Annotated in this window: 29 protein-coding genes and 1 tRNA gene (1 of these 30 running past the window's edge); 21 read left to right on the top strand and 9 right to left on the bottom strand. The window is 63.9% G+C overall.

Features of this window, described 5'->3' with window-relative positions; genetic code table 11:
• A protein-coding gene (locus KA354_16245) for a PQQ-binding-like beta-propeller repeat protein (GenBank protein MBP7936193.1) crosses the window boundary here: on the top strand, positions 1-3,153 show its 3' portion. Its footprint begins 213 nt before the window's first position; only the last 3,153 of its 3,366 coding nucleotides appear in the window; the start codon falls outside the window, past its left edge; the stop codon is at positions 3,151-3,153.
• A gap of 253 nt (positions 3,154-3,406) precedes the next feature.
• Here the strand turns inward: KA354_16245 and KA354_16240 are convergent, their stop codons facing one another.
• Genes KA354_16240 through KA354_16225 form a run of 4 tightly spaced genes read right to left on the bottom strand, consistent with a single transcriptional unit; the run spans position 3,407 to position 7,615 of the window.
• Positions 3,407-4,519 carry a DUF2961 domain-containing protein gene (locus KA354_16240; protein MBP7936192.1) on the bottom strand — a complete coding sequence of 371 codons (1,113 nt, stop codon included), beginning with the start codon at positions 4,517-4,519 and terminating at the stop codon, positions 3,407-3,409.
• Between the two features lie 5 nt (positions 4,520-4,524).
• Positions 4,525-5,370: a carbohydrate ABC transporter permease gene (locus KA354_16235; protein MBP7936191.1), complete on the bottom strand. Its 846-nt coding sequence runs from the start codon at positions 5,368-5,370 to the stop codon at positions 4,525-4,527.
• Positions 5,367-6,317: a sugar ABC transporter permease gene (locus tag KA354_16230; GenBank protein ID MBP7936190.1), complete on the bottom strand. Its 951-nt coding sequence runs from the start codon at positions 6,315-6,317 to the stop codon at positions 5,367-5,369. The genes KA354_16235 and KA354_16230 overlap by 4 nt, the downstream gene beginning before the upstream one ends.
• Positions 6,314-7,615, bottom strand: coding sequence for a sugar ABC transporter substrate-binding protein (locus tag KA354_16225; GenBank protein MBP7936189.1), 1,302 nt, complete (start codon positions 7,613-7,615; stop codon positions 6,314-6,316). The genes KA354_16230 and KA354_16225 overlap by 4 nt, the downstream gene beginning before the upstream one ends.
• Positions 7,616-7,774: 159 nt before the next feature.
• Between KA354_16225 and KA354_16220 the strand changes: the two genes are divergently transcribed.
• The 7 genes from KA354_16220 (at position 7,775) to KA354_16190 (ending at position 26,772) form a co-directional block, all read left to right on the top strand.
• Positions 7,775-9,166 carry a hypothetical protein gene (locus KA354_16220; GenBank protein ID MBP7936188.1) on the top strand — a complete coding sequence of 464 codons (1,392 nt, stop codon included), beginning with the start codon at positions 7,775-7,777 and terminating at the stop codon, positions 9,164-9,166.
• Positions 9,167-9,174: 8 nt separating this feature from the next.
• The gene (locus KA354_16215; GenBank protein MBP7936187.1) at positions 9,175-11,487 is read left to right on the top strand and encodes a glycoside hydrolase family 65 protein; all 2,313 of its coding nucleotides are present in this window, start codon (positions 9,175-9,177) and stop codon (positions 11,485-11,487) included.
• Between the two features lie 477 nt (positions 11,488-11,964).
• Positions 11,965-12,993 carry an L-threonine 3-dehydrogenase gene (tdh, locus tag KA354_16210; protein ID MBP7936186.1) on the top strand — a complete coding sequence of 343 codons (1,029 nt, stop codon included), beginning with the start codon at positions 11,965-11,967 and terminating at the stop codon, positions 12,991-12,993.
• 169 nt (positions 12,994-13,162) lie between these two features.
• Positions 13,163-14,356: a glycine C-acetyltransferase gene (gene kbl, locus KA354_16205; GenBank protein ID MBP7936185.1), complete on the top strand. Its 1,194-nt coding sequence runs from the start codon at positions 13,163-13,165 to the stop codon at positions 14,354-14,356.
• Positions 14,357-14,538: 182 nt separating this feature from the next.
• On the top strand, positions 14,539-17,712 hold the full coding sequence (locus tag KA354_16200; protein MBP7936184.1) for a right-handed parallel beta-helix repeat-containing protein: 3,174 nt from the start codon (positions 14,539-14,541) through the stop codon (positions 17,710-17,712).
• 226 nt (positions 17,713-17,938) lie between these two features.
• On the top strand, positions 17,939-21,574 hold the full coding sequence (locus KA354_16195) for a hypothetical protein (GenBank protein MBP7936183.1): 3,636 nt from the start codon (positions 17,939-17,941) through the stop codon (positions 21,572-21,574).
• Positions 21,575-21,705: 131 nt separating this feature from the next.
• Positions 21,706-26,772, top strand: coding sequence for a hypothetical protein (locus KA354_16190; protein ID MBP7936182.1), 5,067 nt, complete (start codon positions 21,706-21,708; stop codon positions 26,770-26,772).
• A 112-nt stretch (positions 26,773-26,884) separates the two neighbouring features.
• On the opposite strand, the gene KA354_16185 is transcribed toward KA354_16190, so the two are convergent.
• A complete protein-coding gene (locus tag KA354_16185; GenBank protein MBP7936181.1) occupies positions 26,885-28,903 on the bottom strand; it encodes a hypothetical protein in 2,019 nt (672 codons plus the stop codon).
• 308 nt (positions 28,904-29,211) lie between these two features.
• On the opposite strand from KA354_16185, the gene KA354_16180 reads away from it, so the two are divergent.
• Entirely contained in the window at positions 29,212-29,598 is a 387-nt protein-coding gene (locus KA354_16180) for a response regulator (protein MBP7936180.1), read from the top strand.
• A gap of 48 nt (positions 29,599-29,646) precedes the next feature.
• Here KA354_16180 and KA354_16175 read toward each other — a convergent pair whose 3' ends face one another.
• Positions 29,647-36,156: a hypothetical protein gene (locus KA354_16175; protein MBP7936179.1), complete on the bottom strand. Its 6,510-nt coding sequence runs from the start codon at positions 36,154-36,156 to the stop codon at positions 29,647-29,649.
• Positions 36,157-36,598: 442 nt separating this feature from the next.
• On the opposite strand from KA354_16175, the gene KA354_16170 reads away from it, so the two are divergent.
• A tRNA-Ile gene (locus tag KA354_16170) sits at positions 36,599-36,671 on the top strand.
• 287 nt (positions 36,672-36,958) lie between these two features.
• On the opposite strand, the gene KA354_16165 is transcribed toward KA354_16170, so the two are convergent.
• Complete coding sequence (locus KA354_16165; protein ID MBP7936178.1) at positions 36,959-39,418, bottom strand: response regulator; 2,460 nt, start codon at positions 39,416-39,418, stop codon at positions 36,959-36,961.
• Positions 39,419-39,543: 125 nt separating this feature from the next.
• Between KA354_16165 and KA354_16160 the strand changes: the two genes are divergently transcribed.
• The 6 genes from KA354_16160 (at position 39,544) to KA354_16135 (ending at position 48,088) form a co-directional block, all read left to right on the top strand.
• Entirely contained in the window at positions 39,544-39,816 is a 273-nt protein-coding gene (locus KA354_16160; protein MBP7936177.1) for a WXG100 family type VII secretion target, read from the top strand.
• Positions 39,817-39,819: 3 nt separating this feature from the next.
• Entirely contained in the window at positions 39,820-40,494 is a 675-nt protein-coding gene (locus tag KA354_16155) for a hypothetical protein (protein ID MBP7936176.1), read from the top strand.
• A 90-nt stretch (positions 40,495-40,584) separates the two neighbouring features.
• Positions 40,585-40,797: a hypothetical protein gene (locus KA354_16150; protein MBP7936175.1), complete on the top strand. Its 213-nt coding sequence runs from the start codon at positions 40,585-40,587 to the stop codon at positions 40,795-40,797.
• A 7-nt stretch (positions 40,798-40,804) separates the two neighbouring features.
• On the top strand, positions 40,805-44,833 hold the full coding sequence (locus KA354_16145) for an AAA family ATPase (GenBank protein MBP7936174.1): 4,029 nt from the start codon (positions 40,805-40,807) through the stop codon (positions 44,831-44,833).
• Positions 44,834-45,001: 168 nt separating this feature from the next.
• Positions 45,002-46,975 (top strand): hypothetical protein, encoded by a 1,974-nt coding sequence (locus tag KA354_16140; protein ID MBP7936173.1) that lies wholly within the window; start codon positions 45,002-45,004, stop codon positions 46,973-46,975.
• Between the two features lie 204 nt (positions 46,976-47,179).
• A complete protein-coding gene (locus KA354_16135) occupies positions 47,180-48,088 on the top strand; it encodes a sugar phosphate isomerase/epimerase (GenBank protein MBP7936172.1) in 909 nt (302 codons plus the stop codon).
• Between the two features lie 109 nt (positions 48,089-48,197).
• Here KA354_16135 and KA354_16130 read toward each other — a convergent pair whose 3' ends face one another.
• Entirely contained in the window at positions 48,198-51,845 is a 3,648-nt protein-coding gene (locus KA354_16130) for a mechanosensitive ion channel (protein MBP7936171.1), read from the bottom strand.
• Positions 51,846-52,287: 442 nt separating this feature from the next.
• Here KA354_16130 and KA354_16125 point away from each other — a divergent pair, with 442 nt between their 5' ends.
• The 5 genes from KA354_16125 to KA354_16105 all read left to right on the top strand — a co-directional run bounded on the left by KA354_16125 (position 52,288) and on the right by KA354_16105 (position 56,798).
• Positions 52,288-53,493, top strand: coding sequence for a TIM barrel protein (locus tag KA354_16125; GenBank protein ID MBP7936170.1), 1,206 nt, complete (start codon positions 52,288-52,290; stop codon positions 53,491-53,493).
• A gap of 31 nt (positions 53,494-53,524) precedes the next feature.
• The gene (locus KA354_16120; protein MBP7936169.1) at positions 53,525-53,872 is read left to right on the top strand and encodes a hypothetical protein; all 348 of its coding nucleotides are present in this window, start codon (positions 53,525-53,527) and stop codon (positions 53,870-53,872) included.
• 71 nt (positions 53,873-53,943) lie between these two features.
• The gene (locus tag KA354_16115) at positions 53,944-54,690 is read left to right on the top strand and encodes a (Fe-S)-binding protein (GenBank protein ID MBP7936168.1); all 747 of its coding nucleotides are present in this window, start codon (positions 53,944-53,946) and stop codon (positions 54,688-54,690) included.
• Positions 54,691-54,702: 12 nt separating this feature from the next.
• The gene (locus tag KA354_16110) at positions 54,703-56,151 is read left to right on the top strand and encodes an iron-sulfur cluster-binding protein (GenBank protein MBP7936167.1); all 1,449 of its coding nucleotides are present in this window, start codon (positions 54,703-54,705) and stop codon (positions 56,149-56,151) included.
• Positions 56,151-56,798: a lactate utilization protein gene (locus tag KA354_16105; protein MBP7936166.1), complete on the top strand. Its 648-nt coding sequence runs from the start codon at positions 56,151-56,153 to the stop codon at positions 56,796-56,798. The genes KA354_16110 and KA354_16105 overlap by 1 nt, the downstream gene beginning before the upstream one ends.
• 110 nt (positions 56,799-56,908) lie before the next feature.
• Here KA354_16105 and KA354_16100 read toward each other — a convergent pair.
• The coding region (locus tag KA354_16100) for a glucuronate isomerase (GenBank protein ID MBP7936165.1) at positions 56,909-57,671 on the bottom strand (763 nt) is incomplete at its 5' end.

Genomic DNA, 57,671 nt, shown 5'->3' with positions numbered 1-57,671 from the left:
TATGGCCCGTACGTCGATTTCCGCCAGGCGGGGCTTGGCGATCTCGACTTCACCGGCGACGGATGCGCGCTGACCCTGGAGGTCGATCTGCGTTACTTCCAGACCGGCAACTACGGTGACGCCCCGGTCCGGATGCGGGCCTACAACTACGCGGCCGACGGGACGACGCTCCTCGGTTATCGTGACTACGAGTACTTCTACATGGTGCAGCGGGGAGATGACCACTACCCGACATGGAGCCACGCCAAGATCGCGTTGAACAACCCCGACCCCATCGAGAACCGCTACGGGACGACCGCCCACTACGTTGACACAAACTACCAAGGCAACACCTTCGATCCCACGAAGATCACCCGGATTCGCTTCTACGGGACGGACTGGGCGGGTACCGGCGGTGATTTCCTCGACATGAAGAACCTGCACATCTTCTCCGAGTTGCGGGTTGGGCCGGACCTGACCCTGGAAACAGCCTACCCCGGCATCCAGTACAAGAAGAACCACTTCATCACCAGCCTGTGCGCTCCCCCGGCGATTGTCTGGAGCGTCACCGGCCCGACCGGAATGGCGATTGACGACAAGGGCATCCTGACCTGGACGCCGGCGCCCAGCGACATTGACAAAACCTATCCGGTGGTAGTCCAGGCCACCAACGGCACCGACACCCGGACGGAGAGTTTCGACATCCAAGTGGTGGTCGTTCCTCCGACCATCAACACGATCTCGACGGGCAAGGCTTACGCGGGAAGCGTCTATCTCTGCCAACCCTCGCTGGCCGGGGGCACGCTTCCCGTGACCTGGGCCAAGACTGAGGGCCCCGCCGGGCTCACCGTCAACGCCACGACCGGTGCGATCGGCGGTTGGACGCCGACTGCGGCGGAGATTGGCAGCACGGTGACGATCGGGATTCAGGCCACGAATGCCGGCGGGAGCGACACCGAGGTCTGGCAGGTGCAGGTGGTCGAGGCGTTGACCGGCGGGGATGAAGTTGCCCCGCCTTGGGGCACGGTTGCCGGCAACATTTCCGGTACCCAGTCCTCCGGTGACGCCGGGATGGTTCTCCATGACGACTGGGGCAATGCCGCTCTGGTCGACTGGACCCTGGACGTGAAAGGCGCGGGCCTGGGCCCGGCCACGCACTATGGTCGGATCAGCTTTGACGAGGCCGGCAATCTCTACTGGAAGACGATTGACGGCTTCCTGGCCTCGGCCACCCCGACCGGGACGATCCGCTGGACCGGCAACGTCGCCGGCACCAACCAGGATCTGGGTGCGGGTGACATGAGCTCCCCGGTTGTTGGCCAGGGCGAGAATGGCAATGTCTACGTGACCACCGATACGGGTGTCGCGGCTTTTTCCAAGGCCGACGGTCACCGGGTGTGGGACGCGGCGCTCCCCAACACCGGCTTCACGAACGCCGGTCGGTTGACGCCGGTGCTGTACCAGGGGTTCCTGTACGTGGTCGGAGCGCAATCGGGAGACAAGGGCATTTACGTGCTCAAGGCGAGCACGGGCGAGATTGTCGCCGACCAGGTGGTTTCCGGCTTTGAATCCTCCGCCGGTGGTCAGATGACCCTGGTCCCGAGCGCTTTTGGCCCCGGGGCCCACGGCTTGTACTTCAACGCGGACGGAGGCGGGGCGGCCGGCATGTATGCCGTGGTGGCCAACCCGACGGGGGCCTATCTGGCCTGGAAGGACTACGGCGGGAAAGTGGCCCGCAGCCACGTGATTTACGTGAGCGGGGCGGAGCGAGTCTGCACCCACACGTGGGGCGATTACGGGGCCACCTTCTACGCGTGGAATCTGGACGGCAGCCTGCCGGCCTCGAGCGGCAACGCGGCCAACAACAGCGGCCACGGCTTCGAGGACCTCGGGGCGGTCGACTTCAACGGTGTCGACGTCATCGCCGGCGGCTTCAGTGGCCAGTTGGTGCGTTATCTGGGAATCAGCATTCCCGGCGCCGTGACACCGCCGCTGCCCGAGGTTGTCTATGACTCGGCCGGGTTTGAAGGTTTCCTGCTCGGGACGGTCGTCGGGCAGGACGGCTGGGCTCGGGACAACGCGGGTACACCCCAGCCCGACCCGGAGATTGTCGAAGATCCCACCAACGGCGGACATGGCAAGGTCCTCTCGTTTGCCCCCACGGGCACCAGTCCTGACGACTACACCTCCTACATGGGGGCGGTTCGTGCAGCGGCGGCCAACACCGGGGCCGGCGTCACCATCGAGTGGGATCAGTACTTCACCGATACCAAGGGTTTCATGTGGCTGGCGGACAACGTGAGCTACAATGGGTGGTACACGGTGATGCACAACGGCAGCGGGCTGTTGGGGACGTCGGGCGATTCCGGCAAGATCGCCGTCACTCCGGGCGTCTGGCAACACGTCGCGTACATTTTCAATCCTGCGGCCGGCACGGTCACCCTCCAGCTCGGCGACAAGTCGGCCACGGCGGGAACGAGCGATGTCTCCATTGCGGGCATTGACTTCGAGGTCGGCCCGGGAGCATCCGGTTCTGGCCCGCTCTACGTCGACAACGTCGTGATCAGGCAGGGGCCTGCTCCTACGCCGAGCGCTTTCGCGGGTAACGGGTACTACCAGATGGACGAGTTGTACCGCGAGAACCGCGGCTACGGCGGCCTGTTCAAGAACCAGAGCGGGCACAGCATCGTTCTGACCGGCACGAGTACGGAGAGCGGCAGCGCTCACGTGGTGGCGATGGACGTGACGGCTACCCCGCTGCTCACGGAAGCCCCGCCGCAGAATCCGCAGGACCGCTGGTTCGATTACGACACCATGTCCACCTCACCGCCCGTGGGCGGCCCGATCCTCGGCCCGACCGGGGAGGACGGCAAGCAGCGCATCTACTTCTTCCAGGGCGACACAACCGGCACGCTGGTTGCGCTGACGTTCAAGCCGCGGTTCCGGCCGGACTGCAACAACGACGGGAAGGTCAACAAGGATGACCTGGACCTTTACTTCGTCCCGTGCTACACGGGTCCGATGTTGGGCCCGCCGGTTCCTCCGGAAGGCGAGGACTGCTCGTGCGCGGACCTCAACACGGACGGCCATGTGGACCAGGTTGACTTCGGCCTGTTCCAGAGGTGTCTGAGCAATGACATGGTCACGCCGTTCGACCCGAGCTGCTATCCCTGATGACCGAGGTCATCCGTAGGAAGCAGCAGGTAGAGTATTGACGAAACCCGGGCCCCGGAGGCGCCTCGCAGGAGGCGGTTGCCGGGGCCCGGGTGTTTCTGCGACGGCGGGTTTCGTTCGCTGAGGCGCTGGAAGCGGAAGGCGGGGCTTCCGGCGTGGGTCTTGTCCGAACTCCCTGCCCGGTCGCGGCTCACCGTCTTGGCGGCGGGGCTTCAGGTGGAATGTGGGGCCGGGGGTGTCTGCCGCACGGGCTTTACTGAGCCGGGTTCTGGACGGGATCCAGCCGCGGTAGCCGCTGCTCGACGGGAGGCAGAACCCCGCCTCGAGCCGGCCGACTCAGGTAGTAGTATGCGGTACTGCTGTAGTCGTTGCCGAGCTTGTTGGCGTGGCCATGCTCGATGGAGACGTGGATCGACTTGCGGAAGCGGATCGGGTCTTCGATGTGGTAGCGGTAGATGGTCTGCTTGCCTCGCCACTTGCCGCGCTCATCGCCGCTGTAGAGCAGTATGCCGTGGAACGGCGCGGTGTACTCCTGCGAGGGACCGAAGGCGGTGTTGCACCAGTCCTCGGTGCCGGTGCCGTGCAGGGACGGCGGCCAGGGCTCACCGTCGATGAAGATCATGTCGTCGCCTTCGCCGTACCACTCGTTCTTCTGCCGCTCGAAGACATCGATGTTCAGGTGGGCGCCGCAGTAGATCCCGTCGCCGACGGCGTCGAGCATCACGTAGTTGTCGCTGTTGGACTTGTTGAGCGCTCTCGGGTCGCCGCCGAAGTGGAGCTTTTCCCGCCATTCGGTTGCCCGGTCGGGCATGAGGTGGTTGTACTCGTCGCCCCAGGCGCCGGTCGGGTTCTCCCGCCGCCACTGGACGTGGAAGAAGGCCTGGCCGTCGAGCACCGCCGGCGAATCGTAGCTTTCGTAGTCGATGTAGTAGTAGTACGGGAAGGTCTCGTCGCCGGGGTTCTCGATTTCGATGCGGGCGGACTTGTGGAACGGCATCGGCCACCAGCAGTTGAAGGCCCGCCCGTCCTGGGGGCTCATCTGCATGACCGCGGTGACGAAGTTCTTGCGCTTGCCGTGGCCGAGCCCGAAGAAATCGCCGACTGGACATTCGATGCTGGGATCGGGGCACTCGTCCCAGAAGAACCGCAGCACGACTCGCCGGAAGTAGTCCTCATTGGTGAAGAGCATGGTGTTCCAGATATGGCGGATACACCCTGGTCCTTCGATCCTCGCGATGGTCCTGGTTGTACCGCCCTCGATGTCCATCCAGTCGCGGTTCGCGCCGGTACGATCGTAACTGCTCTCCCGTCTGCTGCGGTAGTTCCGCAACAGGGGCAGAGCGGCAAGGCCGGTCATTGGGAACATAGCTGCTATCCTTTAATCCCGCTCGTGACCACGCCGCGGACGAAGTAGCGTTGCAAAGCGAGAAACACCAACAGGACGGGCACCAGGACGATCACGGCGGCGGTCATCTGCAGCGACCAGCAGGTCATGCCATAGGAGTCGCGGAAGGCGGACAGGCCGACTTCGAGAGGACGCATGGTTCGCGAACTTGACGCGAGCAAAGCCCAGTAGAAGTCGGTCCACGTCCAGATGAAGGCGAAAGCCGCGATGGTGGCCAAAGCCGGCTTCGAGCTCGGCAGGATGACGTGCCAGAACACGCCCAGTTCGCTGCAGCCGTCGAGGCGAGCGGCCTCGTCCAGGCTGTGCGGAATAGTCACGAAGAACTGGCGAAGCAGGAACGTGCCGAAAGCCGTGCTCAGGTACTGATAGGGAATGATCAGTCCCCAGTAGCTGTCGAGCCAGCCGAGTTTCTGCACCATGAGAAACAGAGGGACAATGAGCACCTGGCCGGGAATCATCATGGTGAGCAGGAACAGGAAGAAGATCGAGTTGCGTCCCCGGAAGTGGAGGCGGGCGAATCCGAACGCGGCCAAGGAGCACAGGGCCAGCTGGAACAGAACCACGCCGGTGGTCACGATCACGCTGTTCACCGCAAAGCGCCAGACCGGCAGTTCGCCGTAGGTCAGGACATAGCGGTAGTTGTCGAAATGGTATCCGCCGGCGGGGGAGAACAGGTTCGCCATCGTCGGGAGTTCGGCCCGCTGCCCGTGCAGGGAGGTGAAGAACATCCACACGAATGGCAACACGGTGCTGGCCGCGATCAGCAGCAGCACCAGATAGTGCAGTGCGGTCTTCATGCCCCGTCGGGTCATTGGGCCGCCTCCTCACGATCAAGTCCCTTGCGCATCAAGGCGATCTGGAACGCGGCTACCACCAGGATCATGGCGAAGAGGACATACGATTGAGCGCTGGCCATGCCTGCTTCGTACTTGCGCCAGGCCTCCTGGAAAATGTGGAACGAGACCACGTCGGTCGTGCGTTGCGGGCCGCCCTGGGTCATCATGTACACGGGTGTGAAGAGCTGGAAGGCGGCAATGGTTGTGGTGACGGTGACGAAGAGCATGGTCGGGGCGAGTTGGGGCAGCGTCACGTACCAGAATCGCTGCCATCGATTGCAGCCGTCCAGATCGGCGGCCTCGTAGAGTGTTTCCGGGATACCCTGCAGGCCCGCGATGAAGATCACCATGCGAGGCCCAAGTCCGATCCACATGCTCATCAACACCAAGGCGGCCATAGCCCAGCCGCGCATGGCCAGGAGATCGGTACCGAGATCGATATGGAAGATCGAGAGGTCCACGCCGCCGATGCTGCCGACCGTCTCGGTGAGGAGGTTGAGGAATCGGATGCCATGGCTGATCAGACCTTTCTCCGGAAGTAGAATCCAGATCCAGACCATGGACAGGGCGACCTGAGAGCAGACCGCGGGGATGTAGTAGAGGACCCGGAACACGCCGATGGCCTTGAGCGGCCTACTGACCAGCATGGCCACGACGAGTGCGGAGACCACGCCGAGGGGCACGCTGGCCATGGCGTAGACCAGGGTGTTCCACACGGCTCCGCGGAACAGGGGGTTGGCCGCGAGTGCGGTGTAGTTTCCGCATCCGACAAAGGGGTGGTCGCTCTTGAGCAAGTGCCAGCGGTGCAGGCTGAGGTAGGCGGCGAACGCCACCGGAATCAACGAGAACACGGCGAGGTAGATCGTCGCCGGAGCGATGAACAGATAGCCGCGCCAGTTGTTTCGAGGCCGTTCGGAAATCATGGGGCAAGCACCGCGTCCATGTATTGGGCCGCCCGCCGGGTTGCCTCGGGCACCGCGGCCGCACCGTACAGAATGTCTTCCATCATCTCCTGGCCGAAGGCCTCGCACATCGGGAAGTTCTCGACCGTCGCACCCCAGGCAGGCCGGGCGTACTCAACCGCCTGATGGAACTCCGCCTCGATGGGATTGTCCTGATCGTCCCTGGCCCGGTAGAAGTCCGCGGCCTTGCGATTGCCGGAGATGGCCAGGCCGGAGGCCACCCGCTTGATCTGCACCTGGGCGCTGGTCATGTACTTGAGGTACTCCCAGGCGAGATCGGCGTGCCGAGTTGACCGGCTGATGGCGATGCCGGTGACGTATATGATCGTCACCGGCTTGCCGGTCCGGGTGGGCAGGCCGACCACGCCGACGTCCAGTCGGCGGTCTGGGGCGTGGTAGTCGATCAACGTCCAGTGTCCCTTGAGATCCATGGCCGCCTTGCCGTTCAGGAAGGCATCTCCGCCGAGTATCTTCCGCTCGGCGATGCTGGGAGCGACCCGGTGCTTGAGGATGAGGTCGGCCAGGAATTGGACCGCTTCGACGGTGGCCTGGCCGTCGAGGTAACCGCTGGCCCGGCGGCCATCGGGCGAGAGCACGTCGCCGCCGCCGGTCCAGAGCAGCGGGATCCAGAACGGAAGGACGTTCTCGAAGTTGAAACCGTACTGGGTCGGCATCTTAGCCCCGGGGGGCATGACGGTAAGGGCTTTGCAGGCGGTGAGAAAATCGTCCCAGCTCCATCCGTTCCTGGGGAACGGTACGCCGGCCTGTCTGAACAACTTGCGGTTGTAGTACATCATCATCGGGGTGAAATCGAGCGGGACGGCATAGATAGCCTCCCCCCGACGGGTGATGTTGAGTACGTTCTCGAAGTAGATCGAACGGTCGAAGGAGGGATCCCTGGCCATCAGCGGGGCCAGATCCATGAGCATGCCGTTGTCGATGAACAATGCCCCGCAGGAGGCGTCCAGGTGAACGACGTCGGGAGCGCAGCCCGCGACATACATCATGGTGAGCTTGGGCGCGTACTGTCCCGGACCGGGGATCTGCTCTTTCTGCACGCGCACGCTGCGGCCGGCCCGATGCTGCTGTTGTTCGAAACCCTCGAGGATCTCCCGCTCGATTCGCATGAAGTCGCTTTCGACCACCGGGCTGCCCCAGTCGGTGACGCGGAGCACGACTTCGGCCGGTTCCCGCTCATCCCGGCAGCCAGCCGTGACCAAGACCACCGAAGCCCAGACTAGAGCGGAGAGGAGCTTCATTGACGAGAGAAGATACCATCGCCTCCGAGCCTTTGAAAGAGTGCGGGCATCAGATCCCCGGTGAACGGGCATTGGTGGCTGCATGGCGATCCAACCGCGTCGTCTCGGCCGAGGTGTTCCTTTGAAAACCGGAGCCAACCGCCTTACAACATCAACGATATGGAACGACTTGCCGAGTACCTGACCGTCGACCGATGCGGACCGGCCCTGGCCGGGCTGGGGGCCGAAACGGGGGTGACCGAGTTTGCCCGGGTGAGAAACATCGACTACGTCTTTTCGCCCTGGGAGTTGTATCCCCTCGCCCCCCGGACCCCTGTTCCGCTGGAGCGGATTGCCGCCTTTGCGGTTGACATGGACGGTACGAGCACGACGACGGAGCCGCTGGCGCTGCATTCGCTGGAGTACATGGTCCGGCGGTTGACCGGGCGGCCGACACCGGCCGAGTGGCCTGGCCTGGACCCGCAGCTCGACTATCCCCACGTGATCGGCAACAGCAACTTCCGGCACACCGAGTTTCTGGTCAACCGCTACCGGGACCGGATTGACCTGACCGCCCTGCGAAGCGCGTTTGTGGAGGCCGTCTGCTGGACGTCGGCCAATATGGACGACCCGCAGCGGCGACGGGACATTGCCCAGAGCGCCGTCAAGTGTGGGCTGGCTGCCCTGCTGGCCGACGGCGGGTTTCAGCGTCTGGTGGGAAGCGGGACGGTAACAACGGACAATGTCGGCCAGCTGGCCGAGCCGTTTGTCCGGCGGTTCGGCCCGGCGTTCGCGTGCCGACATGAAGGGGAGCTGGTCAGCGCCTCCCTGGACGTCTACTACATGCGGTACCACTCGATCATGCGGCGGATCGAGCAGGGGCAAGGCGAGCAGCTCAGCGAGGAGCTGCTGGGCGAGCCTGGCCGGCATCTGATCGAGCCGATGCCCGGTTACGAGGTGTTCGTGCCGCTGATCAAAGGTTGGCTGGGCCCGGAGATTGACGCCCTGTATGAGCCGCTTCGCGAGCGTCTGCTGGGTCATTCGGGCGGGGGGCACACGCGATCCGAGCTAGACGGCTACCGCCCGCGACTGGTGAGACTGGCCAACCGCTTTCGAGCCCACCCTGCCAAGCTGGCCCTGGTTACCGCCTCGATCGCGTATGAGACGCATGCGAGCATGAAGGAGGTCGTCCGGGTGATGCGCGAGCGGGTGCTGCACTGGCCGGTGACGGGCGCCTGCCGCGATCGGATTGCCGAGCGGCTGGCGGACCACACGGCGGTGTTCGATGCCTTCGTGAACGCCTCGGACGCCTGCGAGCATCGGCTCAAACCCCACCCCGACTTGTACAGCCTCGCTCTGCACCAGATGTCGATTCCCAGGAATGACTATGGCTCGTGCGTCGGCCTGGAGGACACTGAGCCGGGCATCATCTCGCTGCGATCGGCCGGAATCGGCTGCGCCGTCGCCCTGCCGAACCATGACACGTCCAGGCAGGACTATCAGGCCGCGGCCCTGGTGGTCCGCGGCGGCCTGCCGGAGTTGATCCTGGCCAAGAACCTGTTGCTCAAGTGAGGTCACCTATGGCTCCCCAGACGAGCTGGCTCATCATCAACACCCGGCACGACCCTCACGCGTTGGGCCAGCACAACAGTGTGTTCACCATCTCCAACGGGTATCTGGGGATCAAGGGCAATCTGGCGGAGGACCGCGACGGGTACAGCCCGGTGACACTGATCAACGGCATCTACGACGAGCTGGACATGTTCGGCCAGATCCGTGTCTCGAGCGAGGAACGGCGTTATCTCGACGCCCGGCACTTTGACTCTGCCGGCCGCAGTCCGGCCGTGGCCAATCTGCCGAACCCCCTGCTGGTTCGCGTGTTCGTCGACAACCGCGAGTTGACGCTCACCCGGGGCACGATCTCGCATTTCAACCAGACGCTGAACCTGTCGTCGGGGGTTTACGGATACCGGTTCGATCACGAGGATGAACGAGGGCAAGTCACGCGCATCCTCATGATGCGTTTTGCCTCTCAGCGACACCCCCACCGGGTGTACATGCGTTACCAGGTGACTCCCCTCAACTACCGCAGGCGGGTTCGCATCCTGAGCGGCATCGACGGCCGTGTCTACTCGAACACCACGCGTGAACGCCAGTTCGTGGTTGTCGACCAAACGGCGGAGCCGGCGGAGGCGTGTCATCTTCGGGCGCGCACCCTTGTCCGCAAGCACGAGATCGACATGGTCGTGGTCAACAGACTGGTGGAAGTAGCTCCGGTGAGTGAGCCCGAAGCCGTGATCGAGCACGACGCCGTTTACACGGTCTACGAGTTCGAGGAGCCGCCTGAAGCACCGATTGTTCTGGACCGGTACGTCGTCCTGACCTCCTCGGAAGACGCTCGCCTCGGGGTGGACGTGGATTTGGAGCAGGAGATCAGCGGCGCCGTCGAGTGTGAGCTCGGGGCCCTCGCCGAAGTTGACACGATGTCGCTGGAGCGGGCTTGGGACCGGGCCGACGTCGAAATCGAGGGAGACGAGGTGGCCCAGCGTTACCTTCGCTTTTGTCTCCATCACATTCTGGCGGCCGCCCCCCGGCACACCGACAAGCTGAGCGTGCCGGTCAAATTGCTCACCGGCGAGTACTACCAGGGCAACACGTTCTACGATACCGATACCTACATCGTTCCGGTCTACACGTTGACGGATCCTGAGGTCGCGCGTCATTGTCTCCATTGGCGATGGCTGGGCCTGGAGCCGGGCCGGAGGATCGCCAAGGAACTCGGTTACGAGGGAGCCAAGTTTGCCTGGCAGGCGGGACCGTTCGGCGAAGAGTGCCTGGGCAAGTGGTGGCGTTTCACGCACACCAACATTCACATCAACAGCGATGTGTCCTGCGCGGTGATGCAGTATTACTGGGCGACGGGCGACCGGACCTTCCTGCACCGTCAAGGTGCTGACATTCTGGTGGAGACCTCCAGGTTCCTCGCGTCCCGGGCCCGGTACGACAGCGGCCGCGACGCCTACGACATCTTCGATGTGGCCGGGCCGGACGAAGGCCACTGCGAGAGCACTAACAACTTCTATACCAACTACCTGGCTACACGCAACCTCCGGTGGGCGGCTGAGGTGCTCGAGGGCATGCGGCGTGACGATCCGGTCGCACACGCGGAGTGCGTACGACGTCTGGGCCTCGCCGAGGATGAGCCGGCCCAATGGCTCCGGGTGGCCGACCGGTTGACTCTGCTGTTCGATCCGGCCACGAAGGTGTATGAACAATGCGAGGGGTTCTACAAGCTCAAGCCCGTGCCGGACGACCTGCTGGCCCGGCGCAAGGTCTGGTTTGAGACGGTGTTCCCCTACCAGGCCCTCAACCAGCCGGACGTGGTCATGGCCATGGTCCTGTTCCGTGACGACTTTGATCGGGACGTGCTGAAGGCCAACTGGGACTTCTACAAAGACAAGAGCATGAACTTCTCGTCCATGAGTTTCGCGCTCAACGCGATCATGGCGGCCGAGATGGGCGAGATGGACCGCGCCTACCGCGAGTTTCTGATCTGCGCTGGTTCGGACATCGACGAGGAACTGACCGGGCGCAAGGACACCTATGCCGGCCTGCACGGCACGGCGGCGGGTGGCGCCTGGATGGCGGCCGTCTTCGGTTTCGGCGGAGTCTGCCTCTCGGAGACGGGGCTGCGTGTGAATCCACGGCTTCCGAGGCCATGGCGAAGCATGCAATTCAACCTGCAGTACCGCGAACACCGGCTGCTGTTTTCCATTGACCCGGAGGAGGTCCGCATCAGAGACCTGGGGGCCCTCGGACCCGATGTGCAACTCACGGTCGCCGGCCGGCCGATCACACTCACCAGTGGAAAGGAATACGGGGTGGACTATTAGGGCCGGCGAGGCGAAGGGCAAACATACTCACGGCGGACCGTTCGGCAGTGTGGATCCAGGCACCCATGAAGAGCCGGCGGTCGTGGTGCCGCTGCTGCCAACCCAGCATCCTTCCTGCCAACCGAGCATGGGGTGGTGGGCGATCGCATGAATGTGGCCTGGGCGGCGTCGCTCGGGCAGCGACGGAGCGTCCCCTGGCGAGGGCGACGGCCGCCGGCAAGTCCCGGTTCTTCCCGGCAGTTGACAGCCGGCTGATTTGCGCACAAGATGGCATACCGAGGAAACCCGAAGTGTTCGAATTCTCGCGGATTCTCGACAACTCGGGGGACCGCGTGTTCAATATAATGGACTCCGGCACAATATACCGGAAGACGGCCGAGGCTCTCTCCGGCGGACACCGGGCCATCCTGCCGGCTGGCAGGATCCGCAGGCCGACCGGTGCCTGGCCGTTGCGTTCGGGAGGTGGCTGTGCACAAGATGAAAGCGTTAGTCAAGGCGTATCCACGTGAAGGTCTATGGCTTGAGGAAGTGCCTGTCCCTGAGATGGGTATCAACGACGTCCTCATCCGGATTCTCAAGACGAGTATCTGCGGCACGGACGTGCACATCTGGAACTGGGATGCCTGGGCCCAGAAGACGATTCCGGTGCCCATGACCGTCGGGCACGAGTTTGTCGGCATAGTCGAGAAGGTGGGGGCCAACGTCCACGACTTCAAGCATGGCGATCTGGTCAGCGGAGAGGGGCACCTGGTGTGCGGGCGATGCCGGAACTGCCTGGCGGGTCGCCGCCACCTGTGTCCGAACACGGCTGGGGTGGGTGTCAACCGGCCGGGGGCTTACGCGGAGTACCTGAGCATCCCGGTGACCAACGTCTGGGCGGCGGACCCGCACATTCCGCTCGAGCTTCTCAGCAGCTTCGACCCGCTCGGGAACGCGACCCACAGTGCCCTGTCGTTCAATGTCCTGGGCGAGGACGTCCTGATCACCGGGGCGGGGCCGATCGGCATCATGGCCACGGCCATCGCCAAGCATGCGGGGGCTCGGTACGTCGTAGTCACGGACATGAACCCGTACCGGCTGGCCCTGGCCAAGAAGATGGGGGCCACGGTGGCGCTGAACGTCAAGGAGGGGACGCTGAAGGAGGTGCAGAAGCAGCTCGGCATGCAGGAAGGTTTCGACGTCGGTCTAGAGATGTCGGGCAATCCGGCCGCGTTCCGCGATCTCATCGCCAACATGTGCCACGGCGGGAAGATCGCTTTGCTTGGCATTCTACCCAAAACGGAGATCGACTGGGACTACGTGGTCTTCAACGGCCTGACCATCAAGGGCATCTACGGTCGCGAGATGTACGAGACCTGGTACAAGATGACGGTGATGATCCAATCCGGCTTGAACATCGCCCCGGTCATTACTCACCGTTTTCACTATACCGAGTTCGAGAGAGCCTTTGAGGTCATGCGTTCGGGCAACTCGGGCAAGGTGGTTCTGGACTGGTCGGAGAAGTAGGCCGCGGAAGTGGAGCGTGGGGCAGATGGGCAAGGCGGCTGCGGGGTTTGGCCGCAGGGCGGGTGATGAAGAGGGCATCTCGGAACACTGAAGGCCCGCCGGCGAGACGCCGGCGCCATGCGGCTTTCCGGCAGGTGGACAGGCACGCCCAGAAAGGAAGGACACGCCGATGTTCAAGACGATGAAGAGCCACGTCAGTGCGACGCTGGACGAGATTCGCCAGAGTGGCCTCTACAAGGAGGAGCGGGTCATTACGACGCCCCAGGGTTCGCGGATTGCGGTTCAAGGCGGAAAGGAAGTGGTCAACTTCTGCGCCAACAACTACCTCGGTCTGGCCAACGATCCGCGTCTGATTGAAGCTGCCCAGGCCGGGCTGAAGCGGTGGGGTTTCGGGCTCTCGAGCGTGCGGTTCATTTGTGGCACGCAGGGCCTACACAAGCAGCTCGAGGCGGCAATCACCAAGTTCTTGGGAACCGAGGACACGATCCTGTACAGCTCCTGCTGGGACGCGAATGGCGGGCTGTTCGAGACCGTGCTGGGCGAGCAGGACGCGATCATCAGCGATGAGCTCAACCACGCCAGCATCATCGACGGGGTTCGGCTGTGCAAAGCCCAGCGCTATCGCTACAGGAACTGCGACATGGCCGACCTGGAAGCCAAGCTCAAGGAAGCGGCCGGGGCCCGCATGAGAATGATCGCCACGGATGGCGTCTTCTCGATGGACGGCAGTATCGCCCCGCTGGCCGACATCTGCGAGCTGGCCGACAAGCATGATGCGGCCGTCATGGTGGACGACTCGCACGCCACGGGCTTCATCGGCCGGACCGGGCGGGGCACCCATGAGCACCGCGGCGTCGTCGGGCGGATCGACGTTCTGACCGGCACCTTCGGAAAGGCCCTCGGCGGAGCGACCGGCGGCTACACCAGCGGTCGCAAGGAGATCATTGATCTGCTCCGGCAGCGGAGCCGGCCGTACCTGTTCTCGAACACGCTTGCTCCGGCCGTGGCGGCCTCGACGCTCAAGGCCCTGGAGATCGTCTCCGGCTCGACGGAACTCCGCGACCGGCTGGAGGCGAGCGCCAAGGTATTCCGGGCGGGCATGGCGGATCGGGGGTTCAGCATTCCGGCCGGCGAGCATCCGATCGCCCCGATCATGCTCGGCGACGCGGTATTGGCCACGAAGATGGCCGCCATGATGCTCGAGGAAGGCATTTACGTCATCGGTTTCAGCTATCCCGTGGTTCCCAAGGGCAAGGCCCGGATCCGCGTGCAGATCTCGGCAGCTCACAGCCGGGAGGACCTTGACCGGGCGATGAACGCTTTTGCCAAGGTTCGGGATCGATGCGGGGACGGGAGGAAGTGACGAGCCATGCTTGATGAGAGCCGCGTTCCGCTATCGGTCGCAGGCCGTGAGCGAGGCGGAGGACCGGTCGCCGAGTGAGCACGGGCAGGAGACTGAGAAACAGGTGAGGCACACAGCCTGTCCCGAGGAGATCGCCTCACCGCGGGTCGCAGGTTCTGTTGGCGAGTCCGCAAGGAGAGAACATGCCGTACGCCGTCTTGCTCATTGCCGCACTGTTGACGATTCCGGCGTTTGCCCAGCAGATGGGTCCACCCCGGGTGGTGACGGAGAACCTCAAGCTCGACAAGGATGCGGTTCTGGACACTCCATTGGTCATCCGGGCCGACGGGGTGACGATTGACGGCAACGGAGCCACGCTTCGGGGGCCGGGCAAGGCGGGCAATCTAAAGTCCTTCGTGGGTGTCGGCATCCTGGCCGAGGGCCGTTCCAGGGTGACGATCCGGAACATCAAGATCCGCGGCTTCAACAGCGCCCTGGAGGCTCGCGACGGGGCGGAATGGACCATCGAGGGCTGCGACTTCTCCGACAACTACCACGATCCGGACTACGGCTGGGGCGACGGTGACCGCAACGGGGGCATCATTCTGACGCGCATGCAAAAGTGCGTCATCCGCAACAACAAGGCCAACCATGTCTGGAACGGTCTGGATCTGTGGGAATCCAGCCACAACCTGATCGAGAAGAACGATTTCTCGCATTGCTCCAACGTTTGCCTCAAGATGTGGCTGGCATGCCGCAACGTGGTCCGGGACAACAATCTGTCCTGGGGCCTGCGGATGAAGCCCGGCGAGGTCCATGCCCGCGATTCCACCAGCGTGCTGATGGAGACTGGTTCCAACGACAATCTCTACGAACGCAACGACATCACGCACGGCGGCGATGGCGTGTTCCTTCGCCCACTCAACGGGTGGGTCCAGACCGGGAACGTGTTCATCGAGAACGACTGCTCCTATGCCAACAACAACGGCTTCGAAAGCTGGAGTCCGGGCAACACATTCATCCGCAACAAGGCCAATCACTGCAGTTACGGCTTCTGGCTGGGCGGCTCGGATCACACGGTGCTGATCGGCAACGAAGCGGCTTTCAACGGCCTTCCCGATGGCAAGCACAACGCCCCCGAGGCCGACTTCAATCATGGAGGCATCGTGATCGTCGGCGGGTCCGGCAGTCACACGGTCATCGACGGCAACTACTGCCATGACAACAACGGAGCCGGCATCGTGTTCCGCGGCGATGCTGGCAGCCGCGGCGTCAAGTGGAAGATGTATCACCTGATCGTCCAGAACAACCGGCTGGAGAACAACCGGTGGGGACTGTTCGCCCGCTTCACCGACTCGCTGTACCTGGCCAACAACACCTTCAGAGGCAACAGGGAGCAGGACGAGTTCATGGAGGAAGTCACGAACCTAGTCCGGGGCCAGGCCGATCCAGAGGGCAAGAACGCCCCCAAGGCTGTCCTCGACGGCCCTTCACGGGCCCGGGTCGGCGAGCGAGTCGCCTTCGACGCTTCGGGCAGCAAGGACGAGGCCGGGCGAGCCCTGATCTTCCGGTGGGATGTGGCCGGCAAGGAGTACACCACGGCCAAGGTCGAGCACGCCTTCGACAAGCCCGGCTTCTACCGCGTCAGCCTGACGGTCAGCAACGGATTCCTGGCCGGGCTGGCCTTCCGGGACTTCTACGTCATCGAGGAGCTACCCGAATCCGCCACCGAAGGGCAAGCCACACAATGGGGCTGGGGCATGGGCAACGACCCCGACAAGAAGGGAAAGGTCAGGTTCACCGATGACGCGAACGCCATCGTGGGCAAGACCAGCCTTCGCGTGCGGCCCGATCCCTACCAGGGAGCCGATGTCACTCTCACTTTCCCGAAAGACAGGAACGCCGGCTGGGATCTAACCGGCAAGAAGGCGCTCACCCTGTGGATCCGCTTCGAGAATCCCAACAACGGCGGTTTCCAGGGTCCCAACCCGATCATCCGTCTGCACAGCGGGAAGGCGGCCTACTCCTATCTGCCGGCGTACCACAAGAACCCGCGTAACCTCCTGGGCGACCTGCCGTATCCCGAAGCCCGCTATGGCTGGCTCCGGGTGGCCGTGCCGCTAGCCGGCAGCGATGAGTGGATCCGCTCGGAAAGCCTCGACGGCGCCGTCCCGCCGCACATTGACAACGCCATGTGTTTCGAGACCGTGGATACGCCAATGGAGAGCCAGTCGGACACGTCGCTGGTCTCGACGGGCCAGTACCTGTTCTGCGCCATGACCGACGGCGACCAGCTCTGGCGTTCGGAGAGCGGCAAGGATTGGACCGGTCGCAAGAGCCCCTCCGCCGATCTCAAAAGCGACGCCGGCGGCTGGCAGAACCAGATGCTCGCCTATGGGGAAGGGGCGGACGGCAAGGGCAGCTTGATCGTACGTCACACCGACCCTCGGCGCGACCAGCACGGCCAGAATCCCGGCCGCTACGTTGTGTACGACATCGAGAAGGACACCTGGAGATGGACGGCGACATGGTGCTCGCCGAGTCATGGCACGGCTGTAGTCGGGCACTACCTGTACGGCATCTCCCATGCGGTGGGCGGCAACTACGGCGGACCGATCAGCCGGTTTGACCTGTCCAAGCCGACGGCGACGGACGAGCGGACGGTGTTGGAAGGCCTGAAGGGCGACCGGGGGGCGGCCTGGTGGTTCAGCCGGGCGGCCAAGCTGGTCGCGGTGGCGGGCAGGGTCTACGGGATGAAGAACGACTGGACCACACCCCAGCCTGGCGAGGCGGACAAGAGTGGCGATCGGCTGTTTGTCTTCGATCCTGAGGACTACAGGCCGTCGTCATTCGGCGGAGGCTTCCACTGGGACGAGAAACAGTGGAAGGAGGCCCGCACGCCGGTCACCGACTTGGGCAGCCTGCCATTCGAGGTCGGTCACGGCTCAGCCCTGGTCGCTCTGCCGCCCCACTGGTCGACGGCGGTCGGAGGCAAGGGTGGTTTGTTCATCGTGGCCGCCAGTTCGCCGAGCAACAACGAGGGCTACGGGCAACCGTCCGACAGCTACGCGATCTACGACATCGCCACCGCTAGATACACCGTCCTGGGGCACCTGCCCGGTCCGACAGGGTCGGGCACGTCGGCCGCATTCCACCAGGGGAAGGTCTTCATCAAGCGCGGCGGGATGAACTACGCTCCCACCAATGATGATCTCTGGGTGGTCAAGCCACTCAGCCCGGAGGAGGCCCAGACGGCCAAGAAACAAGTCCAAGCAGAGACGATGAGCCTCCGGAAAGTCGATTGCATCACCCTGCAGTTCGATTCGATGGGGAACGATCCGTTCGACCTGTGGGTGGATGGGCTGAACTGGGAGTAGACGAGTTCCAGCTTGTCACCCGATTCTCCACTGGGCGATAGAGGGTGGGATATTCCATCGGCTTGAATTCCGTCCGGCATGCTGGCATACTGGGATCGAGGGCTCTGGAAGCTCGATCGATGCAGAAACGGGCAGGGGTAAGGAGGCGGACCGAATCGCGGATCGGTCCAGTTGAGGACCACGCACCCGTCTGCCGACCCGCCACCAGTGAAAAGGAGATCTCCGGATGCGATGTCTAACGAGCGCGGTTCTGGTGTGGTCACTGGTCGGGGTCGCGGCCGCCGACACTTATCTGAACGACTTTTCCTCGCTGGCCGGGCTGGAGAACGTTGCCCCTGCAGGGGCTCCGTACCTGATCGATGGCGACACGGCGGTCCGATGCGACGTCAGCGACACGGGCTATGCCCTGCTGCGAATCTATCCCGCCTCCTATCAGAGCGGAACCACGCTGGACCTGACTTCCAACAGGTTCGATGTCACCGTTCGTCACGAAGGTCCGGCCACGGGGACGGTTGGTTTCTGGCTCCGCGTGTACGCGGGGATCTGGAACGGGACGCAGTGGACGGTGAAAGCCCGAGCAGCCTACTCGATCAGCGTACCGGCCAACGCCGGCTGGACCACGATCTCCAAGAATGTCACCCCTGCGGACGAGGTCAGCTACTATGATGGGACCACGAGCTTCGATCCAGCCACCGCCTACTACTTCCGTCTTGATGCGGTTGAATGGGCGTCCGCCAACACGCCCTATTCGTTCGCGATTGACACCCTTCGTTTCTACCAGATCCCGCCGGTGATTCATCCGGTGAACTCGATGGACACCGCACGGGCAACGGTGGAGTACACCCGGCAATTGACTCTCGACCAGGGTGCGAACGTAACCTGGTCGCTCGGCCGGCATCCGGCCGGCATGGTCATTGACCCGACCGGCAGGATCAGCGGCTGGACGCCATCCGCCGGCGATCTGGGCAAGAGCTTCACCGTCGAGGCCACGGCGACCAATGCCTCCGGATCGGACACCAAGACGTGGGAGGTGTTCGTGAATCCCGCGGCCACTTCGATCCAGTTTGCCGTTGAGAGCACTCCCGAACCAGGCGAGTTCGGAACATCGCTGGCTTCGGATGGCACTCGGCTGTACTACTTCAAGAGGGACACCGGGCAGCTGTTCTGTCCGAACCCGAGCACGGCCGGAAGCTGGTTCGTGTTGGCCAGCGCCCCCGGCGGCGGCGACGGAGCCGACTGCGGATCGCTGGCCTTCTACGCGGGTCTTGGCGCTCAAGGGGCACTCATCACGCGTCGGGACCTCGGCGGGGGCGAGCGTGTGCTGCACACTTATGACATTGCGAGCAACACATGGATTGCCCACGGTAATCGCCACTTCGGCAATACTGGCTACGTGGTCGTTGGCGACACGCTGTACGGCAACGCCCACGCCGCGATGGTGAACCAGGGCGGGCCGACCACGATTGCGGACCTGAAGGATCTGGACGCGATCACTTGCCAGCGTGCCGCCTTTGTCACCGGAACCGGCGGCATTCTCGGTGAGGCTGCCGACTGGTTCAGCAGAGCCGTGCAGATGACGACCGTGAATGGCATGCTCTATGGCATCAAGAACGACTGGACCAGTCCGGCCGGTACCGGCGACCGGCTCTGGGTCATCAACCCTTCGGCCATCGTTCCCAACCAGTACATCGGCCCCAACTGGGACGACTGGACGCACAACACGAGTACCGCGATTGACCTGGGCCCGCTGCCGTTTGAGCCGGGCTACAGTTCGGCGATTGTGCCCCTGCCGGCCGGCTGGTCAGCGGAGATCGGCGGCCTCGGCGGTCTGCTGATCATCGCCGGCCGCTCGCCCTCCAACCACGAAGGCTGGGGCGAACCCAGCAGCCAATATGCCCTCTATGACGTTGCCGGTGGCACTTTCACGGTGAAGAACCTGCCCGGCACTACCGGTTCGGGCACCTCGGCCACTTTCCATCAGGGCAAGGTTTACATCAAGCGCGGCAGCTCACCCAGCCCCGACAACGACCCCAACACCGACCTGTGGGTCATGTCCGTCTCGCTGGCGGATCCCTGCGCGATGGCATCCACGCTGACGGTCAACAGCGCTCCGACGGACGGCGTCTCCGTCTACATGAGTTCCGACGACTGCGACGGCAACAACACCGGCACAACACCGTTCACTCGCAGGGTCGGCTATCAGGAGTACGTCAGCCTCCTTGCTCCAATCCTGAAAGGCTACGCCTTCCTGGGCTGGTCCGTCGACGGAGCGGAGCCTGCCACGACCGGCCAACTCCTCTCGCTCCAGGTCGCCGCCCCTGTCACCGCCACGGCCATGTACCAGTCGCGGTGCGACACGCCGGTAGTGTTCAACGTCGGCGCCGAAGGTCCTGGCGATCCGGTGGTAGTTGCCTACACGCCCAGGGATTGCAGCGGTGGCGAGACGGCGATGACCCCGTTCACCGTCAGTTTCGGCAGCGGGGAGACGGTGACCCTGGCAGCTCCGTACGTGCCGCACATGACGTTTGTCCGGTGGGATGTCGAAGGCCAGACGCCGATCGAAAATCCGAGCGCTACGCTGGCGGCCAACGGCCCCAAGACCTTGACAGCGGTGTACGGACCGGAAACGCCTCCCTACAGGAACGGCTGCTGGCAGTTCGTCCAGATGAGCACGCCAATCGAGGGCAGCTACGGCACTTCATTGGCTTCTGGTGGTTATTACCTCTATTACCTGACCGCAGACGGACAGCTCCATCGCTCGCCCGACGGGCACGGCTGGTTGCCCCTTGCTGACGCACCGAGCGATCCGGACGGCGACCCGGACGGGGCCCTGGCTTTCTACCCGGGCCTGGGCGATCAGGGTACGCTGGTCACGAACCGTGATGTCGGCCTGTGCACCTACGACATCGCGACGGACACGTGGTCGGTCCATGCCAACCGCAACTTCGGCCATACCGGGTTCACCGTCATCGGCGACTACCTCTACGGAAACAGCCACGCCGCGGCGGTCAACCAGGGCGGTCCGACCACGGTGGCCGATCTCAAGGACCTCGACGCGCCGAGTTGTTTCCGGGCCGCGTTCACCGGACTCGAGGGCCGGGACCCCGGCTGGTTCAGCCGCGTTGTCCAGATGACGGCGGTGAACGACATCCTCTACGGCATCAAGAACGATTGGCAGACCAGCCCGGCCGGCGATGGCGATCGGCTGTGGTCGATCGACCCGAAGGATCTCAGGCTCAACACCAAGACCGGGCCGGAATGGTACGAGTGGACCCACGAGGAGAGTCCGGCCATCGACCTGGGCCAGCTTCCTTTCGAACCCGGATACGGCTCGGCCATGGCTCCTCTGCCGGCCAAGTGGAGTTGTGGTATCGGGAGCGACGGCGGCCTGCTCATTGTCGCCGGCCGAGCCAACGGCAACCAGGAGGGTTTTGGACCGGACCCCAGCTCCTCCTTCACAATCTACGACATTGCCAGCAAGCAGTTCACGACCGGTGTGCTGCCTGCCGCGACCGGTAGTGGCACCAGCGCCGCCACCCACAAGGGCAGGGTGTACATCAAGCAGGGCGGCGAACCGACCAGCCCGTACAACACCACCCTATGGGTCATGTCGCTGCAGGGTACCAGCTTCGACCTGAACTTCGACGGACACGTCAACAGAGACGACCTGGAGCTTTACTTCACGCCGTGTTTCTCCGGTCCGACCATTCCGTTTGGCACGATTCTGGTCAGCGACCAGTTCTTCGACTGCCGAGCGGCCGACTACGATCAGGACGGCGATGTGGACCAGGCCGATTTCGGCTCTTTTCAGCGGTGTCTGAGCCGCAACCCGCTGCAGCCGATCTCGCCGGACTGCCAATGAGCCGTCCGCGCCGATAAGCAGCGAGGTGGCGAGGGCTGCGCGCTGCCGCCGTGGACCTCGTTTCTCGATGCCAAAGGGAACTGATCGATCCGGGGCACGAACGGCGAAATGAACTCGGGGGAGCGGACTCGATGCGCAGGATCAACGTTGTTGTCGCCACGATGGTCTTGGCTCTGGTCAACCCGGTTTGGGCCGGACCCCAGCACTGGGGTTTCGGGTTCTCCTACCTGGCCGCGATCGAGGACAGCGAGGGAACTCGGAGGCTCGTGGTCTACGAGCCGCCGCTCCACGCCAAGAATGACACTTGGCCTTCGCGCTGGCTTGACCGGAGTACCGTGCTGGTGGACGTCGCCGGCGGCGGCCTCGCGGTCGGCGACTTCTGGCCCGCCAGCTTCGGCAAGGAGTACCTGGCGACCGTCAGCGTGTCCGGCGGCAACCTGACCGTGAAGGTCTACGAGCCTCCCGAGTGCTTCAGCACCCGGCCATGGGCACTCAAGAGCACCAGCACCGCCATCCCGGTGACCGGCACGTTCCTCGGCGCGACGGCCGGCAACCTCAGGCGATCGGGCAAGGACCAACTCCTCGTGGCCATGCAGAACGGCTCGACCATCCGCATCGTCATCCTCACCCCCCCCGCCTCGGTCAACGGCGTCAGTTGGACCAAGACCGCTGAGTCAAGCCTCCCAAGCATCAGCGGCACGTACCTGGGCTTGGCCTGCGGCGATTTCTGGAACGAAGACACCGATTTCCTCTCGCTGGCATTCGCCGAAGGCGGCCAGACTCGGCTGGTCTTCTATTCCTACCAGACGACCGCCAACAGTTTCAGCACGCTGGTCGCCGATGCGGCCACTGATCTGCCTGGGTTGCAGGTGAACGGCCTGACGGCGGCGGACTATGAAAAGGACGGCTTCGATGTTCTGACGCTCGCGTCCGCGGCTGGGAGTTTCCAGCTGAGAGCGGCTCCGGCCAAGCCCGGGCAGAACTACAAGCCGGGGGTCGAGTACAACGGCAAGGCGCTTTCCGGTCAGTGGCTGCCCGGTAATGGAGGGTCTTCCAGCCTGGTGGTGATGACCGGCCGGTTGGAGACCACTGCCGACGGCCGCCCCGCCATCGCTGCCGGGCGCCTGTTCGGTTACATCGACACCGACCTCAACGCCCGACAGAGCATGGCCACGGCGGGGGATGCCGCAATCGCCTTCGCTCATCGCAGCCCGACCAAGGACGCCTGCGGTCCCTACGGCTGGCCGGCAAACGGACAGACCGTCACCTACACCATCAACATCCATAACACCGGCGCGATCGCCGTTCCGGCCAGCGGCGTGCGGCTGAAGGTCTGGTACAACCGCCCGAACCGCAACGCAGACACCGACCCGGGCACATGTGATACCCCTGATTTCGACGAGGTGCTCACCGAGAGCCTGCCGGCGTACAACAGCAACAGCCCCACCTACGTGACTCGTGCGGTCAGTTTCCCCTGGCCCTACAGTCTTGTTCCCGCGAGCACCGGCGCCACCTGGCAGAAGGTCAACGTCGAGACAGTCGGAGAACGGTGGGTCGTCGCGGTCATCGAGTGCGACGGCGACGCCAATGGGCGGGACAATCGCTACGAGATGGCCCTGCACGGTCTCACCTTCCACCCCATCCTCCGCAATCAGGCCGCGCTGGCCGATCGGCAGCCCACTGTTCTGGGCGACCCACCGAGCAAGGAGTACCTCTGCCGCAAACTCGCCGACGCCGTCCAGTGCATGTGGGAGCGATCGCAGACCCAGGACGGCCAGGACGTCCTGCAGCGTCTGTGGTTCGACAGCTACGAATTCGGCTGGCCCGACGATGCGGCCGATCGCGACGCCGCCTGGCAGGCGGTGCAGAGCAAATACGAGGGCTGGCGGGAGCTCGACGGCTGGTGGGGTGTCTACCAGGGATGGGAGCGATTCAACTGGGGCGACGGTGGCGCGGAACTGCACGAAACGGGGCACCTCTTCCATCCCGTTGGCGACCTGTACCAGTACTACGTGTCCCCGGTGTTCACCGGCGGGGCCACCATGGCCGACGGCACGCCCGTGCAGATCCGCACCTGGATGTGGCCGCCGGACAGCTACGGCTCGGGTCATACGCGCATTTCCTGGCCGGCCTGCGAGATGATGAGACGAGCCCTCGTGGGCGTGCGCAACAAGAGCATCGATGCCTGGTGGACGCTGGCCCCAGCCCGCACGTTTGTGCGGGTGCTTGATCGCGACGGCGACCCCGTGCCCGGCGCCGAAATCACACTCTGGCCTGAACGCAATACCGTCGCCGCCGCCACCGGGCTCACCGATGCCGACGGCCGGTGGGAGACCACGGCATGGCTGGGACCGGCGACCACGGACGCTTTCGGACGCAAGCACTACTACTCGCCGCCGACCAGCGGAGGCGTCGGCGCCCAGACCGGCACACAGATCTACACGGTCAAGATCGGCAGTGATTATCAGGACTGTGCCATCCTCGGCACCGGCGAGACTGCGGCCCACAGTCAGCACACGCGCATGGGCCACTCCTGGACAGACGAGGCCTCCTGGACTTGGGACTTCCACACCCACTACAAGCCGGGCGCAACCGCACCTGCCTTCACGCTCACAGCCGCCGTCCAGGGACACAGTGTGAGCCTCGGCATCGCCGGGGCCTCCCCGGCTACGTATCGCATCTACCGGCGGTGGGAGCCGGCCTACATCCGTACGCAGGTCGGCGAGTACGTCTCGTCCGGCCAGAACCTGACCGTTGCACAAAACATGGCCGCCGCCGACAGTTACGGATCGAACCGCTTCCGGGCAACGTATGAAGTGACCCAGGTGACCGGCAGTGGCGAGAGCCTGCCTCGCATGGTCCAGGTCACCGGCATCAGTGGAGCGCGCGGCATCACCGGCCGCAAAGACGGCAGGCTGCTCCTGGCCGCCAACGCGGGGATCGCGAACCCCATGTGTCAGGTCCTCGACGGGACGACACCCCACCAGGAGTTGTTCTATCACTTCCGGTTCGGCCACACCGCCAACAAGGTGGTTCCCTCGCGGCTTGTGGACGGCAAGTACTATGCCACGCTCGCCTTCTCCGACATGGAGCCCGACTACCGATTCGACGTGGTCAATCCCCCCACCGCGCCCAGCTTCGGCTATGATGTCCGCAACGACATTGCCACCCTCAGCGCGAAGGCCTTCACCACGTCATCCCCCTTTCTGATCCAATGTCACAGCGTCCAGGATGCCGTACGATATCAACCAGGCGATCAGGTCGACGGGCCCGCTGCTTCCGCCCGGGTTACACAAATAACCGAAGACCTGATCATCACCGACGCCGCCGTTTTCGCCGCCGGTTCGACGAGCCTGAGCTTCGGCGGCTCGCGGCTGGCGGGTCGACCGGGCACCAATGCGGCCCTGCGGGAGTTGAGTAACGCCCGGGGCCTGGACACGATCCTGTTCGGTGGTAACGAGTACATTGTCATCGCCGATACCGGGAACCGGCGCGTGGTCGTGTGGACCGCCGAGACGGCCCCGGCCGGGATCTGGCAGTCGGCCGACAGTACTGCGCGACCGGCGGCGATCGCCACTCATCCCGTGGCGTCGGACAGGTTCTTCATGCTCGATCGCCGCTCAAGTGGGATGTCCAAGCTCTTCCTGTTCAGCTTTGACGGCACGACTCTCACCATCGAGCCCGGTTACCCGGTGAGTATCCCCGTCGGGGATGCAACCGACGTCACCGAGATGGGTTTGGCCAGTGCCGAGCATCCCGCCACTGGGACCGTCATGCTCCTGGTGACGGATGCCCGGCTTGGCAAGGTTCTTCAGCTGAGCGAATCCGGCGACTCCTGGCTGACCACGGCCACCTACACCCAGCCGGCCGGCGTTTATGCGGGCAGCACCGTTCTCAGCCGCCCGGTGGACGTCGCCTTCGCCGCGCGGCCCAACATGCTCGCCTGCTACGCGGTGGACGGCTCCAACCGCGTCGTCCTCCTCGGGACGATTGCCCCGCCCGTGGCCAACGAAATGAGCGCGCAGACCCGCGTCCATACCGCGGTCGCCATCACCCTCACGGGCAGTTCGCCGCGCGACAACGCACTCACCTATGCAATCACTTCCTTACCCGCCCAGGGCAGTCTCAGGGATCCGCTCGGCGGGGTCATCCAGACAGCACCCTATCATCTGGCCGGCAACGGCCAGATCGTCCAGTACCTGCCGGCGATCGGTTACGCTGGGACGGACTCCTTCCAGTTCACCGTCAATGACGGCGAAGACTCGGCCCCGGCGACCGTGTCGATCAATGTGGGCGGACCGGAACCGGTCTACGTGTTCCCGATGGACAGCGATCCGGGTTGGAACGTCGAAGGCTTGTGGGGTTTCGGCACTCCCCTGGGAGCCGGCGGGGAATACGGAACGAGAGATCCGACCGCGGGGTATACCGGCGGCAACGTGTACGGCTACAACCTGGCCGGCGACTACGAAAGCGGCCTGGCCGAGCAACACCTGACCACGACGGTGCTCAACTGCAGTCACCTGAGCCAGGTCACGCTGCGTTTCTGGCGGTGGCTCGGCGTCGAGCAGAACCGCTATGACCACGCCTCTGTCCGGGTCAGCAGCGACGGCGCCAACTGGGTGACCGTCTGGCAGAACCCGTCTCAAGAGGTTGTCGACGCTGGCTGGTCCTTCCAGGCACTCGACATCTCCGCTTTCGCCGACCATCAGCCGACGGTCAGTCTCCGATGGACGATGGGCACGACCGACAAGACCCGCCGCTACTGCGGCTGGAACATCGACGACGTGGAAGTCTGGGGCGTGGTCCAGGCGGGCGACTGCAACGGGAACGGCACGCCCGACGATCAGGACATCATTGGCGGCACAAGCGAGGACTGCAACCACAACGGCCTGCCCGACGAATGCGACATCGCCGCCGGATCCAGCAAAGACATCAATCACAGCGGCATTCCCGATGAGTGCGAGGAGATCGTGGCCGTCCCCGGCGACTTCGACCTAGACGGTGATGTCGACATGGACGATTTCGCCCACCTGCAGGCCTGCCTGACCGCCGTAGGCCAGACCAGTCTCCCGACCGAGTGCACCGGGGCCAACCTCGACCGCGACCCGCACCCCTATGTCGATGCGGCCGACCTGGAGGTCTTTCTCCGATGCATGAGCGGGGCGGGACTGCCGGCCAACTCCGACTGCGCGAACTGATCTCGCCCGGCCGGAAAGCGCCGGGGCGTCATGACCCCGCCACGAAGGGGCCCGCGAAGCGGCGGCCGTTCCGGCGACGACGGGTCGTACATCGTCGCGCGGCGATTCGCCCTCAATGGCCACAGTCGGAGTCTGCTGGAACAGAGGGGCCGGTCATACAGGTGTTGAAAACCGCCATGTCGTCCTTGTCCACGTACGGATGGGGATCATGATCGAGGTTGGCGTCCTCGCACCCGGCGGGCAATTGCCCCACAGTCCTGCTCAAGCAGGACTGCAGGTGGGCGAAATCGTCCATGTCGACGTCGCCATCTCTATCGAAGTCCGCCGCGCTGAACGAGTTGTCGCAGACATCACCGAGACCATCGCGGTCACCGTCTTCCTGGCCGGGGTTGACCACCAGTGGACAGTTGTCGCCGCTGTCGAGGACCCCGTCGCCGTCGGTGTCAGCCAGGGCGGGGTCGGTCTTGCTGACGTTCACTTCGTAGCCGTCGATCCAGCCATCACTGTCGGTATCCTGTTTAGTGGGGTTGCTGCCGGCCTGAACTTCCTCGGCATTGCTCAGGTTGTCCGTGTCCTCGTCGCCCGTGGCGTTGTGCGACAGGTCGCCAAAGTAATACGTCTCCCAGTCGTCGGGCAGGGCGTCCAGATCGGAGTCGTAGGCCGGCAGAGTCAGTTGAATCGTGTAGTATGCGTCCTGGGTGTTGCCTAGCCAGTACTCCATGTTGAAATCCGCAGCCTCGACGAAGCGGTACCAGACCTTCCAGGTGTGTTGAATGCGGAGAATCATGACCGTATTGGCGATGCCGTAGGTATGCTGGAGAGGGCCATCCGCGAATGGATTTCGCGCCATGTGGGCGTAACCGTCCTGGTCGGCCACAAACAGCAGGTCGGGCGTGTTGTCATACGTCTTCCCGTACCAGCCTTGGCCGCCAGCGGCTCGATAGACCCTGACGTCCGCTCCACCCAGCGGCTTACCGGCGGCGTCGATGAGCCGCAGATGGTTGTTCGTCGGCAGATTCTGAAGGTACTCGCCGATGTTGCATGGCGCGTTGTAGTTGCCGCAGCGGGCTCGCCGGCCGGCGATGAGGTTCAGGGCCCCGGCCTCGTAGGGTGACCAGTGGAAGCCGTAGGGGCCACTCATCACACCGCCGTTCTGGTTGTAGTGCAGGACTTCATCGAAGGCCAGGAAAGGCATGTAGCGGCTGCCGCCAACGTAAGTGTCGCCTTCCCAGATCTGCACTGCATCGTACCCGCCGTGAGCCGCGGTGTTGTGCACGTCGAAACCATAACTGTCGATCAGATAGCGGGCGTGACCCAGCTCATGGATCAGGGACTGCTCGATGTGGAATGGATTGTTCTCGGAAACGGTGGTGTGATCCGCGTAGTACGTGCTGTTCGGCGGAAGCTGGCTGGCGGGAAAACCCCACATGAGATCGACGGTGCGGTCCCGGAGATCCGGATGATTGGTCGCCAGCCCTCCCGCCAGGGGCAAGGCCCCGTCAGGCACGACAACGATCTTGTCGATCCGAACGCGGTCCAGCACACCTTGCGGCGAGATCGGCCAGACGGCTTCCGCGTAGAGCTGATTCTGTTTGCCCATCTGCCGCTGGATCCAGTCCTCCCACGAGTTCGATCCGGTACCCAGCTCCTTCTGGTGCTCATGGAAGTAATCATAACTGGATCGCTCTACCCAGAAACCGGCGATGATGGCGTTGACGCGGTCTTCACGGGCATTGTTCGCCTCGCTGACCTCCCCCACCGCATTGTCCGGATCCACGATCAGCCTGACCCAGTGGTCTCCCGGCTGCCAGACCCACTGTTGCGTGACCACCCGCTCCTCATCGGCGGCGAGGTCGGCCAGGTATCCTTGATCCACGGTGATCCCGTCGATCTGCCAGGAATAGGCGACCGAGGAAACCGCTCCGTCCCAGCACTTGACGTGCCCCTCAAAAGTGACCGTTTCACCCGGGTCGGGATTCTGCTTGGGCGCGCTGTACTCGTAGCGCGGCAGGCGCTCGATGTAGGTGACATCCAGATCGACGGTCGCCCCCGCGGATACCGAGACCAGGCAACCCAAGCCGCCGGCCAGCCAGACACAGGCTGTCAGGACCTGGGCGGTGTGCTGCTGCATCGCTGTCCCTCCGTTCTCCGTGACACGCAATTCCATTATATTCTACGCATTTCCAATGGCCGACACAAGAACCGACGATTCCGGCCCCATCCGGAAGGCCTGACCGCGGAGCAGTCAAGGCCGATGCAGGACTACCCAAGTGCCGATCCAAGAATGAGTTGTGTCATGACCTGAAGAGCGCTCCGAGGGGACGCGCGTACCCCACCCACCGCCCTCTTCTCCGCATCCTGCGCCGCCATGAACCCCTTGCTCACCGGGCCGAGTTCATGGGATAATCGAGGGTTAGAGCGGGACTTCAGGGGGCAACCGTGGCCAAGCTACTGATTGTCGACGACGAGGAGACGTATCGCACCCAACTCTCAATGATCCTCACCGCCGAGGGCCATGAGGTATGGACCGCGCGCAGCGGCCGGGAGGCAATCGATGTCGGACACTCGTGCCGTCCGGACGTCCTCGTCGCCGACTGGCGACTGACCGAAGGAACCTCGGGACTGCGCGTGGCCGAGACCTTGTGCCAAGCGGATCCCAGGCTGCGCGTCATCATGATGACCGGCTACTCGGCGGACGATCTGCAGGTGCATCTGAAGTCAGCCGATTTTCACATTCTCGAGAAACCGTTCGGCGTGGAAGACCTCCTCGGCGTGGTCCAGCAGGCCCTTCCCCGGAAAGCTGAACAGCCGGGTTCCTCCGAATAGCCGACCGCGGTTCTTGAGCCGTTCGGGTCCTCGGCCGTTGCACACCGGTCACTCCCGCACGCCGAGGCGTATCTCGTCGCTGATTGCCTTGACCTCCGGGGCGTACATGGCGTGCCCGGACGCAGGCAGAACGTGGAACGAACCCGGTGTCTCCGCCCTGAGCCTGTACCGGAGGATGTGCTCACCCTGCTCAAGCAGGCCGATGAAGAAGCACACCTTCTCGTCGCGGAGTTCGAGGTTGGCGCACAGGCCGCCGGCCCAACGTCCGCCGCTGCGGAGCTCCACCGGTTCACAGCCGGCCGGTTTCATGTCCTCGAAGACCAGGTAATCATAGACGTTCTTGGAAGTAATGGTCAGCACGACCTCCACCTGGTCGCCCGAGGCCACGGCATCGCCGGTCTTGAGCGGGATACGGGTCCAACCCGCACGCGTTTCCGAACGCCCGGTGGTATCCAGTGGATCGGGCTGGTTGGCCGGCGGGGTATGAGCCGCGCCGGGGTCGGGGAGTCTGGCGGTCTCCGTCTTGGGGACCAGTTTGAAATACTGCCGTTCGATGAAGATCTCGTTGCCCGCCCCCTTGATGTCCTCCTCCTTGGTGAAGTAGCTCAGGTAGCAGGAGTAGTACAGGGCGCCCGGCCCCTTCTTGGCCAGGGTGACGGTGTGGGCGCCGGGTTTGACCTGCAGGCCGTAGAGCGCCAGTCGGTTGTCGAAGGTGAAGAAGTTGTCCTTGGTGAGAATGATCTCCCTGATCGGCTGGCCGTCGAAGCTCAACACCAGGGCGTATTCAGGGGAGGACTCGCCTGTGGCGGCCATGTAGTCGGTCATGGCGGCGATGACCTGGGCGGTGTCGCGAGTACTGCGCCAGTAGTAGCCGTTGCGGCGATTGTTGAGCAGCCACTTGACCAGGCGCGGGGCCAGGTCGTCCTTCGGGTCGATGACGACCATGGCCTTGAGGGCCCAAGCATTGGTCTCGATGTCGTTGTTCCACCAGAACCACCAGTGGCTCTGGGGCGTGCGCACCCAGGCAGTCTCGTTGGAGTCGTCGCGCTCGACGAACTGGAGCACGTTGCGGAGGAGCATCCTGGCTTCGTCGTCGCGCTTCATATTGTGCATGGCCAGGGCGAGCAGCGAGCGGCCGTAGTTGTTCAAGTCGCCACGGCTCTTGTACAGGCCATCCAGCCACTTTTTGAGATCGCCTTTGGCCAAGCGGTTCTCCAGCGAGAGGATGTAGGCCACGTAGGCCTGGGTCTGCAGATCGCCGATCCGGCGTTCGTCCTTGGGCTTGGTGAGTTCGTGGCTGATGGTGCCCTGCAGGTAGTTCACCCCGCGTTCGTAGCAGCCGCCGTCCACGTTGATCCCCGCCTGCCGGGCGGCGTGCAGACCCTGAAGGACATAGGCCGTTTGGAATGGCGAGGAATCATCCTCCCGCCACCAGCCCCAGCCGCCGTCGGGCCGCTGGAAGTCATACAGCCGCTGCAGGCCGGCCTTGACCATGTGGTCCATCTCCTGTGAGTCGAAGACCGGGCAGTGGTCGTAGCGGCCGAAGCGGTTCTGGAGATCACCCTCGTTCATCTGCTTGCGCTGCTTGCCGATTGCCTCCAGGTTGGTGCCCATCTTCTTGAGCGTGTCGGCTACCAGCACGGTTGGGTAGAATCGGCTCATGGTCTGCTCGACGCAGCCATAGGGGTAGCCAATCAGGTAAGGCAGGGCATCGATCATCACCCCGGCCAAACTGGGTGAGAGGGTCACCTCGAGTCGGGTCTGCTCCGGGTCGATCTGCTCGGGCAGGTCAATCTTGATCGTACGCTCGCCTTCCTGAGGCACGCGGTAGGAACCACTCTGCGCAACGGTCTTGTTGATCCCGTGAACCAGAACGGGAAAGGCCATCCGCATGGCGTCGCTTTCCTCGTCGGTCAGGGCCTTGACGGTAATCTTCGCCAGTCCCTGCTTGAGGACCTTGACCGGCCAGTCGAAGCGATGCTCGCCGCCGGCGGCCACTTCAGCCTGGGCGGCCAGGTGCAGATTCCCTTCGGCGTCGGGTTTGGAGCCGGGCGGGGGCTCGCCGAGCGAGCCGAACAACTCGGCCGGCACGATCAGCTCGGCGGAGACTCTCTTGGCGGCCTTGAGGTAGTTGTGAACATTGGCCGAGAGTACGACCTCGTCGCGCTCCACGAAGAACCGCGGGGCCTGCAGACGGACCAGGAGGTTCTTGGTCGTGACCGCCTTGGCGGTGCTGTCGCCCACCTGCGTACTCTGGGTGAGGGCGTAACCGTGGACCCGCCAGGTCGTCAGCGACTGCGGGAAGGTGAACTCGGTTGTGCCCTTGCCATGGTCATCCAGAGACATGGCTGGCATCCACAGGGCGGTATCGGCGAAGAGTGTGCGAACCTCCGCCTCGACCAATTGCCCCTGGCCAGGTGGTTTACGGTTGTCGGTTATACCGTCGAAGTCTGCACCCGACTCGCTGACCTGGGCAGACAAGAGATCGCCAGATATTCCTGCCATAGGCGCGGCCGAAGTTGGGACAGCGGGAGAAGCAAGGGACTTGTCCATGGCCTCCTCTCGGCCAGACCCGGAGTAGAGACTTCGAGATGCCTTGGCTCTGCCGGCCAATCTGCCTGCCGCGCCGCCCGAGCCGCCGAAACGATCCTGCTTGGCCTCGCCGTCATAGGCGAGACCGAGCGACTCGAGGTCCCACCAGCCCTGCCATCCCATGGGTTGCTGCTTGGGATTGTGAATCCACTGCTCGGGACGGTCAAAGGTCCCTTGAGCCTGGAAGGTCTCACTCAGCGAGGAATCGACGTATGGGCTGTGCTGTCGCTTCTGGCCGTGGAAGAAGACCTTCGGGCTCGGGCCGTACTCGTCCTGGATGTAGGTAACGGCCTCGTCGAACGCGGTCAGCGTCACTTGTCCGCACACCGGCTCGCCGTTCAGGTCGGTGACCGCGACCTCGACCTTGCCCTTCTCACCGGGCTTGTAGGTCGGTCTGTCCGTCTTGACAGTCACGTTCAGCAGGCCGTTGACCGGAGGCACGAAGATCTCGCGCGATTCGGTGTGTACCCGCCCATCGCGAACCAGCGTGGCCTCGACGAAGAAGTCAGGCACCTGCTTGTCCCCGATGGGGATGTCGATCACCATGGTCCGGGAGGGGATGTCGATGAACCGATAGTTGCGGAGCGTGCCCATGCTGGCGTCGTCACTGAACAGCATGCGGCTGTTGTTCTGGGCGACGTTGACCAGCAGATGGGCGACCTCGCCGATCTTGTACGTCCGCTTGTCGGCAATGATCTCCAGATCGTTAAACCGGTAGACACGGCCGTCGAAGGTCGGTCCCCAGGCCCAGAACACCGCATTGCCCAGGACCTCTTCGTTCCAGCTGTCCTTGGTCTTAAAGGCCACCCGATACTGGCCGGGTCTCGGGATGGGATATCGGAACGACAACCGGCCATCGGCGTCGGTCTCGGCGGACCAGCGTTTGAGTTCCTCCTCCTGCACCGCATCATGATCGGCCCCACCGTAGGTGATGTGATAGACGATCGCTTCGCCCTTCACGGCCACAGGCACGTTGTCCGGGGTAAGGGTGCGAATTTCGATGAAGGCTTCGTTCTGCGGCTGATACCATCCCGCATTGGTTTCGACGAACGCGTAGAAGGCCTGACGAGTCACGATGACGCTGCCCGAACCCTCGATGGTCCGGCGGCTGGCATCGCGGACTTCGGCCTCGACGGTGTAGCGGTGATCGCGGTCACCGAGTTCCTCCTTGGCCTTGGCGGTATCGACCTCGATTTCGTACGAGCCGTCGTCCTTCAACTCGGCCGTGCCTTGGGCCACCAGATCGCGTAATGCCTTACGCGTGTCGGTCTCGTATCGGCGCCGCCAGCCCTGATCGTCGCCGTAGCCATACCCGTAGGGACCGTAGTACGGCCAGCCCCACTCACAGCAGATGAAACAGCCCCACCGCCCCCACCATGGGAACCAGGCGTACGGATAGTAGTACCGTCCATAGCCTTTGCCGTAGAGCCAGTCATATTCGGCGGCCCCCCAGTAGACATGCTGGTAGTTTTCGCGGAAGACCTTGTAGGTCACCTTGCCTTTGGCGACCGGCGCACCAAAGTAGTACCGAGCCTCGATGCGGGCTTTGACCTTCTCGCCGAGCCGAGCCTGAGTCTTGGCCGGCTTGACGGTGACCTCGAACTCGGGCTTCTTATACTCCTCGGCTCGGAAGAAGCCACCGCCCACCGCCCGGGAGCCGGGTCCGTTGCCGTTCACCTGGATGCGGTAGACGCCCAGCGGCGGCTCGACGCCCAGGGTGAACTCACCGGAGACGCAGCCGTTCTCATCCGTCTCGAGATCGAGCGTCTGGCAAGGGTTGTTCTTTGGATCGTAAACCACAATGTGGGTCCTCTGCCTGGCGTGCGGCGTTTGATAGACGCGGTCCTGCAGATCTCGGCACCAGATGCGGTACCGGATGGTCGAGCCGGGGCGGTAGACCGGACGGTCGGTGACAACGTAGATGCGCGGGCCGCCCTCTCGATGGTGCGCGGCCGGATCGTTCTCGTTCCAGTTCTGGAAGAAGGAGAAGGCCATCCGGCCGCCTTCGCCGAGAACGATCGCATCCACCTGTGACCATTGTTCGGTCCGTCCGCGCTTGTACTCGATGGCGCCGTTCTTGTCCGTGGTCTCGACCGAGCTCCTGTAGTGCGTCACGTGCTTCTTCTTGTTGTCGTCGTACCTGCTCCAGTGCTCGTAGATGCGCACCGCCTTGTCGGCCAAAGGCTGGCCCGTGCGCGCGTCGACCACCCAGATCAACCCGCCACCGGGCAGGTTCTTCTGCACGATGGCGATATCGGTCACCAGCAGCAGCGCGCGACTCACGCCGTCATCGTTGGCCGGGCCGTTCGGTCGAGCCTCGACGATGTAGGCTCCCGGCTTGGTCAGCGGAGACAACGAGGCGCTCTCGGCCACGCGGTTGCCCTCCGGCCGCGGAACGCTCTCGACCCAGCGGGCAACCTCTCCTTTCTTGTAGCTCTTCCACTTGAAGTGTTCGTTACTGAACAAGTCCCAGTGGATGTTGCGGTAATTCCACCATTGCTCGTCGGTTTTCTCCATTCGATCGCGGACATACTTCTCGAGATCGAATGCGTAGGCGACGAAGTCAATCTGGTCGGTGTTGCGGTAGGTGAAGCTCAGCTTCGCCCGGTCGTCCGGCAGGAAGATGCCAGTCGGGGAGAGAATCGCCTCCGGCCGCTTGATGCGGGCGATCTGCGTTTCGGCGTCAGCCTTGCGATCGTGGTTGGGATACAGCTTGATCAGGGCCTCATACTCCCCCACGGCCTTGGGGAACTGCTGGCGGGTCTGGTAGTACATGGCCAGGGCATAGTGAGCCTCTGGCCGTACGTCGCTCTGGGGATACACCTCGTCCAGCGTTCGCAGGCACGCGATGGGGCTCTCCGACGGCGGCAACGTGACCACGCCTACCCGGCCACCGACCATGGTCAGGGCCTCATCATCCGCCAACTCCCAGACCTTCTTGACCGGTTCCTTGGCGTTGCCCTGGGCACTCTCAGGGCCATACAGCGTGCGGGCGATCATCGCCCAGCGCATGAGCGCGGTCGCAGCGTCGTTCTTCTTTTCGGAGTCGTCGATTTGCCGCACTTCCTCGAGCAGGAAGCGGATCTTCGGACCATCGCCCAGCCGGGGAGAGTATTCCCTCGGCGCGACAATGAACTGGGGCTTGCCGTCTGGTCCGACAGGGATGCCGGTGGGTGGCTTCTGATCGCTGGGATTCCGGCGCCATCCCCAGCGCGGTTCCTCGTAGTCGGCCTCCTCGACCGCCTCGGAGTCCTCCTCGTCAGCCAAGCCGGAATCCCACCACCAGTAGCACCAGCCGCTCGAACCATATTGGTACTCATTGCGGCGGGCGAGCACGCCCGCCAGATCAAAGGCCACGCCAATCCGCTCGGACTTGGTCGCCTTAGGACCGTCCACGTCGGCCGGCCGAGCAGCCGGTGCCTGGGCCAGCTTGATGAGCAGTTCGCGGGCTCGCTCGTAATGAGCGATGGCCGCTCTGCGGTCCTTGTTCCAGGTGGAGACACGAACGCCTTGGGTGTACTGACCGCGGAGGAGCCGACCTCCTTGCTTGGTGCCATGGTGCGGGACGCGTATGTACAGACCGGCCAGGAAACGCTCGCCGATCGCCTCGGCCAGCGTCCCCGGAGTGCGGGCAATGTACTCCTGGGCCCGCTCCAGGGCATCGTCCCATTGCTGGAGCTGAAGCGAGCAGGCCACGGCTCCTTCGACGGCCGACCGAACGTCCGGCGATGACCAGTCCTTGGCCCCAACTCGGACCTTGTCGTAGGCAACTCGAGCCTCAGCCCAGTTCTTGTCCTTGACCAAGCCGTCGGCTTTCTTGAGGGCCTTGACGGCCGAAGAGGCCTCGTCGCCTTCGCCACGGGAGAAGCCGGCCACACCCAGGACCGCCGCGGCCGCGGCCACGACCAGTCCGATACCTGCCCGCCTCCAACCCGATCGCCATAACCGTCGATTTGACATGATCATATGTAACCGCCTCTCGGGCACGGACATCCGTGCGCACCGGACTTTACCACCGCCTAAGCGATGGCGACAGTGGATTAGACACTGATCGGATTGGATAGTTCCCGGGAGACTCCCGGCCACCACAGCTGGAGCGATTGGGGACGATAGGAGTCAAATCATCATCGACCCGAGGGTAGAGAGTGCTCGCCGTGATTCACAGCTACCGCCGAACCGTTCGTGGTCACTTCGCCGGAGAAGGTCTACCGCAGGGGGGGGTGATTCTGGAGCTTCCGGCGAAGCAGCTGTCCTGATCGGGTCAACTTCGTCATCCACCGCGAGACCCGAGTCGGGGGCTGTCCGGGGTCGAGGCATGAAGTGTCGTCCCCTTGAGCATCCAAGCGTCGCTCGATACCTCCCTCGGCTTGCCGAAGAACTGGCGACCGCGTAGGCTATCTGGCCACCGGGGCCCGTAGCTCAGTGGTTAGAGCAGGCGACTCATAATCGCTTGGTCGTGGGTTCGAGTCCCTCCGGGCCCATAACCCTTATTGCCTCTATATGGCAGGCCGTCTTCTTGACTCAAACTGACCGATTTGATGCCACCGGGAGCTTCTCCAGGCGGCGGAGTACTGGACGCTTATGGCTGACCCTGGCCTGCCGAACGGCGTCGGTGGCCCATTTCATCCGCTTGCGGAACGGCAGCTTCAACTGGGGGGCATGTCCCCTCTGGACGTACAGTCAACAACCCCAGGAGATACACTCATATCACCTGTCCCGTCCCGGGCCCGGAGAAGCGGTCGGTGATGGTCATCCGAGGGCACCTGCTTTAACGTTCCACCGCAGCGCGTCCGGTCTCGGTGTCGCGGACGGGTATGGCTGCTGGGGAAGGGATGTGCCGTCGGACCGCTTCGATCAGGGCCTCGCGGTCGATCGGTTTGGTGGCAAAGTCGTTACAGCCGGCGTCCATGCACCGTTTGCGGTCCTGTTTCATCACGTTGGCGGTCAGGGCGATGATCGGCCGGGTGTAGCCTCTCTGACGCAATTCGCGGGTCGCCTCGCAGCCGTCCATCTCGGGCATCTGCATATCCATGAGGATGGCGTCGTAGGACGCGCCGCCGGCCATGGCCTGCAGGGCCATCTGGCAGGCGATGCGTCCGTTCTCGGCGACGTCGACGGACATCCCTGCTTTGTGGAGAATGACCGAGATCAGCCTCTGGTTGTCGCAGCCGTCCTCGGCCAGGAGGACCTTCGCCCGCACCGGAGCGGTCTGGCTGGGGGCCGGCAGGGCCGCCTTCGCGGGCGGCACGATGCCTTCGACGGACTGGAGCATGTGAGCCCCGGCCAGCGAGCCAGGGTCGATGTCGAGGATGAAAGTGCTTCCTTGTCCCTCCACACTCTCAGCCTCGAGGCTGCCGCCGAGCGCCTCGGCGAGTCGCTTGGAAATGGTCAACCCCAGACCCGTGCCGCCGAACCGCCGGGTGGTTGAGACGTCCGCCTGGGTGAAGGGGCGGAACAGGCGGCCCAACTGCGCAGGAGTCATGCCGATTCCGGTGTCAGTGACGCGGATGCGGACCCGGACGCCCGGGCTATCGGCGTCCTCCAGTCCGACTCTGATCCGAACGCTGCCCTGGTCGGTGAACTTGATCGCGTTGCCCACCAGATTGACCAGGATCTGACGGAGTCGAACGGGATCCGACCGGATGCATTCCGGAATCGGCGTATCGCAGTTGACCCTCAGGCTCAGGCCCTTTTCCTCGGCCCGCATGCGCATGAGGTTGACCACCTCTTGAATGGCCCCGGGCAGCGAGCAGAGCACGCGTTCGATGGTCATCTTGCCCGCCTCGATCTTCGAGAGATCCAGGATGTCATTGATCAGGCTCAGCAGGTGTTCGCCGTTGCGCCGGATCGTTGACAGATAGTCGATCCGCTCGCCTTCGTTCGCGAGCGGCTCCGCGAGCAGCTCAGTGTAACCGAGAATGGCGGTCAGCGGGGTACGGATCTCGTGGCTCATGTTGGCCAGAAAGGCACTCTTGGCAGAGTTGGCGTTCTCGACCGCTTTCATGGCTTGCTGGAGTTCGGAGTTGTAGATCTCCAGCTGTTCCTGTTGAGCCCGAAGTTGCTCCTTCTGGGCCTCTAGTTCATAGTTGGCCGCCTTGAGGGCCGAGGTCCTGGCCTTCATCTCCGCCTCGACTCTCTTCCTCTCGGTGATGTCGCGCACCGTGGCGAAGTCGAACTCCTGGCCGTTGAATTCGACGTGATCGGCGGAGATCTCGACCGGGATGGCCCGACCGTCCTTGCGCTGATGATGTCCTTCGTACAGGAGCGAGCCTTGTCTCCTGAGTTTCTGCCAGAGCTTGAGCCACTCACCGCCCACGTAGACCGGGTTGATGTCCCAGATGTAGAAAGACAGAAGCTCCTCGCGCGAGTAACCCAGCGATCGACAGGCCGTCTCGTTGGCATAGACCATCCGGCCCTCCGGGCTGATCCAGTAGACCGCCTCCGATGCCCGGTCTACCGAGGTCTGAGTCAGCCGAAGGCTGTCCTCGGCCGTGCGGCGGCGGGCCTCCGAGCGGGCGGCCTTGGCCCGCAATACGAAGGTCCCCACGCCGGCCGCGATACTCACCAGCAGCGACGGCAGGAGCCCGCACATCATGGTCCGCGACATGGAGGTCAGTTCGCGGGTGTACCGCTCTGCGCCGTAGTCCATGCCGAGGATGCCGACCACCCGACCCGCGGAGTCGCGGATAGGCGCGTAGCTGCTGATCGCCGTTCCCCACCGATCGACAGTTGGCTCCTTGTTGCACGTGGCTCTTCTTTCGTGCATCGCGGTCATCATCTCCGCATCGGGGCTCTCATAGGGGTCGCCGATCAATGAATGGTCTTCCACACCGTCGCGATCTGCGTCACCCGGCGGTGAACCGTCCAGGACGAACCGCCACTGTCCATCGGTGACCCTGAGGGTGTAAACGAATCTGAGCTCCTCGATGCTCCGGAGTGCTTTCCGCAGGGATGCGACCGCACGCTCGTACTCGGCTGTGGCCTCCTGTCGGGGATCGGAGAAGGTGCCGTGCAGGTCGCCGTCGATGGTTGAGGCCACGACTTCGGCCTGCCGCATCAGGCCGTTCCGCATGCCCGTCGTGTAAGTGTCCACGGCCCGGGCGTAGAGTCCGAGAATGCTCATCGCCACGGTGAGGAACAGCGTAGCCCCGACGATGATGCCGTCGCGCAACGGCCGAATGGCCGGTTGGACGACCGGGCGCGTGGAAATGGGTGGCTGCGTCGTCATGCGGGTCTCTGCCGGTGAAATCGGCTGGGCGGCGGGCCGGCGTGAATGTTGTCTGCCGGCCGCAAGAAGATATACTGGAGGGGGTCGGCGGAATGTCCGAGAACACGGCCGGCAGGGAGTGGTTCATGGCCAAGGCCCATGTCGATCCCGCGGAGTTGAGGCGGTTTGCCCTGGACCTCAATCGGTTCAACAACGAGTTGCAGACCCTTATGGGGGGGCTCAACGCCCGCCTTCACGGCCTGGAGGGGAGCTGGCGGGACCAGGAGCATCGGAAGTTCTTCGACGCTTTTGACCAGACCATGAAGGTTTTGGCCGGCTTTCTCGAAGCCTCTCAGCAGCATGTGTCCTTCCTTGGAAAAAAGGCCTCCCTGATCGAGGAGTACCTCAAGCAGCGATAGCCTATGAGTTCCGCCCGGGTTCAGTCCATCGATGCCCTCAAGGATTTCCGAGTCATGCTCTGCAAGTTCTCGGAGACGGCCAAGTCCGTCCTCGGCGACGTCGACTCTGAGCTCGGCAAGGTGCTCAATTGGCTGGAGACGGAGCAGCCGGCGTATTGGCAAGGCCAGATTCGCCATCGGACCGAATCCGTGGCCAAGGCCAAGCAGGCCGTGCTCATCAAGAAGCTCACCCGGAATGTGGATGGCGGCCAGGGGTCGGCCATCGAGGAGGAGAAGGCCCTGAAGATCGCCCAGGCCCGGTTGGAGGAGGCCAACCTCAAGCTGGGATTCGTGCAGCGCTACTGCCGCGAGCTTCAGAAGGAGATCCTGCTGTACAAGGGGCAGGTGCAGCGATTCTCGACCATCATCGGCACCGAAATCCCGCGGGCCCTCAATCGGCTCGACCGGCTCGCCGCGACGCTCGATGCGTACCTGGCGGTGGCCCCGGCCACTGGCGGTACGGAGATCGATCTGACCGGTTCGGTGGTTGTTCCTCCCGATGAGGTCTCGGGCGGAATGGCCCGTCCGGCACCCGTTCCCGGGCCCGAACCGATCGTCCCACCCGCGCCTGCGGCGGAGGGAGTGCCGGAAGGCGGCGAACCTGAATCGAAGAGCGGCGGCCAGGTTCCGGAGACTTGACCATCGCGTCTGGATTGCGTCGATGGGAGCGACGCGCGATCGGCACGTTGCTGACGGCTGGGCGCCCACCGGCATGGGAGGATTCGTGGTATGGGTCTCTACGAAGGCGGCGGCCAGCTCGCCAAGGCCATGAAGGAACTCATGCGGCATTGGGCGGAAACACGGAGTTCCTGGGATGACGCCGCCGCCAAGGACTTCGAGGAACGCTACATGATCCCGCTGCAGATGGAGATGCGCAGCGTCGTCGGAGCCATGTCGCAGATATCTACGCTGATCGAGCGCATTCGCCGGGATTGCAGGTGAGGATTTGATGCCGGAGCCCACCAAGACAATCGGGAATGGTCGCCGCCCAGGGCCGGAGGATGCGGTCGGTACTCTCCAGGATCTGCAGCGCACCGCCTTGCGCGACCTGGTAGCCCTTTCCTCCGAGTGTGCCGCACGGGAGACCGCGATCGAGGAAGGCCGGCGTCAGGCTCTGCAAGCGTGCGAAACCGAGTCAACGGCAGCCCGCCTGGAGATTGAGCGCCGCCGCGAGGAGTTCCAGAGAGATCTGGAGCGGAAGCACGAGGATTGGCTCGCCCGGATCACCTCTCAGCACGCGGCGGACCTGAAGACCCTGGCGACCTCGGAGAAGACCTCGCTGCAGCAGATCGAGCTCGAGCACAGCACAACCCTGAAGGAAGTCAAGCAGAAGTACACCCAGGCCGCCTGGCTGGCAGAAACGGTTCTTGAGGCAACGCAGAACCAGCTCAAGGCCGAGGCCAAGGAGGCGGAGTCGGACTTGGCGACGCGCCGCCGCCGCATCGCGGTGTTGGAGCAGCAGGGAGCCGCCTGGGCCCACATGTACAGCCAGGAATGGCCCGAGAGCGCGGTCGCGACCGGGCCAGGGGGAGAGGACGAGGAGAACCGAGGCCGCGGCCCGAAGTCGGACCATGCGGAGGGCGGCGGGGCGCCGGAGGCCGGACGGACGGCCACCTCGTTCGAGGATCTCAACAAGGCCGCAGTCGAGAAGATGGAGGAGCTGGGCTCGCTTCGTCTGCCGCGTTTCATGGTCGGCGTGGTACCCTTCCTCATCGGCCTCATTCTGTGTGTGGCAGCTGCCGGGCTGGCCCAGCTGATCAGCGGCGAGAAGTCTGCCCAGTGGCATTACATGGGCATGGCCGCCGGAGCCGCGCTGGTCATTTCGGTGTTGGCAACGATCGTTCTCCGCTCGAAGGCGTTCGCCGAGGTTCGCACGGTATTGGCCGAGGCTCGAGAGGTCGTGGACGCCGCCGCCCTGAGCGTCGAATGCGAGTATCGGCGCGGCGTGGCCGACCGCGAGAAGCGAAAGAGCGACGCGACTCAGAAGCGTGATCGGGAGGTGCACGAGGCCAAGGCTCGTTTTGCCCCGCTGATCAACCATGCCACCCACAACTACGAGGCAGCCTTGAAGGTCGTGGAGGATGAACGCGGTCGCCTGCAACCTCGCATTGAAGAGCGGCGTCAGCAAAGCCAGGCCGAGGTGGAGGAGTGGTGGCGCAACAGTCAGGAGGAGCTTCGACAGGGATACGAGAACGAGGTGGAGGCGGCCCGCAAGAGCCGCGAAGCCCGAATCACAGGGGTCGAAGCCGGATACACTGCGGACCGCGGCGAACTGACCCGTTCCTGGGAGGAGGGCCTGGCCCGCATCCAGGCTCCGATGGACGAGCAGAGCACTGCCGGCGGCCGGAAGTTCCCGCCTTGGAGCGACACGACGTGGAACGACTGGCTCCCCCCTCGTCACTTCGCTTCCGTGATTCGCTTCGGGGAATTGGGCGTCGATCTGAAACAGATCACCGAGGACCTGCCACGGCAACTCGCCCTGCCGGAAAGTTTCTCGGTACCCGCGATGCTCGCCTTTCCCAACCAGGCGTCGCTCCTGATCCACTCCGGCCAGAAGGGCCACGACCAGGCGGTTCAGACCCTCCAGAACGTCATGCTCCGCCTGCTGACCTCGCTGCCGCCCGGCCGCGTGCGTTTCACGATCATCGATCCGGTCGGCCTGGGCCAGAACTTTGCGGGCTTCATGCACCTCGCCGATCACGACGAGGCCCTGGTCGCCAGCCGCATCTGGACCAACGCCGACCACATCGAGGCCCGGCTGGCCGATCTCACCGAGCATATGGAAACGGTGATTCAGAAGTACCTGCGCAACGAGTTCGAGACGATCGATGACTACAACCGGCAGGCGGGTGAACTGGCCGAGCCGTACCGCTTCCTCGTCGTCGCGGATTTCCCGACCAACTTCAGCGATGTGGCCGTTCAGCGGCTCAACAGCATCGCTGCGACCGGGGCCCGTTGCGGCGTCTACACACTGGTCGCTCGCGACACCCGGCAATCGCTGCCTGCCGGCACGCACCTGGACGAGCTCAAATTCCACAGCGTCAATCTCGTTTTCGAGGACGGCCGGTTTGTCTGGGACGACAAGGTGTTTCGCCGGTTCCCGCTCCGGTTGGACGCCCCGCCCTCCGAGGACTTCCTCACACGGGTTCTTCACGTGGTCGGGCGGTATGCCAAGGAATTCAAGCGGGTGGAGGTGCCGTTCGAAGCCATCACTCCCGCTCCTGACGAACTCTGGAGCCGACACAGCGTCGGCGATCTATCTGTGCCGATCGGCCGCATGGGCGCGACCCGTCTGCAGAGCCTCCGGCTTGGCCGCGGCGTGGCTCAGCACACGCTGATCGCCGGTAAGACCGGTTCGGGCAAGTCCACCTTGCTGCACGTGCTGATCACCAACCTGGCGTTGTGGTACAGCCCCGACGAGGTCGAGTTCTACCTGGTCGACTTCAAGAAGGGTGTCGAGTTCAAGGCCTACGCAACCAGCGAACTGCCGCATGCCCGGGCGATCGCGGTCGAGAGCGACCGCGAGTTCGGTCTCAGTGTCCTGCAACGCGTCGACGCCGAGCTCACCCGGCGGGGTACGCTGTACCGCAACCTTGGCGTGCAGGACATCGCGGCCTATCGCGAGGCGTCGAAGCAACCCATGCCCCGGGTGCTCCTGATCATCGACGAGTTCCAGGAGTTCTTCTCCGAGGATGACAAACTCGCCCAGGACGCCAGCCTGCTGCTGGACCGGCTGGTGCGTCAGGGCCGTGCCTTCGGCATTCACGTGCTGCTCGGCTCGCAGACCATCGGCGGCACTTCCGGCCTGGCTCGCAGCACCATCGGCCAGATGGCTGTCCGTATTGCGCTGCAGACCACGGAAACGGATTCGCAGATCATCCTCGGTGACGGCAACACGGCCGCACGTTTGCTCTCCCGGCCGGGCGAGGCGGTCTACAACGACGCCGGCGGCCTGGTTGAGGGCAACAGCCCCTTCCAGGTCGCGTGGCTGCCCGACGAACGACGCGACGAGCAGCTGGCCCGCGTTCGCGAACAGGCGACCAAGCTTGGCGTTCGCACCGAGCCGGCCGTCGTGTTCGAAGGCAACGTGCCCGCGGACATCGCCAAGAACGACGCACTGGCCAAGGTCTTGTGGCCCCGGTTTCCCGCAGATGAGACCTCAGGCGAGACGCCGGGGCCACACCTGCCGCAGGTCTCAGGGCCTCCGCGCGTCTGGCTGGGCGATCCGGTGGCCATCAAGGAGGCTACCGCTGTCACCCTGCGGCGCCAGAGCGGGGCCAACCTGATCATCGTCGGCCAACAGGAAGAGGCCGCCATGGCCACGATGGTCGCCGGTGTCCTGTCTCTGGTCGTGATCCACCCCAAGGATCGAGCGGTTTTTTGGCTGCTGGATGGCAGTCCGGCCGATTCACCGCTCGCCTCAGTTCTGCCGCGAATGCCGGAACGGCTTCCGCATGCCGTCCGGCTCGTTGACTATCGAGCCGTGCCCGATGCGATCGGTGAACTGGCTGCCGAATGCCAGCGCCGCCAAGGCAGCGATGATCCCAACCCCCCGGCCGTCTATGTCTTCGTCTACGGCCTGCAGCGCTACCGCGCCCTCCGCCGCCAGGAGGACAGCTTCAGCTTCTCGATGAGCGGCGAGGAGAAGAAGCCACAGCCGGACAGGCAATTCGCCGACCTGCTCCGCGAGGGGCCGGCGCTCGGGATGCACGTGCTTACCTGGTGCGACACGCTGGCAGCCGTCGAGCGGACCTTGGACCGCAACAGCATGCGCGAGTTCGACCACCGCGTCCTGTTCCAGATGAGCGCTGCGGACTCCAGCAACCTCATCGACTCGCCGCTGGCCAACAAGCTGGGCCCCAACCGGGCCCTCTACTACAGCGAGGAGCAGGGCGTGCTCGAGAAGTTCCGTCCGTACGCGCTGCCCAACGCCGAGTGGCTGGCGAAGGTCTCGGAGCGTCTCAAGACAGTCGGCTGAGTCACGCCGCGGTTCATGACTTTCAGGGGTCGGTCGGATGGCCTGCCCATGGCTCGGCAAAAGGGCTACAGGCAAAGTGCGGGAGGCCACTTTCACTCGTTGCCTCGGCCGGCCCATGCTCCAGCGCCGCGGCTTGCCCGCAGGCCCCTCGCGAGGAAAGGACGCAACATGCTCAGACATTTGTTGCCCGGCGTTATCCTGGTGACTGCAGCCTCGAACGCCTTGGGGCAGACGCACGCGGCACAGAGCGGTCTACGCTGGCACCTGCCTGCCGTCACCGACCCAGCCATGCGCAGCCGCGGCGAGCGCATCTACCGGGCAACCGAACGCTTGGCCCATCATCTCCTGCAGGACGTCAAGCCCTGGAAGGAGGACGCTCGCCTCATGCTCCTCACCGAGAGCAAGAGTGCCGAGGCGTTCATCCGGCCGAATACCGGCATGGTGGCCGGTCTGGCGTTCCTGTACCGGTTCGGCCCGTACGACGAGAAGACTGTCGGCCTGTCCAGGTCGGATCTTCTGTCGACGCGGATCGTGCCCATGATCCGGTATCTCACCGAAACCCATGTGACCGGCTCGCGCCCGACCGGCGATAGCCGCAAGTGGGGCGATCACTGGCAATCGGCCCATTGGACCGACATGCTCGCCCTGGCAGCCTGGTGGGTGGGGGATGATCTTCCCGCCGATCTCGCGGTAGCCGTCCGACGGGTGGTTGCCCACGAGGCCGAGCGGTTCCCCGATGCGACACCTCCTCATCAGATCCGCGCCGATACCAAGGCGGAAGAGAACGCATGGAACAGCACGGTCCTCTCAGCGGCCGTCGTGCTGATGCCCGACGATCCCCGGCGAGGGCGATGGGAATCGGCATTCCAAAAGTGGGCTTTCTCGTCGTTTCTGCGACCGGCGGATGAGCAGGCGAACGCCCTCGTGGACGGCAAGTCGGTGGCCGCGCAGTTCCTCGGGGCCAACATCTACGACGACTTCACGCTCGAGAATCATCGTATCGTTCACCCCGACTACATGACCACGTTCAGCCTGACGCTCGGCTGCTCGATGGAGTACGCCATGACCGGCCGTCCCCCGCCGCAGGCTTTGCGGTACAACGTGGCCGGCATCTACGAGAACCTCAAGTGGTTCGGCCTGCCGGACGGCGGCTTCGTCTACCCATCCGGGCAGGACTGGTCGATCTACCGCCAGGTGGATTGGCTTTACGGCCACGTGCTCATGGGCGTGTTCGGCCGAGATCCGGAGGCCTGGGCGATGGCCGATCGCTGCCTCAACGTGCTCGAGCGGATGCAAGCCAGGTCTCCGAGCGGGGCGATCTACCTGCCGGAGGAGAACTTCTTCCTTTCCGGACAGACCGACAAGATCAACCACTTCGCCCGGACGTGGTTGTCGCTCCACTTCGCGGAACCGGTCGTGCCGGTCGAGCCGCAGCGGTGGGGTGTGCGACGGTTCGATTCGGCACGGATGATCCTCAACCGGACGCGTTCGGCCGTGCATGCGGTCAGTTGGGGCACCAAGGTCATGGCCCAGTGCGTTCCGTTCCGGACCGATCGCCTGATTTCGCCGCACGATCGGAGCGGAGTGGGCTCCGTCCGGCTCAAGGGGGCAGAGTCGGCGTTGCCCGTTTCGTTGAGCGATGTCCGTGTAACCGACAGCAAGGACGCTTTTGCAGTCGAACTCGTCGTGGATCACGGCAAACCGGGGAAGGCGCCGATCCAGGCTCACCTGCAATTCAGGTCTGCGTCCGAAGGTACGTGGACGATGGGTGAGAAACTCGTGGCGGCCGCGGACTGCACGACGGCCGAGATCGCCACCGGCACGATTGGGATTCTCAACGACAGGCGGTGGATCGACCAGCGGGGCGAACGCAGGGTGACCCTCGGAGACCAGACCCACACGGTTGCAGCATGTTCAGGGCAGTTGCTGTGCGGCGATGGTGTCCGGCACATCGACATTGACTCTGTGCTGCGTATCACCACGGACAAGCCGGCGGACGTTCGTTATGCGGCTGCATCCCGTCCGGAACGATCGCGGGCCACCGATCGGCTCTTCCTCAACGTCCTGGAAGGCGAGCATTCATGGCAAGCGGGGCAGACGATCTCGCAGTTCGAAGCGACCGTGCGTTGCGAGCCGAGGTGACGACGAAGGCCGCGTTCGCCCGGGTCGAGAGATGGAGCAGGCCGGAAAGAAGACTCCAGCCCGACGGGAGCCCGCCGATCCAAGGCTGATTCTCCGTCCGGCTCAGCCCGTAGACAGGCAGCTCGGCCAATGCGATAATGCTCTGGTCGTCGAGACGCATTCGCACGGCCTGAAAGTGGTCTTCGCGCTAGTAGGAGTATGACCATGAAGGATACCCCCGGATCGCAGCACATCGCAGGTCAGTGGACGCGCAGGCACATCCTGGGTACCGCGGCTGCAGGGGCAGCGGCCTGGGCGCTGCCAGCGCAGGCCTTTGGAGCCGCCAAGCCAAAGGAAATCCCGATCGGCGTCCAGCTCTACTCGATGCGCGGAGACTGCGACAAGGACATCGACGCCGTCCTGCAGCGCGTGGCGAAGATGGGGTTCGCCGGAGTTGAGTTCTACGGCAACAGCTACTTCAAGTACAACAAGAAGGCCAAGGAGCTGCGCAAACGGTTGGACGACCTGAATCTCAAGTCCGAGGGCATCCACGCGGCAACGTCGGCCCTGAGAGGCGATGAACTGAAGAACACCATCGAGGTCGGCAAGATCCTCGGTTCCAGGTTCATCATTGTGCCCGGCGACAGCGACATTACCCATCCGGAGAAAAGCAAGGCCTTGGCCGAGGTGTTCAACAAGGCGGCCGAGGTGCTCAAGCCGCACGGTCTCTTCTGTGGCTTCCATAACCACACCAGCGAGTTCAAGAAAGAGGGCAACAAGACCTACTGGGACCTGTTCGCCGAGCGAACCAGCAAGGATGTCGTGCTTCAACAGGACGTCGGGCACACGGCGGCGGCCGGTGTGGACCCGGTGGCCCTGTTCAGAAAGTACCCGGGCCGTTCGGGCTCCACCCATTTCGCCCCCCACGCCGACAGGAAGCAGGCCGGCAAGAAGGCCATCATCGGGCAGGATTCGATCGACTGGAAAGCCTGCATCACCGCCTGCCGCGAAGTCGGCGCGACCGAGTGGTTCGTCATCGAGCAGGAGTCCTACCCCGAGGGCAAATCGCCCATGGAATGCACCGAGATGTCCCTCGCCGGACTGAAGAAGATCCTGGCCGACATGACGAAGTAGAGGGCCCCGGGCCAAAGCCGCCAGGCCGCCCGCGGGAACCGGAGCCCGATCTCCAAGATACCGACGTCGCAGGACCCGGCCTGCACACTTCAGGCGACCCGGTGGAGGGTCACTTATTGCTCGGATCGTGAGATGAGGGGGGCGGTCCGCGGCCTTCACACTCCATCTGCGGAGGCGCGACCACCTCCACCGGAATGGGCCTGCCACCACTGAAACTGATGGACCGCTGCGGGAACGGGATCTCGATGTGGTGCTCGCGGAAGACACGATCGATCTCAAAACGAATCTGGGACATGAACACGCCCCGGGACTTGGGATCGGCGAACCAGCAGACCAGCACGAAGTCGAGACTGCTCTCGCCGAAGTTCTTGAACCACACTTCCGGTGCCGGCGCCGCCAGCACGAACGGATTGCGGTTGGCGAGATCGAGGAGGAGCCTGCGTACCAATTCGACGTCCGTGCCGTAGGCCACGCCCACGTCGATCTTGGCCCTCATCCGCGGATCGCTCAACGTCCAGTTGACCACCTGGCCGGTGATGAAATCGCCGTTGGGTATGACGAAGTCGATGTTGTCAAAGCTCCTGATCCGGGTCGATCGCATGCTGATGGAGACGACCTCGCCCGGCTGGCCGTTGACCTCGACCAGATCGCCGACCTTGATCTGCCGCTCGAAGAGGATCATGAGGCCGCTGATGAAGTTGACGAACAACGGCTGAAGACCCAGCCCCAGGCCCAGGCCCAGGGTCCCGAGAAGGATCGTGAGGCCACCCAGATCGACCATGGCCACGTTGAGGGCCACGTAGCAGGAAAGGGCAATGATCGAGTAGTGCAGGAGCGCCATGATGGCCGCCTGCGTACCGCGATCCACGGTCCGGGTCTGAGGGAAAACCTCTCTCTCCAGAAAGGCCCGAACCGTCCTTGAAATGAACAAGCCCACCACCACCACGCAAACCGCCGCCACCAGCCGCCACAGCGTGATCGTGCCCTTGGCGGTCTGCAGGAGCGGGTAGTTCAGGAGCGTATTGACGTCCAGAGGAGTAATGCCCCAGACGGCCAGCACCGCCACCAGAGCCAGCAGAAGGACGCCCAGTTGCATGACCTGCATGATCGGCGGTAGCAGCGGGTGGATCGTCCAAACACGCTGCCAGGCTGAGGCCCGCACCCCCTCCGCCTCCGGTGACGCGACCTCGGCCAACCAGCCGGCCAGGAATCGACGGATCACCCTGGTCGCCAGCAGGATCAGCGCCGTCAAGCCCAGGCCGAGCAGAACGTAGTCCACGAAAGCGGCATACCCGGCCAGCATTCCGGCAATCACCAGGGCTACCGTGGCCGGTGCCAGCGGAAATAAACCACGATATAGCGGCAGAAGCCAGGATACGGAGGCATCGGGCGAGGCCGTCCTCGGCGGAAAGAAGAAATCCCGGCGAACGAGGTAGATGAACAGCATGGTCAGGAGTAACAGCACCGACCCGTCCCACCACAAGCTGGCGATCAAGGGGAAAAGCGATGAGACCCGGAGCAGAATCGGAACAGGCAGCACCACAAGGGCGGTCACCAGACTGACCCGCAGCCATCGGCGATGATAGGCCGCCACTCGGTCGTCGCACTGAACAAGCCGAGTCTGGGGCCGGTGAGCGTCAAACAGGGCGGTAACCGTGGCGAAGGCGATGATCGCCAGTAAGGCGGTCGACAGGACGGAGGCAACCGGCAGGAGCGCATTCCGCCCCAGGTTGATTTCCGCCAGGAACAGCAGCAGGATCGCCAACGGCCAGGCTGCCGCCGTTCGAGCCAGGGCCCGAGCGGCCTGCACCTCGAATCGCTTGACGGCTAGAAACGACGCCGAGAGAGGATGGCCCTCGGATGCCGGGACCGCCATGCGGGCCAGAAGCGTCTCCTCCTTATGCTGGGACCAGTTGAGCAGGCGGCCGCGGGAACGCCACGCCAGGCAGCCGGTCAAAACCAGCAGCGCAGCGGCTCCGCACCAGCCGGCCCGCGTAACCGTGCGCCATTCTCTGACCAGTTCGCGCTGCTTGGTCACCGCCTCCTCGATGGTTTTGCCCTCGCGGCTAAGGATCGACCTCCACTCCTCCGACAACTTCGCCGAATCCGGCCAGAGCAAGCTCCGTCCTCGAGCCAGGAGATAGGTGCGATACATCTTCGCCCGCTCCCGCTGGATGTGGGTCACACACTGGTCGAGCATCGGAATGGCCTTCTTGAGACGGTCGCGATGGTTCTCCATCTCGGCCATGAGGGGATCAATCTTGGTCTTCAGCACGGCGTTCAGGTCGTCGGTCAGATTGGCCTGGGCCTCACGTACGCTGACCACCTCTTCGGGCTTCAGTGACTTGACCCGCTCCTCCAGGGCTTCCCGCCCCTTCAGGACCCGCTCCATCAGCTGATCGCGGCGATCCTGGGCCATCCGCATCTGATCATAGAGCCGGTCCTGGTCACTCCGCATGTTCTTCAAGCTGTCCTGGAACCGAACCAGGTAGACGTTGACCCGCCGATACAGATCCAGGATGCTCTCGCCGCTCCGCCGATCCAGCGACTCCATGGTCAGGTTGAGATAGGCCTGGCCACGCTGAATCCGCTGTTCCAGGCGGTCGATCTCGGCCATCGGGATCAACTCGCGCACCGTCGCCTCGATCTTCTGGAAGTCGGCCACCGTCTGGGCAATCGCGAGCCGGACTCCCCAGTTGATCTTCATGTGAGGCGAAAGATCGGGGCGAGCCAACTGCTCGCTGGCAAAGGCAACATTCGATTTCGCGCGCACATCGGAAAGCCGGGTCTGGTACTGGCGAAGAGCGCTGAGGTACTTGGTCAAGGCGGCGATGCGATCGCCGCCCTGCTGCCGAGCGACTTCCGCGGCCGTGCTCTGATCGGGGAATACCACGGCCCGCAACAGCCGGAGATTGTGCTCCCATTCCAGGGCCCGCTTCCGCATCAACAGCGGTTCACGCTCGGATTCCGTTTTGAGCTGGGTGAACTGGGCGGGCAGGTCGGCCGTAAACAGCCGCAGGGCATCCAGGGTTTCCTTGATGGCTTTCTCGTTCTCCGGTCTCTGCTTGACCAGCGAAAGCAACTGCTGTTCGCGCGAGGCCTGGAGAGCCGTGAGATCCTGCAGTTTGGCGGCTTCCTCGGTGCAACGCTTCTCGATCTCCCCCACCCGCGAGTCCCAGACGTAGCCGATGTCACCGGCATTCAACGCAACATAGTTCTGCCGCTGCTTCTCCCACAGATCCAGATCCGCCGAGAGCTTGGCGAGATTCTCCGCACCCTTCAGCCAGGCGATACGAGCCCGGGTCTTCTGCCAGTCCTTCAGTTCGGTGTAGTACTGCCGCAGGACCTGGGCAAGAGCGTATTTCGGATCGGCCTTCCGGGCGGCTTCTTCGGCCGGGCTGGATGCCGGCATGCTGGCCGGCTGGGTGGCGATGTTGAAGCGGTCCATCTCCTCCTGCACGAGCTGAAGGCGTTTGACGATGTCGGCGTCGGTTGCGGGCGCGGGGAGGATCCGGGGAGCCAGGGCTGTAGCCGCGGAACCGGAACCCGACTCATCGGATTCCGCTTCTGCGGGCTGGGACGCGGACCCAGTTCCCGGTGAGGATGCGCTCTGTGATGCGACCGACTGGCCCGCAATCAGGAACCCCCCCTCGGTCTGCCCCCTAGACCCCACCTCGGCACGCAAGAGCGCGCCCGGACAACCAAGGCCGAGAACAGCCCCGAGGAGCAGCCGGCCGATCTTCATTCTCTCATCCATCCTACCCCATCTCATCTGCACGAATTCGACCCTTACGGTGCGGCTTGGAGCGGTTATTGTAGGGTACGATCGGGGTCGTCGCAACGTGGCCCAAGCCCCTCACCGTTCGACGTGCTGTTGCTCCACCGCCGCGCGTCGTGTATCGGACGGTCAGGTTCACCGCATGCGTTTGGACAAGTCCACATCAAGGACTTGATCGCCAACGGCCTGATCGACGAGACCCCGGCCAAGCGACTGCCGGCTGACCTCCGCAGGCGACTCCGTCAAGTCCAGGAGACCATGCCCGGCTGATGTCCTCCGCACGAGCCCTCCGGCTTCAGCCGCCCTGGTCTCTTCTTGACAGACTAGTTCCTAAGCCTAATGATAGCGGTCGATTAGTGGCTTTCACTCTCTTGGAGCGCAAACGATGGCGGAATCGAAAGTGTCAGAATGTGCCCAGCGAATGCTGGACCGGCTCGAGCAGTTCGGTCGAGACCCCAAGGCCATCCTGAGCCGTCTCAAATCGCTCGAAATCGAGACCCCTTCCTGGGGCTATGCCGATACCGGCACACGCTTCGGGAAGTTCCACCAGGCGGCCGCCGCCCGGTCCATCCAGGAGAAGCTCGACGACGCCGGTCAGGTCCACAAGCTGACCGGGATCTGCCCAAGCGTGGCCGTTCACGTCCTCTGGGATTTTCCCCACGGGGCGGATGCCAAGGTCACCGAGCACGCCAGGAAAGCCGGCGTTCGCATCGGGGCAATGAACCCCAACGTGTTCCAATCCCAGTGCTACAAGTACGGCAGCTTCGGCAACCGAGACCCGGAAGTCCGCCGCAAGGCGGTCAAGCACTGCCTCGATTCGGTCAAGTTGGGCAAGGACCTCGGCAGCGAGTACCTCTCGCTGTGGTTCGCCGATGGCACCAACTACCCCGGCCAGGACGACATCCGGGTTCGCAAGAAGCGCTTTACGGACGCCCTGAAGGAAGTCCACAAGGCCATGCCGTCGAACATGATCATGCTGGTCGAGTACAAGCCATTCGAGCCAGCCTTCTACCATACCGATATCGCCGACTGGGGCATGGCCTGCCTTCTGGCCAGAGCCGCTGGTCCGCAGGCCCGGGTCCTGGTCGACACCGGACATCATTACCTCGCCCAGAACATCGAGCAGATCGTCGCCTGGCTGATCGACGAGAACATGCTCGGCGGCTTCCATTTCAACGACCGGCGCTACGCTGACGACGACCTGACCATGGGCAGCATCGACCCCTACCAGGTCTTTCGCATCTTCCATGAGATCATTGCCGCCGAGGAGGAGCGGGGCCAGACACTGAAGATTGCCTACATGGTCGATCAGTCGCACAATCTCAAGCCGAAGATCGAGGCCATGATCCAGACGGTCACAACCGCGCACGAGTTGTTTGCCAAGGCTCTCCTCGTAGACCGTAAGAAGCTGCGCAACGCCCAGGCCAAGGACGACCTGGTCCTGGCGGAGGAGACCCTCCGCGCGGGCTTCTTCACCGACACGCGGCCGCTGATCGGCTACGTGCGTGAGCAGATGGGCATCGAAGCCGACGCCCTGGCCGCCTACCGGGCCAGCGGCTACGAGGCCCGCGTCGCCAAGGAACGAAAGGAGAAATACGGCGCCCCAACCGAAGCCAGCTTCGCCTGATCGGTCGCGCCTTTCTGGGGAGATTGCAGCCGTGGCCAAGTTCTCAAGAGACTATACTCGACAAGCCAAGTACAGCATGGTCCTGTCCATCATCTCGGTGCTGGGCGTGCTCGCCCTGATCATCCTGCTGGGCCGCAACCTCACTTGGCCTGACGTGGTCTACGGCAACAAGCTCTACCCCACGCTGGTCTATCTCGCCGGGATGGGGACGCTGGTTTTCGCCGGGGCCGGTTTCTGGCTCGGCCTGACCAGCTGGGGAGAGGCACGGAACGAGAAACCGCGGTACTCGACGATCGGCTTCTTCGTCGCGGCACTGACCATCTGCCTGACGATCAGCATGCTGGCGTTCTTCTGGTCCCGCGCCCAGGTCGTCGGATGATCATTGCTCTTCCGTGCCGCAGCCCTGAAGGCAGGCTGAGCGTCTGTCGCATGCAAGGAAGGTAGCCACCCATGCGCGTGTCTCTTTTTGCGACCTGTCTCGGCGATCTGTTCTACCCTGATATCCCCGAGTGCGTGGTCCGCATTCTCAACCGCCTCGGCCATCGGATCGACTTCCCCGAAGAACAGACCTGCTGCGGCCAGCCAGCCCTGAACAGCGGCTTCATGGACGACTTCAAGGCCGTTGCGGCCCGGATGATCCGGATCTTCGAGAACGCCCAAGTGATCGTGACGCCATCGGGATCCTGCTGCTCGATCGTCCGCGAGTACTACCCGCACGCATTCCGAGACGATCCGACCATGCACGCCAAGGCGGTCGCCATGGCCGGCAAGACCTTTGAGCTGGTCGAGTTCCTGCAGAAGAAGCTGAAAGTGGATTGGAAGCCGTGGAACCTGTCCTACTCCGGCTCGGCGACCTATCACTACAGTTGCCACCATCGCGGCATCGACATGTCCCCGGAGGATGTGATCGGCCTGATCAAGGAGTTTCGCGGGCTGGACTTCCGCCTGCTGGAGAAAATGGAGCAGTGCTGCGGCTTTGGGGGGACATTCTCTGTCAAGTTCGGCGATATCTCCGGGGCCATGGTCCGCGACAAGATCGCCTGCATCAAGGCCACCGGAGCCGACCTGCTCATATGTAACGACGGCGGCTGCACGATGAACATCATCGGGGCCTGCCGCCGCGAGGGTGTTCACATCGAAGCCAAGCACATCGCCCAGATGCTGGACGAGGCGATGAGGAACGGCAAGAGCCGCTAGGGAGGTCATCCGGTGGGCGAGCCTCAACTGACCAAGCACGCGGTGAGAACCGATTTCAAGAAGAGCGCCGCGCTGGCCCTGGCCAACGCGCGATTGGGCGCGGCCATGAACGCCGCAACCCTCCGGCAGGACACCGGGCGGCGGGCGATCATGCCCGAACTGGGTGATCCGCTGGCGGTGCGCGAACTCGCCAAGGCAATCAAAAACCACACCCTGCAGAACCTCGACCAATACCTTGCGCAGCTGGCCGACAACGTCCGCAAGAACGGGGGCGTGGTCCACTTCGCGCAGACCGCTGAACAGGCCCGCGAGATCATCTGCGACATCGCCCGCAAGGCCAGGATCAAGACCATCGTCAAGGCCAAATCCATGGCTTCCGAGGAGATCGAGCTCAACGACGCCCTCGAGGCGGCCGGCTTCGACGTCGCCGAAACCGATCTGGGCGAGTACATCCTGCAGCTGGCCGCCGAGAAACCTTCCCACATCGTGACCCCGGTCTTGCACAAGACCCGGGAGGACATCGGCCAGCTGTTCCACGAGAAGCTCGGGATCGAGTATACCGGCGACCCGCCCACCCTGACCGCCGCCGCGCGCAAGGTCCTCCGCGAGAAGTTCAGAAACGCCGACATGGGCATTACCGGGGCGAACTTCGGGGTAGCGGAGACAGGGACCATCTGCATCGTGACCAACGAGGGCAACGGGCGGTTCTGCTCGTCGCGCCCGCGGGTCGTCGTCTCCCTCATGGGCATGGAGAAGGTGATTCCGCGAATGAGAGACCTCCCCGTGTTCCTCAAGCTACTGGCCAAGAGCGCCACCGGCCAGCGGATCACCTGCTACACCAGCCTGATGAGCGGCCCCAGGCGGCCGGGCGACTTCGACGGCCCGGAGGAGTATCACCTGGTCATCATGGACCGCGGCCGCTCCGAAATCCTGGGCGGCGAGTTCCGGGATGCCTTGCGGTGCATCCGCTGCGGGGCCTGCCTCAACGCGTGCCCGGTGTATCGCAAGCTCGGCGGACACGCCTACCAAAGCGTCTACCCGGGCCCCATCGGCAAGGTGATCACCCCCCTGCTCGACGGCGTGATCGACTACGAGCAGTTGCCGCTGGCCTCAAGTCTGTGCGGCGCGTGCCTGGAAGCGTGCCCGGTGCGAATCGACCTGCCGACCCTGCTTCTGCAGCACCGCGACCTAATCAATCGGCGGAATCGCATGCCCTTCGTCTGGAAGTGGGGATTCAAAGGCTGGCGAATCGCCATGCAGTCGCGGTTCATCTACTCCTGGGGCTCCTGGTTCGGACGGCTGTTCCTGAGCGTCACCGCCAAGGACGGCTGGGTCTCAAGACTATTCGGCCCCGGCGCGGGATGGACCGACCACCGCGATTTCCCGCTGATGGCCGCCAAGCCATTTCACAGGCGATGGGCGACCATTCAGCAGAACGTCAACGAGGAGGGCAAGCCCTGATGTCCGAATGCACACAGGAAGCGTTCCTGGCGACAGTCCGCAGGGCCGCCTCCTTCGTCCACGGCGAACAGGTCAAGTTGCCTGCGGACACGGAGACCACCCGGGTCATCAAGCCGGGCAATGATGTGATTGACATCTTCATGAAGCGCCTGGACGAGGCCAAGATCCACGCCCACCGCGTGGCCAGCCAGACCGCCCTTCCGGACAAGATCGTCGAGATCCTGGCGGAAGCCGGGGCCAAGAGCGCCCTCCTCCCGGCCGAGGACACTCCCGGCCGCGAGGCCATCATCGCCCGCTTGCAGGAGAAGGGAATCGCCCTGGCGAATCCTGACCAACCGGATGCGGCCTTCGAAGCCGACGCAGGCATCACCGGCGTGACCCTGGCGGTGGCCGAGACCGCGTCGATCTGCCTCCCGAGCGGCGGCCAGCACCGACGGCTCGCCAGCCTGGCGGTGCCCACCCACATCGGCATCGTCGGCGTGGATCAGATCGTGCCCGATCTGCTCGATTTCGCCGCCCGATGGCCGGCCCACGCCCCGTCCAACATGGTGCTCGTCTCGGCGCCCAGCAAAACAGCCGATATCGAGCTCGCCCTGGTCATGGGCGTACACGGCCCCAAGCTGGAATACGTCGTCGTCGTGGGATAGAAGCGCAGCCCGTCAGACGTGAGACCGGCATCTTGCCGGTCAAACGACAAGCTGGAGGCCTGCCCACAATACCCACCCGACACAGCGCCCACGCAATAGGTTGAAGCAGGCTACGACTTGGCTGTCGCACAGAACTGCTCGAACGTGCCTCCGAACAGGCCAGCCACGTCGCGCCGCACTTCCGCCGCCGTCACCTGCCAGCCCGCGCGGGCGAGATCCACGTACTTGTCGGCCAGCACCTCGGCGATGACCGCGCGGGAGTGCGACCACTTGTAGATGAGCTGGTCCAGCACGCGGGCATCAGAGTGCTGTGGAGTATGCGAGAGTCCAAGGAGCTCGAACCGCTGGCGAGTCATCTCCTCGATCATGCTCGGGTTGTTCAGGAACCACCAGCAACCGAATACGTGGAGATTAGGCAGCTTTCGAGCCGTCACGCAGAGTTCATGCTGGTTTTGGCGTGAGAGCATGGTGACGAGGAAGCGGTTGTCGGGGTGACGCATGCACAACTCGCTGACCGCCTGAACGTCGGCCGCACCCACTCCGTCGCCGGCAAGCCGAAGACCAGGGTTCACCTGCCGGCGAACGCCAATCATCAGGGCGAACGGAATCCCCGCCTGCCGGGCAACCGGCAGAATGCACTCCTCGATCAGGCGTCCGCACGAACCGTCCTCCGGGAAGCGAAACGCCGGACTGAGCGAGACGGCCATGTACCGTGGCTTCATCCGGGCGATCCAATCGTCGAGAAAACGCCGCACGCCATCGAGGTCGCCGGACCCCAAATCGCCGCGAACCGGGTAACCCCAATCGGCCAGACGCTTCGACGCCGATGGCCAGCCGGTGAGCAGAGGATCGATCCGCAGCGCGGTCTGGAAG

The sequence above is a fragment of the Phycisphaerae bacterium genome (genome assembly GCA_018003015.1).
Classification (GTDB): domain Bacteria; phylum Planctomycetota; class Phycisphaerae; order UBA1845; family PWPN01; genus JAGNEZ01.
The sequence above is the reverse complement of the archived record's forward strand: the minus strand, read 5'-3'. Positions and strand labels throughout refer to the sequence as shown.

Excerpts from the sequence above, each read along its gene's own strand:
- KA354_16240 (MBP7936192.1), bottom strand. The coding sequence starts at position 4,519 with ATGTTCCCAATGACCGGCCTTGCCGCTCTGCCCCTGTTGCGGAACTAC.
- KA354_16235 (MBP7936191.1), bottom strand. The coding sequence starts at position 5,370 with ATGACCCGACGGGGCATGAAGACCGCACTGCACTATCTGGTGCTGCTG.
- KA354_16230 (MBP7936190.1), bottom strand. The coding sequence starts at position 6,317 with ATGATTTCCGAACGGCCTCGAAACAACTGGCGCGGCTATCTGTTCATC.
- KA354_16225 (MBP7936189.1), bottom strand. The coding sequence starts at position 7,615 with ATGAAGCTCCTCTCCGCTCTAGTCTGGGCTTCGGTGGTCTTGGTCACG.
- KA354_16220 (MBP7936188.1), top strand. The coding sequence starts at position 7,775 with ATGGAACGACTTGCCGAGTACCTGACCGTCGACCGATGCGGACCGGCC.
- KA354_16215 (MBP7936187.1), top strand. The coding sequence starts at position 9,175 with ATGGCTCCCCAGACGAGCTGGCTCATCATCAACACCCGGCACGACCCT.
- tdh (MBP7936186.1), top strand. The coding sequence starts at position 11,965 with ATGAAAGCGTTAGTCAAGGCGTATCCACGTGAAGGTCTATGGCTTGAG.
- kbl (MBP7936185.1), top strand. The coding sequence starts at position 13,163 with ATGTTCAAGACGATGAAGAGCCACGTCAGTGCGACGCTGGACGAGATT.
- KA354_16200 (MBP7936184.1), top strand. The coding sequence starts at position 14,539 with ATGCCGTACGCCGTCTTGCTCATTGCCGCACTGTTGACGATTCCGGCG.
- KA354_16195 (MBP7936183.1), top strand. The coding sequence starts at position 17,939 with ATGCGATGTCTAACGAGCGCGGTTCTGGTGTGGTCACTGGTCGGGGTC.
- KA354_16190 (MBP7936182.1), top strand. The coding sequence starts at position 21,706 with ATGCGCAGGATCAACGTTGTTGTCGCCACGATGGTCTTGGCTCTGGTC.
- KA354_16185 (MBP7936181.1), bottom strand. The coding sequence starts at position 28,903 with ATGCAGCAGCACACCGCCCAGGTCCTGACAGCCTGTGTCTGGCTGGCC.
- KA354_16175 (MBP7936179.1), bottom strand. The coding sequence starts at position 36,156 with ATGATCATGTCAAATCGACGGTTATGGCGATCGGGTTGGAGGCGGGCA.
- KA354_16165 (MBP7936178.1), bottom strand. The coding sequence starts at position 39,418 with ATGACGACGCAGCCACCCATTTCCACGCGCCCGGTCGTCCAACCGGCC.
- KA354_16160 (MBP7936177.1), top strand. The coding sequence starts at position 39,544 with ATGGCCAAGGCCCATGTCGATCCCGCGGAGTTGAGGCGGTTTGCCCTG.
- KA354_16155 (MBP7936176.1), top strand. The coding sequence starts at position 39,820 with ATGAGTTCCGCCCGGGTTCAGTCCATCGATGCCCTCAAGGATTTCCGA.
- KA354_16150 (MBP7936175.1), top strand. The coding sequence starts at position 40,585 with ATGGGTCTCTACGAAGGCGGCGGCCAGCTCGCCAAGGCCATGAAGGAA.
- KA354_16145 (MBP7936174.1), top strand. The coding sequence starts at position 40,805 with ATGCCGGAGCCCACCAAGACAATCGGGAATGGTCGCCGCCCAGGGCCG.
- KA354_16140 (MBP7936173.1), top strand. The coding sequence starts at position 45,002 with ATGCTCAGACATTTGTTGCCCGGCGTTATCCTGGTGACTGCAGCCTCG.
- KA354_16135 (MBP7936172.1), top strand. The coding sequence starts at position 47,180 with ATGAAGGATACCCCCGGATCGCAGCACATCGCAGGTCAGTGGACGCGC.
- KA354_16130 (MBP7936171.1), bottom strand. The coding sequence starts at position 51,845 with ATGGATGAGAGAATGAAGATCGGCCGGCTGCTCCTCGGGGCTGTTCTC.
- KA354_16125 (MBP7936170.1), top strand. The coding sequence starts at position 52,288 with ATGCTGGACCGGCTCGAGCAGTTCGGTCGAGACCCCAAGGCCATCCTG.
- KA354_16115 (MBP7936168.1), top strand. The coding sequence starts at position 53,944 with ATGCGCGTGTCTCTTTTTGCGACCTGTCTCGGCGATCTGTTCTACCCT.
- KA354_16105 (MBP7936166.1), top strand. The coding sequence starts at position 56,151 with ATGTCCGAATGCACACAGGAAGCGTTCCTGGCGACAGTCCGCAGGGCC.